Below are 56,099 nucleotides of genomic sequence, written 5' to 3'. Positions count from 1 at the left end.
CGTAGCGCCTGTATTTCGAGGCCATCGAGATCGCCAGCCGCATGTAGGCGGTGATCAAGCGATGCAGCGCCGCCTCGTCCCGCTGGTCGCGCCAGGCATAGGCCAATGTCAGTTCGGTCTCGGCGTCAAGCAGTTCGGCCTTCATCGCCGCGCGTGACATGTTTGTGCTGAAATTGCCATCCAAGGCCATGATGAAATACTCCCGGTCGCGGTTCGAAGCAGCTTTTTTGCAGTCTTTGGTGGTGTTACGCACGATCCCAACGCGCGGATCACGAAAAGGATGCAAAAAAAATGTTGCCTGGACTCAGTATCGTTATAGGGGGCATCGGATCGGGCAAGACGATCCTTGCCGAAGAGCTGGTCCTCGGCACCGGCCGCACACCCGTCGCGCTGGTGACCACACCTCCCGATGATACCGGGATCCAGGCCACGCTCGCCCGGCGTCAGGCGTCGCCGCACATCGCCTGGCACACCCGTCACGAACCGCTCGATATCGGCCGCGCCCTCGCCGGGATCAGCGGCGACAGCGCCGTTCTCGTCGATGCGCTGCCGCTCTGGCTGGCCAACCGGGCCGAGGCCGGCCATGACCTGGCCGAGGCCGAAGCAGAGCTCATGGCCGGCCTTGCCCTCTGCGCCGCGCCCGTGGTGATGATCACCCGCGCGCCCGAAATCTGCGAAGACGCCACGCTGCGCGCCGCCCGCGGACGGCTGAACATGAAACTCGCCGCTACGGCGGGGCTCGTGGTCAATGTCACCGCCGGCCTGCCGCAGGTGCTCAAGGGCAGCCTGCCGTGAAAACCCGGCTGTTCTGGGTCCGCCACGGCCCCACCCATGCCGATGGCATCGTCGGCTGGGCCGATCTGCCCGCCGACCTCTCCGACACCGCCCGTGTCGCCCGCCTCGACGCGCACCTGCCGCGGCAAGCCATGCTCGTCTCCTCCGACCTCTCCCGCGCGGCCGCCACCGCCGATGCGCTCGGTGAAGGCCGCACGCGCCTGCCGCACGATCCCGCCCTGCGAGAGCTTCACTTCGGCGACTGGGATCTCAAGGCCCCCGACGACATCGACGACCAGGCCCGCTACCAGGCCTTCTGGGATCACCCCGGCGAGGTGCGCCCGCCCTCGGGCGAAACGTGGCCCGAGCTTGCCGCCCGCGCGGGCGCGGCCACCGATGCGCTCATCGCCGCCCATCCCGGTACGGACCTCGTGATCGTCGCCCATCTCGGCGTCATCCTGACCCAGGTCCAGCGCGCCCGCGACCTCACCGCGACCGAGGCGTTCTCCCACAGCGTCGCCCCCCTTTCGGTGACCGAATTGCACCACGCCCCCTCCGGCTGGTACGTGGCGGGCATCAATCACACCCCGTGATGCATACCCGCACAAATGATCGCTTTGCGCCGTCCCGCCCCCGACCTAACCTCGCGCCATGACATACGATCTCTTCATCGGCGACCGCACCTTCTCGAGCTGGTCCCTGCGCGGCTGGCTCATGCTGGAAAAATTCGGCCTGCCGCACCGAACCCACATGGTCGGGCTCTACGACGGCACCATGGCCGACGACCTCAAGGATCTCGCCCCCGCCCGGCTCGTCCCGGTGATGCGCGATGCCGACGGAATCGTCATCTTCGACAGCCTCGCCATGGCCGAAACCCTGGCTGAACGTCACCCCGAGGCCGGCCTCTGGCCCGCCGAGCCGGCCGCCCGCGCCCTCGCCCGCTCGATCACCGCCGAAATGCATTCCGGCTTTTCCGCCCTGCGCACCGACTGCCCGATGCAGCTCCGGCACCAATGGCAGGGGGTCACGCCATCAGATGCGGTCAAGGCCGATCTCGCCCGCATCGAAACCCTCTGGTCTCTGGTCCGTAACCGCCATAAGGCCGAGGGCCCCTGGCTCTTCGGGCGCTACAGCCTCGCCGACGCCTTCTATGCGCCCGTCGCTGCCCGCATCGCCGGCTACGCGCTGCCCGTGGACGCCACCGCTCAGGCCTATGTCGACACCACCCTCGCCGACACCGCCTTCCGCCAGTGGCGCGCGCTCGGTCTCACGAAATCCTACGACCCTGTCCCGTACGACCGGCCGCTCGACCATTCCGACTGGCCCGGCCCGGCCCCCGTCAAGGCCCGCGCCGTCACCGACGGCACATCCGAAAACAGCACCTGCCCCTATTCCGGCAAAGCCCCTACGCATCTGATGGAAACCGGCGGTCGCATCTTCGGCTTCTGCAACGCTACCTGCCGCGACAAGACGGTGGCCGACCCCGAGGCCTGGCCCGCCTTCACCGCTGTGCGCGACGCCACGACCTGACCCGCCTCTTCCTCTGGCCATAAATATCCCCGCCGGAGGCTCCGACGACTGCCAAAAGCGCGATCTCAAAGTTGGTTAACCTTTCCTAAACCACTCCCGGGCTATCCGTTAACCATTCTCAAGGGAACGGAGTCCCCCATGGTCGCCCGCGCCTATACCGTCGCCTTCGAGGGCGTCGAGGCCCGCCAGGTCGAGGTGCAATGCGCCGTCACCCCCGGCGTCCCGGCCTTCTCGCTCGTGGGCCTGCCCGACAAGGCCGTGTCCGAGGCCCGCGACCGCGTCCGCACCGCGCTTTCCTCCATGGCAATCGCGCTGCCCAGCAAGCGCATCACCATCAACCTGTCGCCCGCCGACATGCCCAAGGAGGGCAGCCATTTCGACCTGCCCATCGCCCTCGCCCTGCTGGCGGCGCTCGAAATCATCCCCCCCGACGCCGTCGAAGGCACCTGCTCCCTGGGCGAGCTCTCCCTCGACGGCTCGCTGATCCCGGTCATCGGCGCGCTCCCCGCCGCCATGGCCGCGGCCGAGGAAGACCGCACGCTCCTCTGCCCCAAGGGCTCGGGCGCCGAGGCCGCCTGGGTCGGCGCCACGCAAGTGATCGGCGCCGCCACCCTCGCCGACGTCGTGCGCCACTACACCGGCCAGTCCCCCCTGCCCCCGGCGGAGCCCGGGGAGGTCACGGCGGACGCCTCCGGCCGCGACCTGCGCGACGTCAAGGGCCAGGAACGCGCCAAGCGGGCGCTGGAAATCGCCGCAGCGGGCCGCCATCACCTGATGATGGTCGGCACGCCCGGCTCCGGCAAATCCATGTTGGCGGCGCGCCTGCCCGGCATCCTGCCGCCCCTCACCGCGCCCGAGGCGCTGGAAACCTCGATGATCCACTCGCTCGCGGGCCTCCTGACCGAGGGCGGCATCAACCGCACGCGTCCCTTCCGCGAGCCGCACCACACCGCCTCCATGGCTGCCATCGTCGGCGGCGGGCGCCGGGCGGGCCCGGGCGAGATCAGCCTTGCCCATAACGGCGTGCTCTTCATGGACGAGTTTCCCGAATACCCCCGCGCCGTGCTCGAAACCCTGCGCCAACCGATCGAGACGGGCGAGGTGGTCGTCGCCCGCGCCAACGCCCATGTCCGCTATCCCTGCCGCTTCCTGCTGGTCGCAGCCGCCAACCCCTGCAAATGCGGCTACCTGCCCGACCCGGCCCGCGCCTGCGCCCGCGTGCCCCAATGCGGAGAGGATTACATGTCCCGCATTTCCGGCCCCCTGATGGACCGCTTCGACCTGCGCATCGAGGTCCCCCCGGTCAGCTTCACCGATCTCGACCTGCCCCCCTCGGGCGACAGCTCCGCCCAGGTGGCCGAGCGGGTCGCAACGGCAAGGGCGGTGCAACAGGCGCGCTTCTCGGGCCGGCCCGACATGCGCCTCAATGCCGATGCCGAAGGCGAGGCCCTGGAAGAGATCGCCACGCCCGACAGCGAAGGCCGCGCCCTTCTGAACACCGTGGCCGAACGCATGGGCCTCTCGGCGCGCGGCTATCACCGCGTCCTGCGCGTCGCGCGCACCATCGCCGATCTCGACGGCGCGGACGACGTCCTTCGCCCCCACGTGGCCGAAGCGGTCAGCTACCGCCTGACGACGATGAAAGAGACCTGATCCAGTCCCCCAGGTCCGCCAGGGTCTCGCGCCCCTCGGGCAGCATGTTGTGGAAAAGCGGCCAGACATGCGGCAGGTCGGGTTCGACCACCTCGGTTACGTCCACGCCTGCCGCCCGCAAATGCGCCGCCATGCGGATCGTGTCGTCCCGCAGCACTTCGGTATCCCCAACCCCGATCCAAACCGGCGCCGCGCCGGCGAAATCGGCGAAAAGCGGCGAGACGCGCGGGTCCTTCGGGTCCGTGTCCCCGAGATACCATTCGCACATCTCCTCGGCCCGCTCGATCGGCAACACCACTTCGCTCTCGGCGTTCTCGCGGATGCTGTCGCCCGAAAAGGTCAGGTCCGTGAGCGGCGACAGGGCGATGCAGCCCCTGGGCTGCGTCAGGCCCTCCCGCGTGATCTCCGCCAGCACCGCCAACGCCAGGCATCCCCCCGCGCTGTCGCCCGCCAGCACCACGCCGCCGGGCCGGTCCATCACCGCGCGATAGGCCGCCATGCAATCGTCGAACGCACCGGGAAAGGGCGTCTCCGGCGCCAGCCTGTACTGCACCAGCGCCGCCGGCGCCCGCGCCTCGCGCGACAGCACCGCCAGCATCTTGCGATAGACCCGCGGACTGCCGAACACGAACCCGCCACCGTGGAAATACAGGATCAGCGGCCCGTCCTCGCGCCCCACGCCCAGCGCCCATGTCCACAGCACCGGCACATCGCCCAGCTCATCCTCGGCCACCGAGGTGCCGCGCGGCGCGTGGAACAGAAACTTCGCCTTGGCCTCGAAGGAACTGCGCGCCTTGGCGACCGTGGCCTTGCGCAAATGCGGCTTCTCGGTCAGCCGCAGCCACCGGTTCAGCAGTGGCCGCATCGCGCTCATGCCCGTTTCGTCTCGATCGCGTCCCAGATCATCCCGGCCACGTTGATCCCGTCGAACCGCTCCAGCTCCTGGATGCCGGTGGGCGAGGTCACGTTGATCTCGGTCAGGTACTGCCCGATCACGTCGATTCCCACGAAGACCTGACCCGCCTCGCGCAACCTTGGCCCGATGATCGCACAGATCTCGCGGTCACGGTCGGTCAGCGCCACCTTCTCGGGCCGTCCGCCCACATGCATGTTCGACCGCACCTCGCCCTTGCCGGGCAGACGGTTGATCGCCCCCACCGGCTCGCCATCCACCAGGATCACGCGCTTGTCGCCGTCCTTGATCTCGGGCAGGTATTTCTGGACGATCAGCGGCTCTCGGCTGAACCCGCTGAACATCTCGTGCAGGCTCGAAAGGTTCCGGTCGCTCTCGGGCAGGTGGAACACGCCCGCCCCCCCGTTGCCGTATAGCGGCTTCAGGATCACGTCGCCATGCGCTTCCTTGAAGGCCCGGATCGTGCGCAGGTCGCGGGCAATCGCGGTAGGTGGCATAAGCTCGGGAAAATCGAGGATCAAAAGCTTTTCTGGAAAGTTCCGCACCCAGAACGGGTCATTCACCACCAAGGTCGTGTCCCGCACCCGCTCCAGCAGATGCGTCGTGGTGATATAGAACATGTCGAACGGCGGATCCTGGCGCAGCCAGACCACGTCGAATTCCGACAGGTCCGCCACCCGCTCTTCGCCCAGGCTGAAATGATCGCCCTTCACCCGCTGTACCGTCAGCGGCCAGCCCCGCGCGGTGATCCGCCGCCGGTCATAGGCCAGCTTGTCCGGCGTATAGTAGAACAGCTCATGCCCCCGCGCCTGCGCTTCTTCGGCCAGGCGAAAGCTGCTGTCCCCGGCAATGTCGATCCCGTCGATCGGATCCATCTGAAAGGCGATTTTCATGGGCCGTCCCCGTCTTGTGGTGCCCTCTACATGGGCCAAGCACCGACAGGGATCAATTCAGAAATGACCGAACGCGTTTTCCATCACCGTCACGACGCCCTGACCGTCAACCACCGCCAGGTCGAAACGCACCTCGCTCAACTGTCCATCCGGTGTCTGCCCCAGGTATTCCGACGCCGCCACATGGATGCGCTGCATCTGCGCCGGTCGCAGCAGCGCCATAGCGCTGTCGACCGTGTCCGACGCCTTGACCTCGCAAAACACGTAGACGCCCCTGTCGAGAAAGATCAGGTCGATCTCACCGCCCTGGCCCCGCCATCGCGTTTCCAGCAGGTCGGCCCCGCGACGATCATAGTCCAGCGCCACGGATTTCTCGGCGGCCGCGCCCTTGTGATAGGCCAGTGCGCCGCGTGCCGCACGCCCGCGCAGGATGGTGTCGCATGTCATTCCGATTCGCCTTGTCACTACCTCTCCCCGGCATTTCACACCAAAACACCTAATTTTCGCCTAACGCCTCCAGTTCCAGCGCCCGCTGATACACGACCCGCCGTTTCAGCCCCAGCCGCGCCGCCACCGTATCCGCCGCATCCCGCACGCTCTGCGTCTCCAGCGCCGCGTTCAGCGCCGTGTCGAGGTTTTCCGCCGTGCCAGCCTCGGCCGTTCCGCGTTCGATCACCACGACGATCTCGCCCTTGACCGCCTGTGCTTCCAGCCCCGCGGCCAACTCGCCCAGCGTCCCGCGCAGCACCTCTTCGAACTTCTTCGTCAATTCCCGGCACACCGCCGCCTGCCGCCCCTCGCCCAGAACCTCCGCCGCGTCGTGCAGCATCGCCGCCACCCGCTTGGGCGATTCGTAGAACACCAGCGTTCCGGGCACGCCCGCCACCTCCCGAAGTGCGGATTTCCGCTTGGATCCGCCCGACGGCAGGAAGCCCGCGAAAAAGAACCGGTCAGTCGGCAACCCCGCCACCGTCAGCGCCGTGACGACCGCCGACGGCCCCGGCGCCGAGATCAGCGCGTGCCCCTCGGCCACCGCAGCGCGGGCCAGATCATAGCCCGGATCGGCCACCATCGGCGTGCCGGCCTCGGACGCGTAAACCACTGATTTGCCCTGCCCAAGCGCCGCCATCAGGCGCGGGCGGGCGCGGTCGCCGTTGTGATCGTGGTAGGACACCAGCGGCCTGTCGTTCAGCTTGACCCCGTGGATTTCCATCAGCCGCCGCAGGCTGCGCGTGTCCTCCGCGGCCAGCATGTCGGCGCTGGACAGGATGTCGAGGGTCCGCAGCGTGATGTCCCGCGCCGCGCCAATGGGCGTCGCCACAAGGTACAGCCCGGGCGCAAGGCTCTGCCTGTCGGGATTCATCACTGGACCCGCCTCTCTGGACGTCTATTATCGTGGCCAACTGCGCCGTCCGGCCGGACTGCGCGAAAGAAGGAGTTCATACCCGATGTTTGCCGTTTTCGATGCTGTCCGCAAGCCGTTCCACCGACTTGCCCTTCTGGCCACCGTCCTGGTCCTCGCCGCCTGCGATGCCGGGATCCCCGTGGTCGGCGGCGACAGCGGCCAGCGGATCGACCCCGGCGCCGCCGTCCCGGTTGCCTTGCTGGTGCCGCATGGCGCCGCCAACCCGAACGAACAGCAACTCGCCCGAGACCTCGAAAACGCCGCGCGCATGGCCGTGGCGGACCTGTCTGGCGTCAATATCGACCTGCGCGTCTATGGCACCGCCGGCAACGCGGGCAAGGCCCAGCAGGCCGCACTCAATGCCGCCGCCGACGGCGCCAAGATCATCGTCGGCCCCCTGCACGCCGAATCCGCCAACGCGGTCGCCGTCGCCATGGCGCCCAAGAACATCAACGTGCTGGCCTTCTCCAACAATCCCACCATCGCGGGCGGCAACCTGCTGGTCCTCGGCCAGACCTTCCAGGACACCGCCAACCGCCTCACCGGCTATGCGGTCAGCCAGGGCAAGCGCCGCATCATGACCGTGCATTCGCGCAACCTCGCCGGAGAGCTGGGCCGCGACGCCATCGCCCAGGCCATCCGTGCCAACGGTGCCACGTCGGCCGGCGTGGTGAACTATGAATTCTCGCAGGGCGGCGTCGTCGGCGCCGTGCCCGCGATCAAGCAAAACGCCCAGGCCAACAGCGCCGACGCGATCTTCCTTACCGCCAACGCCGCGGGCGCCCTGCCGCTGTTTTCCCAGATGCTGCCCGAGGCGGGGCTGTCGCCGGCTGAGATGCAGTATATCGGCCTCGCCCGCTGGGACGAGCCGGCCCAGACCCGCACCTTGCCGGGGGTCCAGGGCGGCTGGTTCGCCATCCCCGACCCGCAGCGCGCCAACCAGTTCGCCTCGCGCTTCCGGGCGGCCAACGGCAACGCGCCGCATGACCTTGCCGGCCTCAGCTATGACGCCATCGCCGCCATCGGCGCGCTGACCAGCTCGGGCCGGGCCGATGCCCTGTCGCGCTCCAGCCTGACGCAATCGTCGGGGTTCCAGGGCGTCAACGGCATCTTCCGCTTCCTGCCCAACGGCACGACGCAGCGCGGCCTCGCCGTGGCCACCATCCGCAACCAGCAGGTCGTGGTGCTGTCGCCCGCCCCTGCCAATTTCGGTCGCGCGGGGCTCTGATCCCGCGCCGCCGGCACACGCCATGAAGGACACGCTGACGCCGCCGGACGCGCTGATCTGCCCGGCCGAGGTCATTTTCGACCACGACACCGTCGAGGCCCGCATCGACGCCGCGCGCGAGGCCGATCCCTCGGACACCGCCGCCCTGCGCCGCGAGGCGGTTGCGGCCATGACCGACGCGATGAAGGCCGGCCGCGCCGCCATCGCCGAGGCACTGCGGCATACACCGTTCGCCGCGCGCGAGGCGACCCGCGCCTATACCTGGCTCACCGACTGTGCCGTGATGACCGCGCTCCAGGTGGCCGGCCGCCACCTGCACCCCCTGCCCAACCCCACCGAATCCGAGCGCCTGACCGTCTTTGCCGTGGGCGGCTACGGCCGGGGCGAGATGGCCCCCTTCTCTGACGTGGACCTGCTGTTTCTCACGCCCTACAAGATCACCCCCTGGGCCGAGAGCGTGATCGAAAGCACGCTCTACATGCTTTGGGACCTCAAGCTGAAGGTCGGCCACGCCAGCCGCACGATCCGCGAATGCATCCGCCTCGGGACCGACGATTTCACCATCCGCACGGCACTTCTGGAAAAGCGCCTGCTTTACGGCGACGACAGGCTGGCGGGCGACCTCGACCACCGCCTGCGCAACGATCTCTTCAAGGGCACGGAGCGCGAATTCGTCGAGGCCAAGCTGGAAGAGCGCGACGCCCGCCACGAAAAACAGGGCGAACGCTACATGGTCGAGCCCAACGTCAAGGAGGGCAAGGGCGGCCTGCGCGACCTGCAATCGCTGTTCTGGATTTCAAAGTACCTCTACCATGTCGACGACGTGTCCGATCTCGTCGGCCACGGCCTGTTTCTCGAGGACGAGTTCGAAACCTTCCTCAAGGCCGAGAACTTTCTCTGGGCCACCCGCTGTCACCTGCACCTCGTCACGGGTCGCGCGACCGAGCAGCTCACCTTCGATCTCCAGGTCGAGGTGGCCGAGCGCATGGGCTACAAGGACCGCGCCGGGCGCCGCGCCGTCGAGGTATTCATGCAGGAGTATTTCCGCCACGCCACCGCGGTGGGCGACCTCACGCGCATCTTCCTGACCAAGCTGGAAGCTGCGCATGTGAAGTCAGAGCCACTGCTGCAACGCCTTTTCACCCGCAAGCGCAAGCTCAAGGACGGCTACAAGGAGGTCCATGGCCGGCTGGCCATCGTGAATGAAAAGGCTTTCCTGTCCGACCCGCTCAATATCCTGCGGGTGTTCGAGGAGGGCCTGCGCACCGGGCTGCTGATCCACCCCGACGCCATGCGGCTGGTCACCGCCAATCTCGAGCTCATCAACGACGACTTCCGTGAAAGCCCCGAGGCCCGCAAGCTCTTCCTTGGCCTGCTGCTGAAGCACGGCAACCCGGAACGCGCGCTGCGCCGGATGAACGAGCTTGGCGTGCTTTCCGCCTTCCTCCCCGAGTTCGAGCCCATTCGCGCCATGATGCAGTTCAACATGTATCACAGCTACACGGTGGACGAGCACACCATCCAGTGCGTCAGCCAGCTGTCCAGGATCGAGCGCAAGGAACTGACCGAGGACCTGCCCATCGCCTCCTCGATCCTTGATGCCGGCGTGAACCGCAAGGTGCTCTACGTCGCCATGCTGCTGCATGACATCGGCAAGGGCCAGGACGAGGATCACTCGATCCTCGGCGCCCGGATCGCCCGCCGCGTCGCGCCTCGGCTGGGCCTGAAACCCAAGGAGGTCGACACGGTGGAATGGCTGGTGCGCTATCACCTGCTGATGTCCGACATGGCCCAGAAACGCGACATTGCCGACCCGCGCACCGTGCGCGACTTCGCCAAGGCGGTGCAGACCCGTGAACGGCTCGATCTTCTGTGCGTCCTGACCGTCTGCGACATCCGCGGCGTCGGACCCAACACTTGGAACAACTGGAAGGCCTCGCTCATCCGGGCGCTTTACCGCCAGACCCGCCGCGCCATGGAAGGCGGGCTCGAGGCGCTCAACCGCGAACAGCGCGGCACCGACGCCAAGCGCAACCTGCGCGAGGCGCTCACCGACTGGGACGCCAAGGACCTCAAGACCGAGCTGGAGCGCCACTACCCACCCTACTGGCAGGGCCTGCACGTCACCGCGCACGAGGATTTCGCGCTTCTCCTGCGTGACATCTCGGAAAACGAGGTCCGCATCCAGCTCACCCCGGACGAGGACCGCGACGCCACCCGCGTCTGCTTCGCGCTGGCCGACCATCCCGGCATCTTCAGCCGCATGTGCGGCGCGCTGGCGCTGGTGGGCGCCAACGTGGTGGACGCGCGCACCTATACCACCAAGGACGGCTATGCCACCGCCGCCTTCTGGATACAGGACGCCGACGGCAGCCCTTACGAGGCCGACCGCCTGCCGCGCCTGACGCAAATGATCCACAAGACGCTTCGGGGCGAGGTGGTGGCCCGCGACGCCATGCAGTCGCGCGACAAGATCAAGAAACGCGAACGCGCCTTCCGCGTGCCCACCCATATCACCTTCGACAACGAAGGCTCGGAGATCTATACGATCATCGAGGTCGACACCCGCGACCGCCCCGGCCTGCTCTACGACCTGACGCGCACGCTTTCCAACGGCAACGTCTACATCAACTCCGCCGTCATCGCGACCTACGGCGAACAGGTGGTCGACACGTTCTACGTCAAGGACATGTTCGGCCTGAAATTCTATTCCCCCGCCAAGCAAAAGGCGCTCGAACGCAAACTGCGCCAGGCGATCTCGGAGGGGGTGGAGCAGGCCACACGCTGACCGATGGCGGTTGTGCGGACATAAAAGACGTTTGATCTACAGACCCGGCGCGGAAACAGGCCGCAGGCCCCGCGCCATCGACGGGCCGCCCCCACGGCCCGGCGATTGGGTGAAGTTCGGTGCATCGCTCAATCCTGTTTCGGATTTGGCTGGATAAAGTGCTGCCCAACTACCGTCGGATCGCCGCGCCGCGGCCCGTCGATGGCGCTCGGGGATATAAATCACATTTGTCCGCAAAGGGCTCGAAGCGGTCATTGCGCTACAACTTCACCGCAGGGTCCTGCGGGCACCATTTCCTGCGCAGGAAATGGCTGTGAAAATACGCATTTTCACACCCGGAATTTTCCAAAATTCCGGTCCGCGCCCGCATCACTGCTCCGGTGACAAATCCACCCGCTCGCCCCGCCGCGGTGGATCGACCTGCGCCCCGGTGACCGTCCGGGCAAAGGCGTGACCCGCATGCACCGCCGCCGCGATGGTGCCCGGGCAGAAACAGTCGCCGATCCGCGTCACCGCCTTGATCCCCGCTGACGCCCACTCGGCCTCGCGGTCCTTCAGGCCGGTCCACAGTCCATCATTGGGCACCCGCGACGTCACCGGCACCAGTGTCGCGCAGGGCACCTGTCGCCGGGCATCCGAATAGACGCAGGCCAAATCCAGCGTACTGCCGTCTCCCTCCGCCACCTTGTGCAGCGGAATGATCGTCACCCCCAGTTCGATCAGCCGCGCCTGGATACGCTCTTGCTCCAGCGTGTTATCCGTCCACGGCGCAACGACGGGCGATGGCGTCACAAAGACCACCTCGCGCCCCGTCTGCACCGCCAGCTCTGCCAGCACGCTGGCAAGGTAATACCCGTCATCGTCATAGATCACGACCGGCCCCGTACCATCATCCTGCTCCAGCCCCCCCTGCATCGCACTTTCGGGCGACAGCACCGGCAAGGCCCCGAATGCCGCGACCGGCAACCGATGCGTGCGCCCCACCCCGTCCAGCCGCCAGCTGGCCCCGGTGGCCAGCACCACCTGCCCGATGCCGTAGTCCAGAATATCCGACGCACTCAGCCGGCTTTGCAGGTAGAGATCGGCCGCATCCTTCTGCTGCAACTGCCACAGCCGCCAGTCACGCACCCGGCCCCATTCCGCCAGCCCCGGCAGCGCGCTCTCTATGGCCACGCGCCCGCCCCAGGCGTCGCTCGACTCGGCCAGCACCACCTCGTGGCCCGCCGCGACCAGCCCGCGCGCCGCCTCCATGCCAGCCGGCCCGCCGCCCACGATCAGGAATCGCTCCGACACCACCTTGTCACCCGTTATCACCTCCGGATGCCAGCCGCGCCGCCATTCCTCTCCCGCCGTCGGGTTCTGGGTACAGCGCATCGGCATCAGCAACTGATCCCCCGAGACGCAGATGTTGCACCCGATGCACTCGCGGATCTCTTCCAGCCGGCCTTCCTCGATCTTCTTCGGCATAAACGGATCGGCAATCGACGGCCGCGCCGCGCCAATAAAATCCAGATGCCCCGATTTCACCAGCCGCACCATCGCGTCGGGCGAGGTATAACGCCCCACCCCCACCACCGGCCTGGTCGTCACCGATTTGACGAAGGCGGTGTAAGGCTCCTGATACCCTTCCTTGGCAAACCGCGCCGTCTGGCTGTCATTCGACCAGTCAGAGATGTTGACGTCCCACAGGTCCGGCTCCTCGGCCAAGGCCTCGATGATGTCGCGCCCCTCCACCTCGTGACGCAGGCCCGCCGCGCCCATCAGCTCGTCCACCGCCAGCCGCACCGCGATGGCGCAGCTGTCGCCCACGGCCTCCTTCGTATCGGCCAGAACCTCGCGGAACAGGCGCAGCCGGTTCTCGAAACTGCCGCCATATTCGTCCGTCCGGTGGTTGTGCCGTGCCAGCAGGAAATGCATGAGCAGCGTCATGTCATGCCCGGCATAGACATAGATGATGTCGAAGCCCGCCTGCTTGGCCCGCCTCGCCGCGTCCACATGCCAGCCCCGGAACGCCTTGATATCCCCCTTGTCCATGCCCCGCGCCTGCCACGGATCGCCCCAGTCGCTGACCGTGCCAGAAGGCGCCAGCATCGGCTCGCGCGAATAACGACCGCTGGCATGATGCCCGTTATGCGCCAGCTGGATCGCCGCCAGACTGCCATGCGCCTGCACGGCCTCGGCCATCAGCCGCAGCGCCGGGATGTCGCCATCGTCCCACAGCCGTCCCTCGTTCGCGGGCGTCAGGTCGGAACTGGGGTGAATCTCCACCTCCTGTGTCGACACCACGCCCCAGCCACCCTCGGCCTTCACGGCCCGGTGCGCCGCCTCGGCCTGCGGATAGCGAAAGCCCATGCCGGTGCAATGCGGCACCTGGTAGAACCGGTTGCGCGTGACCTTGGGCCCGATCCGCACCGGCTCGAACAGGATGTCATAGGGCGAGGTCGTCATGGCGGCACCTTCCGGTCGGGGTGGGGTTGCCCGGCACGCTATCACTCTCCTCGCGGGGCGCCAGACCTCAAATCCCGCTGAACCCACCGCGCGGTGCGGTCACGAACCGGGTCCGGCCGGTCCGCGAAAATGGCACCGACGCCATGCCACCAAAATACCGACGTAATACCGACGCCGGATTTGCGCGGCCGTCCGCCATTCACCTTCGATTCGCGCGCCCACCGTGCCGGTCGCCTCACGCGGCCCTTCCCCCGTCCCCGGCAATCGGCTACTGCTCTTGTAAAACAAGACGAACGCAGGCACCGCACATGCAACCCATCCGCCTTCTCTCCGGCGTCCTGACCGTGGGCGTCTGGACCCTGGCCAGCCGGATCCTGGGCTTTGTGCGCGACGTCATCATCGCCAACCTCATCGGCCCCGGCGTTCTGATGGACGCCTATGTCGCCGCGTTCCGCCTGCCCAACCTGTTCCGCCGCTTCTTTGCCGAGGGCGCGTTCAACGCGGCCTTCGTGCCGATGTTTTCCAGGCGGCTCGAGGCCGACGAGGACCCGTTCGGCTTTGCCCGCCTGGCGCTTTCCGGCCTCAGCCTCGTGCTGCTCATACTGACCGCGCTGGCGATGATCTTCATGCCCGTTCTGGTCTATGCCACCGCCGAGGGCTACTATGGCGACCCGCGCTTCGACATCACCGTCGATTACGCGCGCATCACCTTTCCCTACATCTTCTTCATCTCGCTCGCGGCCTTGTTTTCCGGGGTTCTCAACGCCGCCGGACGCTTCGCCGCCGCCGCCGCCGCGCCAGTGATCCTGAACGTGCTGCTGGTCGGCGCCATGCTGATCGCGCACTACACCGGCGGCCCCGTGGCCGATGCGCTCATATGGACGATCCCCTTCGCCGGCGTGGCGCAGCTGGCGCTTGTCTGGATGGCCGCAGACCGGGCGGGGATGCGCATCCGCCCCACCCGGCCCCGCTGGACGCCCGAGATGTCGAACCTCGTGCGCGTCGCCGTGCCCGCGGCCTTGGCCGGCGGGGTGGTGCAGATCAACCTCGTGGTGGGGCAACTCGTGGCCTCCAATACCGAAAGCGCGGTCAGCTGGCTCTACGCCGCCGACCGCCTGTACCAGTTGCCCCTGGGCGTCGTGGGCATCGCGGTGGGCATCGTCCTGCTCCCCGACCTCTCGCGCCGCCTCAAGGCCGAGGATCACGAGGGCGCCCGTCACGCCTATTCCCGCGCCGCCGAGATCTCGTTGGCCCTGACGGTGCCCTGCGCCGTGGCGCTGATGGTCATTCCCCTGCCGCTGGTGTCGGTGCTGTTCGAGCGTGGCAAGTTCGATGCCGACGACACCGCCGCCACCGCGCTCGCCGTGATGATCTACGGCCTCGGCCTGCCCGCCTTCGTGCTGCAAAAGGTGCTGCAACCGCTGTTTTTCGCCCGTTCGGACACGAAAAAGCCGTTCCACTACGCGCTCGTGGCCATGGTGGTGAACGCCGCGCTGGCCGTGGGGTTGGCGCAGGTCGTCGGCTGGTGGGCGGCCGCCATCGCGGCCTCGGCGGCCGGCTGGGCCATGCTCTGGCTGCTGGTGCGCGGCGCGCGCGGCTATGGCGAGGTCGCCCGCTTCGACGACCGCTTCCGCCGCCGCGTCTGGCGTATCCTGCTGGCGTCTTTCCTCCTGGGCGTCATCCTGTGGGGCCTGCAGGTACTGATGACGCCATTCTTCGGCCTGAGCGGTTGGCGCTGGCTGGCCCTCCTGGTGCTGATCGGCCTCGGCAGCGTCAGCTATTTCGGTCTCGGCCAGCTACTGGGAGCTTTCCGCTTCTCGGAATTCCGCGCCGCGGTGCGCCGCTAACGCCGCCGCAGCTTCTGCCGCAGCCGCGTCATTCCGCCAGGCACCAGCACGAAGGACAGAAGAAACCCGCCAACGAATCCGCCGATATCGGCCACCCAGGTGAAATAGTTGCCGTAAAGCAGACCGAAAAACAGTTGCAACCCCAGCAGAACGCCGATCATCACGAAAGCGCGCATCTGGTTCTCGCCGATTGCGCCCAGTTGCAGCCAGACAAGGCAGGTAAAGCCGCCGATCAGACCATAGACGCCGGGGAAACCCCCTATTAACCCCGGCCCGTCAGGATAGATCAGGCCAAAGACCAGCGCGCCGAAGATGCATGAGGCGAAAAATAATAGTGCCACCGCCCACCCGGCCATGCGCTCGGCCACGAATTTTCCGATGGCCAGGGTCATGACGATGGCGAAAACCGCCTGCATCAGGCTGGCATGAACGAACGGATAGGTGACGAAGCGGATAAGATAATCAATCCTTAATTGACCGGTCTCCAGCATCCAGGTCATCGCCCGGTTGGAAAACCCGAACTGCTGGATCGTCGAAATGCGCCAGCCGATCGCCTCGGGACCGCCCACCATGCCGCGGGCGCCCAATTGGAACACCGCCTCGGCGGCGGCCATGGCAGCGACGATGGCCAGCACCAGCGGCGGGATCGGGTTGACCGGGCTGTCACCGGGACCGGCGGCATTGGGATCGGACATCGGTGTGGCCTCCTTGACGGCTGTTGGCCGCAGCAGTAAGCGAGGCGGACACGAATTTCCAGACGGAGTCCGCCATGGCTGAGGCCAGCTTCACCCCCCGCGTCTTTTCGGGCATCCAGCCGTCCGGCAACCTGCATCTGGGCAATTACCTCGGTGCGCTGAAACGCTTTGCCGACAGCCAGAACAGCGGGGTCGAGTCGATCTTCTGCATGGTCGATATGCACGCCATCACCGTCTGGCAGGAGCCCGAGGCCCTGCGCCGCGCCACCCGCGAACTGACCGCGGGCTTCATCGCCTCGGGCGTCGATCCGGCGCGGTCGGTCCTGTTCAACCAAAGCCAGGTCTCGGCCCATGCCGAGCTGGCCTGGATCTTCAACTGCGTCGCCCGGATGGGCTGGATGAAGCGGATGACCCAGTGGAAGGACAAGGCCGGCAAGAACCAGGAAAACGCCTCGCTGGGCCTCTTTGCCTATCCCGCGCTGATGGCCGCCGACATTCTGGCCTACCACGCCACCCATGTGCCGGTGGGCGAGGACCAGAAGCAGCATCTGGAGCTGACGCGTGATATCGCGATCAAGTTCAACAACGATTTCGAGGTCGATTTCTTCCCCATCACCGAGCCGGTGATCGAGGGTGCGGCCACCCGGGTGATGAGCCTGCGCGACGGGTCCAAGAAGATGTCGAAATCCGATCCGTCGGACATGTCCCGGATCAACCTGACCGACGACGCCGACACGATCTCCAAGAAGATCCGCAAGGCCAAGACCGACCCCGAGCCCCTGCCGTCGGACGCCGAAGGGCTGGCAGACCGCCCCGAGGCCCGCAACCTGGTGAACATCTACGCCGCGCTGAACGACCAGAGCGTCGACGCCGTGATGCGCGACGTAGGCGGGCAGCAGTTCGGCACGTTCAAACCCGCGCTGGCCGAGTTGGCGGTGGAAAAGCTGGCGCCCATTTCCCAGGAAATGGCCCGCCTGATGCAGGACACCGCCGAGATCGACCGCATCCTGTCGGACGGCGCCGGAAAGGCCCGCGAGATCGCCGCGCCGATCCTCAAGCGCACCAAGGACATCGTCGGCATGGTCGGCGCCTGACCCGATCGAGTGGCTTCGCCACGCCCGATTGGCGGGAATGAGGGGCGCTGCCCCTCAAACTCCCCGGAGTACTTTCGGAACGATGAAAGCCCTGTGTGTTTGCGCACCATCTCTGCGGCAGCGTGTGGAATTGCCTTGCACGTGAAACTGGCCCATTTCTGCGGCAGTCAGGAAAGGGCCATATCATGTCGTTCACAACCCATCCCGAAACCCGCATCGGGCACGTGCACCTCCGCGTCTCCGACCTCGAGCGCGCCATCGCCTTCTATTCCGGCGCTCTGGGCTTCGAGTTGCAACAACGCTACGGCACCGAGGCCGCATTTCTGTCCGCGGGCGGCTACCACCATCACATCGGCCTGAACACCTGGGACAGCAAGGGCGGCACACCGCCGCCTCCGGGGCATACGGGCTTGTACCATACGGCAATCCTCTATCCCGATCGCACCGCATTGGCGCAGGCTTTGAAACGCGTGCTGGAGGCGGGCATCGCGCTGGACGGCGCCGCCGAGCACGGCGTCAGCGAGGCGGTCTACCTGTCAGACCCCGACGGCAACGGGGTCGAGCTTTACCGCGACCGCGCCCCGGAAGAGTGGCCGCGAGACGCGGAAGGCAACCTGAAGATGGTCAACAGCCGCCTGGATATCGAGGCCCTGCTGGCCGAAGCCGGCTGAGCCCTCTGGACCCTGCCGCGCCTCCGGCTTAGGGTCCGCGCCAAAGGGAGGCGACCATGGCCACAGGCAGCAACATCCGGACCTATTTCGACGGCACCTGGCATGACGGGGACATCCCGGTGATGCGCGCCGCCGATCACGGCATGTGGCTGGGCTCCAACGTCTTCGACGGCGCCCGCTTTGCCCACGGCCTGACGCCCGATCTGGACCGGCACTGCGCCCGCGTGAACGCCTCGGCCGAGGCACTGATGGTCACGCCGACCGTGTCGGTGCAAGAGATGGTCGAGATCGTGCGAGACGGGCTGACCGCCTATGCCCCCGATGCGGCCGTCTATATCCGCCCGATGTACTGGGCCATCGAAGGCGGCATGTCGGCCATCGTCCCCAAGGAAGGCGGCGCCACCGGCTTTGCCATCAGCCTCGAGGAAATCCCCATGGCCACGCCCGAGCATTCCGCCACCATTACCCGCACGCGCTTTCGCCGCCCGGTGCTGGAGGATGCCGTGGTCAACGCCAAGGCCGCCTGCCTTTACCCCAACAACGCCCGCATGCTGGCCGAGGCCAAATCAAGGGGCTTCACCAACGCGCTGGTGGCCGACGCGCTTGGCAACGTGGCCGAGGCCGCCACCGCCAACGCCTTTGCCGTCAAGGATGGCGAGGTCTTTACGCCGGTCCCGAACGGAACCTTCCTCGCCGGGATCACCCGCGCGCGGCATATCGAGAACCTGCGCGCCGATGGCGTCATGGTGCATGAATGCGTCATGTCCTTCGACGATTTTCACGACGCCGACGAGGTCTTTCTGTCGGGCAACATGATGAAGGTCACGCCGGTCACGGCCTTCGACGACACGAACTACCAGATCGGCCCGGCCACCCGCCGGGTGCGCGAAATGTACTGGGACTGGGCCGCCAGCGCCTGAGCCCGGGCCGCTCAGGCCGCCGCGTCGTAGCTGGAAAAGACCTCGGTCCCGCCGTCCCGCAGGATCAGGTGAACGTCATAGGCCTCGCGCCGGTCCTCCGGCCCCATCCCCGGTGAGCCATAGGGCATCCCCGGCACCGCAAGGCCCACAGCGTCGGGGCGCTCGTCCAGCAGGCGGCGGATATCGGCGGGCGGCACGTGACCTTCGATCATGTACCCGGCAATCTTGCCGGTGTGGCACGAGATCATCTGCTGTGGAATGCCGTTGTCGATCTTGTAGCGCGACAGGATCGTGCCGAACGCATCCTCGCTGGTCACGGCAAAGCCGTCGTCTTGCAGAACCTCCATCCACGCGCCACAGCAGCCGCAGTTGGGATCTTTCATCACATGAATGGCGGGACCGGATTGCGCCAGGCCGGCAAGCGGGGCCGCGGCCACCAGACCGGCGGCACCGGCGAGAAAGTTGCGTCGGGTCGGCATCGGCAGTCTCCTTGCAGGCTGGGTTGGCGCGGATTCTGGACAGGTTCGCACGCCGTCGTCAACCATCCGCCCCCGCACCCGGCATCACAACCGGATGACCCAAGCCGCCGCCTAACGCAGCGTCGGACGTGACAATCGCGGCTGACGTGACCATGGTGCGCGTCAACCTACGTTTTGATCCGAACGTCCCCCGGGAGGCCGCACATGACCCGATATCCCCACCTGCTCGCCCCGCTCGATCTGGGCCACGTCACGCTGAAGAACCGCGTGCTGATGGGCTCGATGCATACCGGGCTGGAAGAGACCAAGGACTGGAACCGGGTGGCCGAATTCTACGCCACCCGCGCCCGCGGCGGGGTCTCCCTGATGGTCACCGGCGGCATGGCTCCCAACCGCGAGGGCGGCGTCTTTCCCGGCGCGGCGGGACTTTTCAACGAGCAGGACATTGCCAACCACAAGGTGGTCACCGACCGGGTGCATGACGCGGGCGGCCTGATCGCCATGCAGATCCTGCACGCGGGCCGCTACGCCTATGGCCCCGAATGCGTCGCCCCCTCGCCGATCAAGTCGCCCATCTCGCCCTTCCCGCCCAAGGAGCTGGACGAGGATGGCATCGAGAAGCAGGTCGCCGATATCGTCACCGCCGCCGCCCGCGCCCGCGAGGCCGGCTATGACGGGGTCGAGATCATGGGCTCCGAGGGGTACTTCATCAACCAGTTCCTCGTGCGTCACACCAACAAGCGCGAGGACCGCTGGGGCGGTTCCTACGAGAACCGGATGCGCCTGCCGCTGGAGATCGTGCGCCGGGTGCGCGAGGCCGTCGGCCCGGACTTCATCCTGATCTACCGCCTGTCGATGATCGACCTCGTGCCCGAAGGCTCGACCTTCGACGAGGTCGTGCAACTGGCGCAGGAGGTCGAAAAGGCCGGGGCCAGCATCATCAACACCGGCATCGGCTGGCACGAGGCGCGCGTCCCCACCATCGTCACCTCCGTCCCGCGCGCGGCCTTCACCTGGGTCACCAAGAAACTGATGGGGCATGTGGGCATCCCCGTGATCACCTCGAACCGGATCAACACGCCGCAAGTGGCTGAGGACGTGCTGGCCCAAGGCTGCGCCGACATGGTGTCGATGGCTCGCCCCTTCCTGGCGGATGCGGAGTTCGTCAAGAAGGCCATCGAGGGCCGCGCAGACACCATCGCGCCCTGCATCGCCTGCAACCAGGCCTGCCTCGACCATACCTTCTCGGGCAAGATTTCCACCTGCCTCGTGAACCCTCGTGCCTGCTATGAAACCGAGTTGCCGATCACGCCCACGGACACGCCCAAGACCGTCGCCGTCGTTGGCGCCGGTCCCGCGGGCCTTTCCACCGCGATCACCGCGGCCCACCGCGGCCATGACGTGACGCTCTTTGACCGCGATGACCAGATCGGCGGCCAGCTCAACATGGCCAAGCAGATTCCCGGCAAGGAGGAATTCTTCGGCCTTGTCGATTGGTACGACACCATGCTGAAGGAAACCGGCGTCACGGTGAAACTGCGCCATGACGTGCAGGCCGACGACCTGATCGGTTTTGACGAGGTGGTCATCGCCACCGGCGTCCTGCCCCGCGACCCGGAAATCGAAGGGCAGGATGGCGACAACACGCTCAGCTATATCGACGTGCTGAAGCACAAGAAGCCGGCGGGCAAACGCGTGGCCATCGTCGGCGCGGGCGGCATCGGCTTCGACGTGGCAGAATTCCTCGTCCACGAGGGCGAAAGCCCGACCGAGAATCTCGAGGAATGGAAAGAGGAGTGGGGCGTCGGTGACCCCGCGCAGACGCCCGGCGGCCTTGCGCCCGAAGGCCCGCAGCCGGATGCGCCCGCCCGCGCCGTTACCCTGCTGCAGCGCAAGTCCGAACGCGTGGGCAAGCGGCTGGGCAAGACCACCGGCTGGATCCACCGCGCGTCTCTCAGGATGAAGGACGTCGAGATGGTCGGCGGCGTGAACTATGAACGGATCGAACCTGCCGGCCTCGTCGTCTCGAACGGCGAAGGCCGCGAGGACCCGCGCACGCTCGAGGTCGACAGCATCGTGCTCTGCGCCGGACAGGTCAGCGAACGCAGCCTGGCCGACGCGCTGGGGACCAAGGGAATTGCCTGTCACGTGATCGGCGGCGCGGATGTGGCGGCGGAACTCGACGCCAAGCGCGCCATCGACCAGGGCACGCGGCTGGCGGCCACACTTTAGGGAAAAGTTTGCCGCACCACCGACGGGCCAACCTCTGCGCCAGGCCTTTTCACCCCAGGCAGACGGTGTTTTGGCATCTTGTGACTGGCCGCACCCGACCGTAGTGTCGCGCCATGCCCGTTTGCGCATTCGATATAGCCCCCGATGGCACCGCCCGTCCGGCCTCGGAAAGCGGCCCGGCCGAGGGCTATGCCTGGTGGCATTTCGATTTGAAGGATCCCGAGCTTCCGGCATGGCTCGCGGACCGCGTACCCAGCATTCCGGCCGAAACCTTGCTGGCGCCCGAAACCCGCCCGCGGTGCGACCGGTATGGCGACGGGCTCATGCTGAATTTTCGCGGTGTTAACCTCAACACCGATGGCCCTGCCGATCAGATGGTGGCAGTGCGCATGTGGGTCACGGCAGGCTTGGTCGTAACCGTGCGAGTGCGCAGGGTCTTCGCCATCGACGCCATTCGGCAGGAGGTCGAAGCCGGCACCGCCCCCCTCAGCCCCATCGCCTTCGTCCACGACCTCGCACAACGCCTCATGACGCGGGTGCAGGACACCGTCTTCGACCTCAGCCGCCGCGTGGACCTCATGGAAGACAGCGTCGAGGACGACGAGGAAGACCCGCCCGAGGATCTGGCCGAGGACCAGCGCATGGCGATCCGCCTGCGCCGCTACCTCGCCCCGCAGCGCGACGCGCTAGTCGAGCTTGTCGGCACGGACAGTGAGCTTGTCAGCCCCGATGCCCGCGCCCGACTGCGGGAACTGGGCAATCTTGCAAAGCTTGCCGTCGAGGAGCTGGAGTCGATGATCGGGCGGATGCAGGCCGTGCAAGACCACCACGCAACGCAGGCCGACCAGCGGCAGAACCGCAACGGCTATATTCTGTCGATCGTCGCGGCGGTGTTTCTGCCGCTCGGGTTCATCACCGGGCTCTTCGGTGTGAACGTGGCGGGGATGCCCGGCGTGGATACCCCCTGGGGCTTTGCCGCCCTGTGTCTGGGGCTGGTGATCCTGACCATCGCCGCGCTCTGGATACTGCGAAGGCTGAAGTGGATCTGACCCAGACAAATCGACGGTAATCGTGATCTGACCCGCCTTCACCGGCGGGTCGTGCGGCACATGGTTCACTTCACCCGGCATTGGTGGCAGGCGTCGAAATAGCTGGCGAAAGCTGTTTCCGGGCCATCAACGATGCATCACAAAACCAAGATATTGTCTGGCCCGCGCCCCAGTTGTGCCCGAATTTCCCACGATACCTTCATTCCAACAATAAACGACGAGGGTATCGAGAATGGACCGCCTTACCGAAATGGAGGCCTTTGCGACCGTCGTGGACCAGGGTGGGTTCACCGACGCCGCACGCAAGATGGGCATTTCCAAGTCCGCAGTATCCAAGCACGTCTCGTCGCTCGAGGCCCGGCTGGGCGCGCGCCTGCTGAACCGGACCACCCGCCGGGTCAGCCCGACGGAAATCGGTCTGGCCTATTACGACCGCGCCCTGCGCGTGCTCAATGATGCCGGCGAGGCCGACGCCCTGGTCAGTTCCATGCAGTCCGATCCCTCTGGCCTGCTGCGCATTTCCGTGGCCACAGATTTCGGCGTCAACCACCTCAGCCCGATCCTCGGCCAGTTTCTCGACGATTTCCCCGACATCACCGTCAACATGGTGCTCAACAACCGCTACGTGGAACTGATTTCCGAAGGCTTCGACATGGCCATTCGCATCGGCGAGCTGGAAGACAGCACCCTGCGCGCCCGCAAGCTGACCGAGACCAACAAGCGCATGATCGCCAGCCCCGGCTATCTGCAGAAATACGGCTGCCCCGGCAAGATCGATGATCTGAACGAGCACAAGCTCCTGCACTACTCCAGCCAGTCCAACGGCTCGGTCTGGAAGCTGACCGCGCCTTCGGGCGAAAAGCGCCAGGTGCGCACCGCCGGCGGCCTTTCGGTCAATGACGGTCAGTCTCTGCTCAATGCCGCGATCTCGGGCCTCGGCATCGCCTATCTACCCAGTTTCCTCTATGCCAACGCGATGAAGGACGGTCAGGTGGTCGACGTCATCCCTGACCTGCCGATGGAAACCCAGGGTATATACGCGGTCTACCCGCCGGGCCGCTTCACGCAGCCCAAGGTGCGCGCCTTCATCGACTTCCTTGTCCACGCCTTCGCCGAGAAGGGTCCCACGGACTGGTAAGATTTTCCTCCGCCTGTCAGGCAACCTGACCCCGGGTGGCGCGCCGCCCGGGGCCTTTTGGCCTGCTCAGGCCATGCGCAGCGGCAACCGCTTGCGCCCCCACTCCCCCGGCGGGCCGTCGATCACTCCGGGAAAGCGCGTGCCGCAGGTGACGCATCCGCCGGAATCGTCCAGCTTCCATTCGGAAAGCACGTGCCAATCCCGCCCGATCACGCAGTCCCCGCATCCCGCGCAATAGCTCGACTGCGCCTCCCGGTGATGCACGTTGCCGATATAGACATGCCGCAGCCCCGCCTGACGCGCCACGTCACGCGCCCCCAACAACGTATCCAGCGGCGTGCGTTCGTGGGAGAGCATCCGGTGATCGGGATGAAAGGCCGTGAAATGTATCGGCACGTTCGGTCCGCAAGTTTCCATCACCCAACCCGACAGCGCCTCCAGCTCCGCCGCGCTGTCATTCTCGCCCGGGATCAGCAGCGTCGTCAGTTCGACCCAGCAATCGGTCTCGTTCACGGCATAGGCAATCGTTTCCAGCACCGGCGCGATCTCCGCTCCGGTCAGCTTGCGATAGAAGCTTTCGGTAAAGCCCTTCAGGTCGATATTCGCCGCATCCATCGCGCCGAAGAATTCCGTCCTCGGCGCATCGCAAATATACCCTGCCGTCACCGCCACGCTTTTCACACCCGCCTCGCGGCAGGCGGCGGCAGTGTCCAGCGCATATTCGTGAAAGATCACCGGATCATTATACGTGAACGCCACAGACGCACAGCCCTCTGCCCGCGCCACTTGGGCAATCTTTTCCGGCGCCGCCTCATGTGCCAGGCTATCGACCTCCCGGCTTTTCGAGATTTCGTGGTTCTGGCAGAACTTGCACGCCAGGTTGCAGCCCGCCGTGCCGAAACTCAGCACCGGCGAGCCGGGCAGGAAGTGATTGAGCGGCTTCTTCTCGATTGGGTCGATGCAGAACCCGGTCGAGCGCCCGTAGGTATCCAGCACCATCCGGTCGCCCTGCCGCATCCGCACGAAACACATCCCCCGCTGCCCGTCCCGCAACGTACAGAAACGCGGGCACAGGGTGCAGCGCAGCCTGCCGTCACTCTCGGCTTCCCAGAATCGCGCGGGGTGCATCGTCGGTCGTTTTCCTTCATTATCCTGGTTACCAGATAGGTATTCGACGCCGAAATGAACAGTGAACCCGATCCCATCATGCGCCAACCCGCCGTCGCAGGAACCTTTTATCCCGCCGACGCGCAGGCGCTCTGGTCCGAGGCCGAAAGCTGCATCACCCGCGGCACCAGCGGCTGGCGACCCGAAGGCTCGGTACCCCGCGCGATCATCTCGCCCCATGCGGGCTATCGCTTTTCCGGCTGGCTGACCGGGGCCGCGTGGCGGGCTACCGCGCGCGGGCGCCCCTCGACCATCGTCATCCTGTCGCCGTCGCATGCGCATGCCTTCGAGGGCATCGCCCTGCCCTCGCAAAAGGGCTACGCAATGCCCGGTTTCGACGTGATGATCGACCGGCCCGCCGCCAACAGCCTCGTGCAGGCAGGGCTGGCCCATGTCGAGGATGCCGCCCATGACCGCGAACACGGCATCGAGACGCAGCTTGCTTTCCTACACCGCCTGCATCCTCACGCCAAGGTGGTGCCGCTCGTCATCGGCAACGCCCCCCAAGATCAGGTTGCCGCGGCCATCGACCACCTTTCCGCACGCGGCCAGCCGCTTTTCGTGCTGTCGAGCGACCTCAGCCATTTCCTGCCGCGCAACGCGGCGGACGCCAAGGATGCCGCGACTGCCAAGCTGCTGGAAACCTCCAGGGGCACTACGCTCACATCCCGTCATGCCTGCGGCGCAGGCGGTATCGCAGGGTTCATCGCCTCGGACGCAGGCGCGGGCCTGCGCGTCGCCCGCCTCGCCATGGCCTCCAGCGCCGATGTCACCGGCGACACCTCTCGCACCGTGGGCTACGGCGCCTGGGCGCTTTTCGACACCACCGACGAGATCATCATCCCGCGCCACCGCGAGATGCTGCTCAAGGCGGCGCGGCAGACGCTCGACTCCTTCACCAAGCGCGGCAAGCCGCCCAAGCTAGATGAAATCAGCTTTCCGCAGGCGCTGCGCGGCCACGCCGCCAGCTTCATCACCTTGCAACAGGACGGACGCCTGCGCGGTTGCATCGGCTCGCTCACCGCGCATCAACCGCTGGTGCGCGACGTGTCCAATAACACGGTCAAGGCCGCCTCCGCCGATCCACGCTTCAAGCCCGTCACGGCCGAAGAGGTCACGAGGTTGCACCTCAAGATCGCCGTTCTGTCCCCCTCCGCGCCAATGACGTTTTCAGGCGAGTCCGACCTGCTGTCACAGCTGACGCCCCACCGCGACGGGTTGATCCTGCGCGACGGGGCCAAACGCGGTGTCTTTCTGCCGATGGTGTGGGAGAGCCTGCCCGACCCCGCCGAATTCCTGACCGCGCTGAAGGTCAAGGCGGGCCTGCCCAAGGATCACTGGAGCGATACGCTGGAAATCCACCGCTTCTGCGCGGAAAGCTTTGCCGAGCCGGACTAGGCGCTCAAGCGGCGTTGGAAATCTCGATCAGATTGCCATCCGGGTCGCGTATGTAGATCGAGGTCAGCGGCCCCGTTGCGCCGGTCCGCGGCACCGGCCCTTCCTCGACCGTCACGCCGTGTCCGGCCAGGTGCGCCCGCCAGTCTGCCAGCGGCACATCACTCAGGAAACACAGGTCCGCCGTGCCGGGCGCGGGATGCGCCGCCTTTGGCTCGAACTCCGCGCCCGCCTTGTGCAGGTTGATCTTCTGCGCCCCGAATTTCAGCGCCCACCGCCGCGAGCCGTCGGTCGGGGTGAACGCCTCCGCATTCATCCCCAGCGATTGGGTGTAGAATGCCACCGTCGCGGCGATATCCGCGACTGTCAGCACAAGATGATCCAACGATGTCAGGCGGGGCGGCATGGGGTTTCCTTTCGTCGCAGGCATTGTCTTTTCGCGCGCTGCCTGCATAGACATATGCCGAAACCGGACGGCAGGCCAAGATGACAGACGCCACGCAAACCCTTCACGACCCCATCGACCCGGCCCGCGCCCGCGCACTTCAGGCCACGCTGGGTGAGACGCCCACCTTGGGAACCGGCGACACCCTTCCGCCTTTCTTCCACCAGATCTATTTCTGGGACCCGCAGGTGCCCGCCGACCTTGGCCGCGACGGTCATCCCAAACTGGGCGGCGTCATCCCGGACATGGGCCTGCCCCGGCGCATGTGGGCCGGCGGGCAGCTGGAATTCCACGCCCCCTTCCGCGCGGGCAAGCCCGCCACCCGCCGCACCACCCTCGAAAAGGCCGAGCACAAGCAGGGCCGCAGCGGCCCGCTGGCCTTTGTCACCCTGCGGCACGAAATTTGGCAGGACGAAACCTGCTGCATCGCCGAGCATCAGGACCTCGTCTATCGCGAAGATGAAACGGGCCAAAAACCCGAACCGCCCCGCGCCCCCGACGGCGCAGGAAAAACCCGCACGGTCAGCTTCGACAGCACGCTCCTCTTCCGATACTCCGCGCTCACCTTCAACGGCCACCGCATCCATTACGACGAAGGCTATGCCCGGCAAGTCGAAGGCTATGACGGCCTCGTCGTCCACGGGCCCCTTCTGGCGCATCACCTGATGCAGATGGCCGATGCCGAACTGGGCGGTCTGAAGCGCTTCAGCTTCCGCGCGACCAGCCCCCTGATGCATCACGAGGTGGCCGAGATATGCTGGGGCAAAGACGGCGCATGTTGGGTGCGTGGCCCGGACGGGCGACAATGCATGTCCGCAAAGGCTGGCTGATCATCGCGACTTCGGCAAAGACGCCTCGGGCCTGAACGCCGCCGGGATCTCGTCCCGCCCGTCCAGCACAAGATCCGCCATCACCTGCGCCACCTTCGGCGCCATGCCGAACCCGATCTTGAAGCCGCCATTGGCGATGAACTGGTCGGGGTACAGCGGATGCACCCCCAGCATCGGCGCCCGCGACCGGGCGCGGGGGCGCACCCCGGCCCAGCGTTCGATCACTTTTGCCTCGCGCAGCGCCGGCACTGAAATGCGGGCGCGAGCCACCACGTCTTCCAACTGCCCGTCCGTGTCCGTCGCACTGTCATACTCCCGCTCCGAGGTCGATCCCACGGCGGTGGTCCCGTTGCGGTGAAAAATCACGTGCAGCGCATCGGCAAATACCTGCGGCGCTTCTGGCGCCGAAAAATCAAGTACCGCGCCCTGCCCTTTGACGCCATTGCCCACCGGCACGCCCAGCTTGTCCGACAGTTCGGCCAGCCCCACTACCCCCGTGGCATGAACCACGCGGCCCTGCGGCTTACCCTCCGTCACGATCTCTCCACCGCGCTTCACGATCGCCGCCGCCAGCGCCTTGGCCGCCTCGCGCGGATGCAGGCGCGCCGACAACGTATCCAGAATCAACAAGCCCGTCGGCGTGATCGGCGCATGTGCCGCCGCACCCGCTTCCACCACCCCCCATGTCGCAGCCTCGCCCCACAGCTCGCGTGCCGTGACCTCCCTTTGCCGCGCCAGCGCCAGCCCGGCCTCGTCCGCCACCGGCTGCAGCCGGCCCGTCCGCGCATAGCCCGGGGGCAGGCCCGACACCTGCGCCACCTCGGCCCAGAACGCCTCTGCCGCCAACAGGCTGTCCAGCTGAAACGCCTTCTTTTCGTTCCAGTTCTCCGGCACATGCGGCGCCAATGCGCCCACCACGCCGCCCGACGCCCCCGCGCCCACACCGCCGGGGTCGATCATTCGCACCTTCGCCCCCCGCGACTGGCACGCGAAGGCGATGGACAGGCCGAAGATCCCGGCGCCGAATATGGTGACGTCTGCCATTGTCATTTCCCCGGCCCGGCGGCATGGTCGCCGGGATTTTCCCTGACTACCGGAAGGCGCGATGCAGGACCAGCAGGCAGAACTGGAATGGCGCGACGGCGACGTGCCGGTCTCCACCCGCTTCGACGACCCGTATTTCAGCCTCGAGAACGGCCTTGCGGAAACGCGACACGTCTTTCTCGGCGGCAATGACTTGCCTGCACGGTTCCGCGACGGGTTCCATGTTGCAGAACTGGGTTTCGGCACCGGGCTCAACTTCCTGACCGCGCTTCAGGCATGGCGCGCGGAAGACGTGTCCGGCACCTTCCATTTCACAAGTTTCGAGGCATTCCCGATGGCCCCCGCGCAGATTACGCGCGCCCTCTCGGTTTTCCGCGACCTACCGGTTGAAGCGCTCGGGCTGGAAGACGGCGACCCCTTCGGTGACACAACGAGAGGCTCCGACTACACCCTGCGCATCATAATAGGCGACGCGCGCGCCACCCTGCCCCAATGGGACAACCAAGCCGACGCCTGGTTCCTGGACGGCTTTTCCCCCGCCAAGAACCCCGAACTCTGGGAAGAGTCCCTGATGCGCCAGGTGGGCCAGCACACCGCACCCGGCGGCACCGCCGCCACCTACACCGCCGCGGGCTTCGTCCGGCGTGGCTTGCAGGCGGCGGGATTTGAAGTTGACCGCGTTCCGGGATACGGGCGCAAGCGGCACATGACCCGCGCAAGAAAGACCTGAGCATGGCAGAGCAGAACACCCGCCTCGGCATCATGATGATGGTGACGACCACCTTCATCTTCGCGGTGCAGGACGGCATCTCGCAATACCTGGCGCGGGAATACAACGTGCTGATGATCGTGATGATCCGCTACTGGTTCTTTGCCGCCTTCGTTATCAGTGTCGCCACCCGCACCGCCGGCGGCCTGCGCGCCGCCGCCCGCACTGATCAACCGCTGGTACAGGGATTTCGCGCCGTCCTGCTGGTCGCCGAGATCTGCGTGATGATCTTCGGCTTCACCCTGCTGGGGCTGGTGGAAAGCCACGCCGTCTTCGCCTGTTACCCCCTGCTCATCGCGGCCCTCTCCGGCCCGGTGCTGGGCGAAAGCGTCGGCTGGCGTCGCTGGGCGGCCATCGGGGTCGGCTTCGTCGGCGTGATCATCATCCTGCAACCGGGCTTCGGCGTTTTCCAGCCCGAAGCCATCGTGCCGCTCATCGCCGCGCTGATGTTCGCGCTCTACGGCCTGCTGACCCGTTACGTCGGCCGCCGCGACAGCGCCGCCACCAGCTTTCTCTGGACCGGCACGGTGGGATCGGTCGCCATGACCGCCGTTGGCCTTTGGTTCTGGGAACCGATGTCGGCCTATAACTGGCTGTGGATGGCTGCACTCTGCGTGACCGGCGCGGCGGGGCACTACACGCTCATCAAGTGCTACGAGGTCGCCGAGGCCAGCGCGGTCCAGCCCTTCGCCTACCTGCAGCTGGTCTTCGCCAGCACCATCGGCATTCTCTTCTTTTCCGAGACGATCCGTCTCAACGTGGCGTTCGGCGCGGGGCTCATCGTAGCCGCCGGTCTGTTTACATTGTGGCGCCAGCGTCTGCGCGGCTAGTGCGGCATTTTACCTGGCTTTCCCCCGCAAGGCTGACGATGTATCAGGAACACCGAATGGCAAAGGGCACCACATGCGCACGGCGCGGTACATGACGGCGATCGGCAAGGCGGCCCTGACGGTGCTGCTCGCGCTTTTCATCGCGATCCGCGTCGTGGCCCAGCCCACGATCCTTGCCGCGCCTGAATCGGGAGTGATGGCTCTCTGCTCGGGCGGGCAGATCGTCTATGTCTCCATGGATACCGGCCAGCCGGTGGACACGGGCGACGACACGGGCCTGGCGGCTGATCCCTGCCCGTTCTTCGGCGTCACGGCGTTCGATATCAACACGCAGAAACAATTGCCGACCCCGGCTGTGGTGCCGACCGCGCTCAATGTCTTCGCGGCCAGCGCAACGTTCCCGATACCTGGCGGTTCGGTTCAGAACGCCGCGCGTGCCCCGCCGCTGCCGGCCTGACCCCGTGCGGGCTCAGCGCCCGCAGACGACAAATCCGGAACATCGATGCAGTCGGGCTTGCCCCGGCGCGTTTCCATAACCTATCCGGCGCGCGACACATTGCACGCGTCGCCCCCCCCTGCAGGAGACTGACATGAAACATATTCTCACCCTTGCATCCGCCCTGATCCTCTCGGCTGGCATGACCGCCGCACATGACTACACCGTGGGCGACCTTGAAATCATGCATCCCATGGCGTTCGAGACGCCCAAGATGGCCAAGGCCGGCGCGGGGTTCATGACGATCACAAACAATGGCGACACCGACGACGTGCTGCTCGAGGTTCGCGCCGATTTCCCCAAGGTCGAGGTTCATACGACCGAGGAAACCGACGGCGTCGCCAAGATGATGCATGTCGATAACCTGCCCGTCCCGGCCGGTGAAACGGTAGAGCTCGCGCCCGGCGGCTACCATGTCATGTTCATGGGTTTCTCGTCGCAGCTTGAGGAAGGCCAGGAAATCCCGGCTACCCTGGTTTTCGAGAACGCCGGCGAGGTCGAGGTCATGTTCAACGTCGAGTCCCGGCCCGAGGAGGGCGAGACCATGGACCACTCCAATCACTGACGGATGCCTTCCGCACGGGCGGGCCGCATCGCCGAAGTCGCCCTGGCGCAGACGTTCAGTCCACCGTCGGTGACAGGGTGCTTCCGGCCAGTTCCTGCGAAAACGGCACCGGGTGCGGCTCCTTGCCCAGCCGCGCCCGGTAGATCGGCAGGCTTTCGGCCACGCGCATCACGTAATTCCGCGTCTCGTTGAAGGGGATGTGCTCGATCCAGTCGATGATATCCCCACCGTCTTGCCGCGGATCCCCGAACCGCGTCATCCAGCGTGGGGGCCGCGCTGGCCCTGCGTTATAGGCCGCTGCCATCATGATGATATTGCCGTCGAACTGGGCCGCCATCTGCGCCAGGTAGGCCGAGCCCAGCCGCGCGTTGTAAGCCCAGTCCTCGAACACCCGCGACCGTGTATGATCGGTCACGCCCAGCCGCCGCGCCACTTCCGCCGCCGTGCCCGGCATCAGTTGCATCAGGCCCATCGCGCCCGCGCCGCTGGCCACGCCCTGGTCGAACTCGCTCTCGCGCCGCGCGATGGCCAATGCCAATTCCATCGGCACGGGCAGGTCCAGCTCGTGCATCGGATGCAGCGGGTAATAGGGCGCAGGCAGCGTGATGCCGCGCTGCGCCGCCGCCTTGCCCACCATCACCTGCAGATGCGGTGAACCCAACTCGTCCATTGCCTGGCCCAGTTGCCTGAGCGGCTTAAGCTCCAGCGTGTCGGCGAGGTGGGTGAAGAACGTTTCGGCCAGCGACACGCGGCCATTGGCCAGCGCCAGAACGCCGGCCTGGAAAACCTCGCCCTGCGCAAACTCCGCTTCGCGCCAATCTGGAAAGGTCTGACGTCCATTCAGCGCCCGGTCGAACGCAAAGCCCCCCCGCTCGGCGGCCAGCAACCCGTAAAAGCTGGTCTGATGCAGGGCCCCCAGCTCATAGGCGAGCTTGGCGGCAGCCTCGTTGCCCGCCGCCTCCTGCGCCCGCCCAAGCCAATATCCGGCCCGGCCCAGCGAGATCGGCGTCTCGACCCCGTCCATGAGTCGCTGGAAATGAAAGACCGCCAACTCGGCGTCGTTGAGATCGGTCAGTGCAATGAACCCCGCCAGCCACTCCAGGTCGGCGAAATGCGACCCTTCCACCAGGCCGTGCACCGATGCCAGATCATAGGCCGTGCGTGCCGCACCGTCGCGCATCCGGTCACGCGCCAGTTCCCGCCGCCAGCCGGCCCAGCGCTCGGCATCGCCCAGACCGTTCCCCTCCAGCCGGCTTTGGCGAAGAATCAACTTGATCGCATCGTCCGGCCGGTCCTGGCGGATGTGACGGTTGTAAAGCGCATAGGCGATATGCGGATTGCTTTGCGCCGCGTCGGGCAGCAGTTCAAGGCGCTTGTCCGCACCATCCGCTCCGGCCTCGATCATCAGCCGGGTCTCGGCGATCTCGCGCGTGGCGGCGTCGACCAGCGGCAGCATCTGCTGCACATCCCTCAGCCCCCTCCAGAGCGCCATGTCCAGCCGCGCCTCGTGATGCGGCTTCAACAGTTCGGGCCGCGCCCGCAGAAAGGCATCATGTTCGGCGGTCGACAGGTCCAGCGTCCGCCATGCCAAGACGAGCGCGACATCGGCATCACCGGGCCGGTTGGCCTTCTGCAGTGCCCGGGCGTAGGACAAGGCTCCCAAGCCCGATTGCGGCACCCGATCCTCGTAGAAGGTAACGATCTCTTCGGGCGTCGCCCCGATCATCGCACCTTCGGCCTGCTTGTGCAGGTAATCCAGGCCAGGCCAGTCGGCGTGATCGGTCAGAAAGGCCAGAACTTCGCCCGGCGTCCCTTCGCCCGCCCTCAGACGGTGCCACTCGATCAGGGTGACCGCCGCGGGCCCGGCGCGCTCCGCAATCTGCGCCGCGGTTGTCCAGCGCCCGGCCAGCATCGCGTCGAACGCGCTGGACAACGGGCGCGGCGGCACACGCGGTGGGGGCGTGATCATGACAGTCCCGCCCTCTCCTTCGTCCGCAGTCTCGTTGACGCTGACGGCTTCGGCCTCCGCTCCCGGCTCGGGCGCGCCCACGCCATCAGTCTGGGCCACCGCAACAAGCGGCCACAGCAGGGCCAATAAAGCCACGACAAGTCGTTGCACGCTGAACATCACTTGCATTTTCCCGGGCCAGCGACGATAGACACAGCCAGCCTAGTTTCCAGGGGACGGAACGTCCATTCACAAGCTGGGCAACGCCGCGGCAGACTTCCGTGTCCCGCGGTCATCCACCAGCCCTTTGGGCTAAGACATAGAGAGGAGCGTATCATGTTCAAAGGATCATTTCCTGCCCTGGTCACGCCGTTCAAGAACGGCGAGCTGGATCTTGATACGCTCAAGGAACTGGTGGAATGGCATATCGGCGAAGGCAGCCATGGCCTGGTGCCCGTCGGCACCACCGGCGAAAGCCCCACGCTCAGCCATACGGAACACGAAACCGTGGTCTCCGAGGTGGTGCGCGCCGCGGCAGGCCGCGTGCCGGTGATCGCGGGCGCGGGCAGCAACAACACGCTCGAATCGATCCGCTTCCTCCAGCATGCCGAAAAGGTCGGCGCCGATGCAGCCCTGGTGGTGACTCCCTATTACAACAAGCCCACCCAGCGCGGCCTGATCGCGCATTTCACCGCGCTGCACGATTGCTGCAACCTACCGATCATCATCTACAACATTCCGGGACGGTCCATGGTGGACATGATGCCCGACACGATGGGCGAACTGGCCAAGCTTCCGCGCATCGTCGGCGTCAAGGACGCCACGGGTGACCTCGCCCGCGTCAGCCATCAGCGCATGACCTGCGGCAAGGACTTCTGCCAGATTTCGGGCGAGGACGCGACGGCCCACGGCTTCAACGCCCAGGGCGGCGTCGGCGTGATCACCGTTACCGGCAACGTCGCACCCCGCATGGTGGCCGAGGTGCAGAACGCCACGCTTGCCGGCGATTACGCCAAGGCGCTGGAAATTCAGGACCGGCTGATGCCGCTGCACAAGGCGATCTTCACCGAGCCGGGGCTGGTGGGTGCAAAATATGCCCTGTCCCGGCTGGGCCTGTGCAGCGCCGAGGTCCGCTCGCCCCTCACTGAGCTCAGCGACGAGACCAAGGCGCTGGTCGATGACGGCCTGCGCCATGCCGGGCTGATGAACTAGGTCGTCCCGCCTTTACCTTGGCGCAATCTGCTTCACCTTCTGCGGTGAAACGGCAAGCTTGCCCGCAGCGCAAGGGAACGAGATGAAAGGTCAAGGCGCGTCATGGCGGAGCTTCTGATCGTCTACCATACCAAGACCGGCGGCAGCCGCCAGATGGCGGAGGCCGCCGCAGACGCCGCGCGCGAAGAAACCACGACGACCCTCCAGACCGCTGAAGAAACCGGGCCAAAGGACCTTCTGCGCGCCGATGGCTATATCTTCTGCGCGCCGGAAAACCTTGCCGCCATCGCCGGCGTGATGAAGGATTTCTTCGACCGCTGCTATTATCCCGTGCTGGGCCGGATCGAGGGGCGTCCCTATGCCCAGATGGTCTGCGCCGGCTCTGACGGCACGAACGCGCAAAAACAGATCGCCCGGATCGCGCAGGGCTGGCGGCTGAAAGCGGTGCAGGAACCGTTCATCATCTGCACCCACGCCCAGACGCAAGATCAGATCCTGGCCGAAAAGAACCTGTCGGAAGACGACCTCGCTCCCTGCCGCGAACTTGGACAAGCGCTTGGCGCGGGCTTGGAAATGGGCGCGTTCTAGCCTAGTCGACCCGCCGCACCAGCATCTGGTTGCCTGGTCCCGACTTGGTCTCGAATACTTTCAACTGGCCAACAAGATCGCTCAGCTTTTTCTCGCCATAGGTCCGCGTGTCGAAATCCGGCTTGTCCGCCTGAATCTGCTGGCCGATGCGTCCCAGCGGATACCATTCGCCTTCCTGGTCGATCTTCTCCATTGCGTCGAAGATCAGGTTGCGGGCATTGGCCGCGGATTTCGAATCCAGCCCCGCTTTGGCCTTGGCGCGCGACGAGGATCCGACCTCCTGGTAGATGTTCTCGATAGCGACAAAGCGATTGCAGGCATTCTTCAACGCGTCGGGGGCCTTCGCCTCGCCGATGCCGATCACCGTCAGGCCCTGTTCGCGGATACGGCTGGCCAGCCGGGTGAAATCGCTGTCCGACGAGACCAGCACGAAGCCGTCGAAATGTCCCGCGTGCAGGATGTCCATCGCGTCGATCACCAGTCCGATATCCGACGCGTTCTTGCCCTTGGTGTTCGCAGTCTGCTGATGCTGGACCAATCCGAGCTTCTGCGCCGTCTTGGTCCAGCCGCTCAGTTGCTGACTCGACCAATCGCCATATACGCGCCGCAGGCCCGGCTCACCATAGCTGGTGACTTCCTTCAGGATGGCATCGGCATACTTCGATGGCACGTTATCGGCGTCGATCAGGACGGCAAGCAGGTGGGAACGGTCGGGCATGGCAACTCCTTCTCAGGGGTACCCTGCCCTATCCGTCCACCCGGCGAAAGCCGATAGTGGGCGCTCAGCCCTTCTCGCCGATCTTGTCCTGCGTCTTGGTCTCGAAATCCGACGCGTCGTGGCGCTCCCACAACTGTTCGTGCGGCTCGCCCATGGTGCGGTTCACCATGCGCCCGCGCTGCACCGTCGGACGGTCGAGGATCATTTCGGCCCAGGCCACGACGTTCTTGTATTCGTGCACGCTCAGAAACTTGCCGGCGTCGTATTGCCGGCCCAACGCCAGGTTGCCATACCAGGGCCAGATCGCCATGTCGGCGATGCTGTAATCCTGTCCCGCGATATAGGGCCGGTCCGCCAGCCGTTTGTCCAGCACGTCCAGCTGCCGCTTTGCCTCCATCGCGAAGCGGTTGATCGGGTACTCGTATTTTTCCGGCGCGTAGGCATAGAAGTGGCCAAAGCCCCCGCCCAGGTAGGGCGCGCTACCCATCTGCCACATCAGCCAGTTCATTACCTCGGTCCGCTGCGGGCCGGCTTCGGGCAGGAACGCCCCGAACTTTTCGGCCAGATGAATGAGGATCGAGCCGGATTCGAAGACGTTTATCGGCTCAGACCCCGAGCGGTCCACCATCGCCGGAATTTTGGAGTTGGGGTTCACCTCGACAAAGCCCGAGCCGAACTGGTCGCCATCGCCGATCCGAATGAGCCACGCGTCGTACTCGGCGTCATGGCCCGCGGCCAGAAGCTCTTCGAACATCACGGTCACCTTCACCCCGTTGGGCGTGCCCATGGAGTAAAGCTGGAAAGGATGCTCGCCCACGGGCAGTTCCTTGTCATGGGTGGCCCCGGCGATCGGCCGGTTGGTCGAGGCGAACGTGCCGCCGCTTTCGGCGTCCCAGGTCCAGACTTCGGGCGGTGTGTAGGTATCGTCGGTCATTTACGGCTCTCACATTGCAATCTGTTCAGATAGAGAGCTAACCGACATATGCGGCAATGCAAGGTGCGCCGGTGCACAGATTTGTGTGCAAGGGGCCGTCGCCTCGGGTCGGACCGCCGTAGGCTTTCGGAAAACGGAGCTGTGCAACCCGCCATCCGAAACGAGTTCGTCAACGGGGCTTGCGGAACGGGCGCGCTTGCGCCAATGCTGCGGCGAACCGTGCGAAGGAGAAAGACATATGCGCTGGTGGATGATCTTGACGGTGGCTAGCTTGGCGGGCTGCGGTCCCGCAATGACCGAGGGCGGCGCGCCATCCCGGGCTGATGAAAAAGGCCCCGACAGTTGTCTTGCTGCCACTCACGCCGCGCTTGTCGGGCAACCGCTGAGCGCTTTCGACCAGTCGGCGCTTGACCAGCCGGTGCGCGTCATCCCGCCCGGCGGAATCGTGACGATGGACTACAACCCCGAGCGGTTGAACGTTGACCTGGACAGCAGCAACACCATCGTGCGCTTCTGGTGCGGATAGGCGCGCACCCGGGCGCGTGATCCGCAGTACGATCAGAACCCCACCGCAATTCCGGCCTTGCGCTTATTTCAACGCAGTTGATACTGCGCTGGCAGAAGTGTTTGATTTCGCACAAACGAGCGAGGCCCCTCATGGACAGCTGGGATGAAGTCCGCACCGCCTTTCACGTGGCACGCGTAGGAACGGTCAGTGGCGCCGCCGATGCACTTGGTGTCCACCACGCCACCGTCATCCGCCATATCGACGCGCTCGAGGAACGGCTTGGCGTCAAGCTGTTCCAGCGACACGCCCGCGGTTATTCCACCACCGAGGCGGGCGAGGACCTGCTGCGCGTGGCGCAAGCCACCGATGATCAATTCAGCCAGTTGGCGGGCCGCATCAAAGGCCGCGGCAACGACGTGTCGGGCGAATTGGTCGTCACATCGCTGGGCGGGTTCAGCCACCTTCTGGTGCCGGTCCTGGCAGAGTTTCGTCAGGAATACCCCGACATCATCCTGCGCTACCTGACGGGCGACCGCCTGTTTCGGCTGGAATACGGCGAGGCGCATGTCGCCATCCGCGCCGGCCGCGCCCCGGATCAGCCGGACAACGTGGTGCAGCCCTTCTATACCCAGGCGCACACCCTCTATGCCGCGCAATCCTATATCGACCGGCACGGCTTGCCCGCGTCCGAGGACGAGTTCGACGAGCACTGGTTCGTCAGCGCAGACGATCCCAAGAACCGCGCGCCCTTCAACCAGTGGCTGCGTCAGACCGTGCCCGATGCGCGCATCATCTTTCGCAGCCAGGACGTACATGCCCAGCGCTGCGCCATCATCGAAGGCGCCGGCATCGGGTTTCTCAGCCGGGTGCTGGCCCACCAGCTCGGCGACCTGACCGAGGTCATGCCCGCACGCGACGAATGGTCCGCGCCGATCTGGCTGGTGACCCACATGGACCTGCACCGCACCACCAAGGTGCAGGCCTTCCTGCGCTTCCTCAAGGATCGCGCCAGGGCGTGGGAGGTCGAATGACCGACCGGCTGCGCGGCCATGCCGCGATGCTGGCCTTTTCCGGACTGATCGCCGGGTCCTTCGCCCTTGGCAGCATGGCCGCCCCGCATATCGCGCCCACCGCGCTCAACGCCGTGCGGTTCATCCTGGCCTCGGTCTTGCTGGGCAGCGCCGCCTGGGCCACCGTCGGCATTCCGCGTGCCACGTGGCAGGCGCCCTGGCGCTACCTGCTCTTGGGCGGGTCGATGGGGCTTTATTTCGTGATGATGTTCGAGGCGCTGAAAACCGCCGCCCCGGTCAGCGCGGCGGCGGTCTTTACCCTGACACCCATCATGTCCGGCCTTTTCGGCTATATCCTTCTGCGGCAGGTGATGACCCCGCGCATGGGCCTGGCACTGGCCATCGGCGCGGCGGGGGCGCTCTGGGTGATCTTCGACGCCGATCTTCAGGCGTTCCTGCGGTTCGAAATGGGCCGGGGCGAGATCATCTTCTTTTTCGGCTGCATTGCGCACGCGTTCTATACACCGTTGGTGCGCAAGCTGAACCGGGGCGAGCGACCCATCGTGTTTTCCTTCGGTGCCATGGTCGCCGCCGCCGGCCTGATCGCGCTGGCGGGCTGGTCCGACATGCGCAGCACGGATTGGCCCGGCCTGCCCGCCATCGTCTGGATCACCATCGTGTACACCGCGGTGGCGGCCACGGCGATCACCTTCGTGCTGCTGCAATACGCCTCGCTACGCCTGCCCAGCGCCAAGGTAATGGCTTATACCTATCTCACGCCCACGTGGGTGATCTGCTGGCAGGCGGCGCTGGGCCACGGACTGCCCCCGCCCCTGATCCTCGTGGGCGTCGGGCTGACCATCGTGGCGTTGGTCCTGCTGCTGAAGGACGAATAGCTACTCCGCCAGGTCCCGCGCCGCGTCGTAAAGCCGCCTGAATTCTTCGCCGAACGCGTGCTCGGGAACACGGCGCAGGAAATACTGCACCGTGCCGATCGGCGCCGGCAGTTGCACGTCCATCGTCATGGTGTTGCCCGCGCATGCATAGGTGATCGTCGGCTCGTACCGCTCCGCTCCCGCAACCGGTGCAGTCATGACATCACCATTGGCCGTCATCGTAAACATGGCCGGGGCGGAGCCTGCATCGCAGAAAGTGATCCGCCCAGCCTCGCCATTGATAAACCCCACCTGCGTCGGCGCGGCAAGGTCCAGCCGCACGTCCACGACATCGCCGGTCTCGACGAACGTATCGGTAAATTCCGTGGCTTGGTGAAACGGGAGCGTGTGATAGAACCCGTCATCGTAGATCGAGATCCCCAAGGCGGGCGACGCGCCCGCCGCGATTTCACGGATCACGTTATCGGGCACCATCCCCTGCAAAGCGTCCCGGATTCGCGCCGGCGCCGTGTTCTCGCCAACCCAATGTCCGATCATGCAGGGATCGCCCACCGGGGGTGGCGCGACACAGGCGTTCTGGGCCAGGCCAGGGGCGGCCCAAAGGGCCAGCATCAGGGTCAGGGCAGGTTTCTTCATCGCGCGTTTCTCCTGTTGGTCAGAGAAACCCGCCCGCCTCCAGTTTCCGCACAAGGCGGCGATAATCCATGGGTGGCGGCACGTCCTCTGACACCTGTCCGTCGTCCGTACGCAGCAGCGCGTTCATTTTTACCAGGTCTACGTCGCAAAACGCCTCGATCTGGTTGGCCAGTGCATCGAACGCCCCCTGCCGCCAGCGCCGCTGTATCAGGCCCACTCTCGTTCCGGGGCGCATCACGAACGGCGCAAGATGAAAGGCCGAGCCATCGGGCCCCACGATCTGCCGCGCGGCGGCATAGCGGGCGCATTGCTCCGGCACGCTGTGGCGCTGCGGATGCAGGATAGCGTAACCCGCCTTGCGCATCAGCCGCTCGATCCGCTCTTCCTGGTCCACCATCTGGCCCGCGCGTTTCAGCAGCGACCGCGACAGGTAGATCTTCTCGTCGCGCTCGGGCAGGACCGCCGCCTTAAGCCGTCCGCGGATGAACCGGCGAAACTCCGGCGTGCCGGTGACCCAATCGCGGTGCCCCATGCCCTGCGTCGGCACGTCCAGTTCCGCGACCCGCACAGGGGTTTGCACGAAATGCACCGGTAGGCCGTCACTCAGAAGGTCCACGAACGCCTTCAGCCGCCGCTGGAATACCGCCCCGAAATCAATGCCATGCATCGGTATCAGGACCAGCCCGTCATATCGCCCCCCGGCCACAGGCCAAAGCCGCGAGATGCATTCCAGCAGGAAATGCCCGAAATGATGGCGGCCTATTCCGATGAACAGGTGGCGCCCCGGCAGGGTCTCTGGCGTCTCGGGCAGGGGCGGCTGCGCGGTGAAGCGATTGGAGGAATAAAGCGTCCGCGACTGCTCCACAAAGCTGCCATCCGCCCGGAAAACTCCGCAGGCCAGTTCCCGGCCTTGCGACATTGGGACCACCTGCGCCTGTTCCACCGTCTCGACATGCGGCTCCGGCAAGACGCGCGGATCCAGCGCCGCGCCCGGCGCCGCGTCATCCATCATCGCGGAACTCTTTCGCCAGGAACTGTTCGAACGCATCCAGGTTCACCGCCTCGAACTGGCCGAAACTCTGCATCCAGATGCTGGCGTCGCGCAACGCGTCGGGCTCCAGCTTGCACCACACGACCCGGCCCCGCCGTTCCTGGCTGATCAGGCCGGCGCGGGTCAGGATGCCAAGGTGCTTCGAGACGGCGGCCAGCGACATCTCGAACGGCTCCGCCACGTCCGTCACGGCCATGTCATCCTCCAGCAGCATCGACAGGATCCTGCGGCGGGTCGGGTCGGCCAGTGCGGCGAATACTGTGTCGAGCGATTGGGCCATGGTGCACCGTTTAAGCCTTGTGACACTGGCGGCGTCAACTGTCTTGGGCCTTGGGACGGCATTGCGGACTCGACTCCGGTGCGTCAGCGCCCTAATTTGGAACATATCAAGAACATCTCCCCGCTGCTGATCCGGTCCCGCTGCCATGCCCGAACGGCGTATCCTTTCTGTCTGGTTCCCCCGGCTGGGGGCCGAACGGCTGTTGCGGCGGACCGGGCTGGATGCGGACGTGCCCTTTGCCGTGGTGCGCGACACCGGCCAGATGCAGGTACTTTGTTCCCTGTCGGGCGCGGCCGAGGCGGCGGGGCTGCGGGTGGGGCAGCCCTTGCGCGATGCCCATGCGATGTGCGCCACGCTGGTCACGAAACTGCAGAACCCGCATCAGGAGGCGGTGTTTCTGGCCAGCCTCGGGCGGTGGGCCGAGCGGCTGAGCCCGTGGGTGGCGACGCAGCCGCCCGATGCGTTGCTGCTGGATATCACAGGCTGTGCGCATCTCTTTGGCGGGGAAGAGGCGATGGCCCGGCAAATCGTTGAAGAGGCGTCACTTTTCGGGCTGACCTCGCGCTGCGGGCTGGCCGGCACGGTGGGCGCGGCCTGGGCGTTGGCGCGCTATGCCGGGGCTGTGCCGGGGGCAGATCGCAGTGGTGACGCCATCGACCAGGAAGCCCGCGCGACCCGCTCTCGAGCAGCCAAGCGGCGGCACTGGGAACGCGGCGGCGCCGCACCGGTGGCGGGCGTAAGCCGTTCAAATTCAACGCCGTTTTCCATCGCGCCGCCCGGGCAGGCGCGCACCTTCCTCTCCCCCCTGCCCATCGCCGCCCTGCGGCTGGAAGAAGAGCAGGTCGCGGCCCTGAACCGGCTGGGCCTGCGCAAGGTGGGCGACCTGCTGAACCAGCCGCGCGGGCCGTTGGCCCGGCGCTTTGGCCGGGGGCTTTTGCTGCGGATGGATCAGGCGGTGGGGGCGGCGCCGGAGCCGGTGTCGCCGGCGCGGGTGAAGCCCCGGCTGGCGACCCGGCTGACCCTGCCGGAACCCATTGGTTTGATTGATGATTTGCAGGCCGGTCTGGACCGGCTGGTGCCGCGGCTGTGCCAGCTTCTGGCGGACCAGGGACAGGGCGTGCGCAAGGTTCGGCTGGAGGCGTGGCGCGCCGATGGCAGCATGGGCTGGATCGAGACGGGGCTGGCGCGAGCGACGGATGAGCCCGACCGCATCCGGCCCCTGCTGGCCATACGGCTGGACGAGATCGACGCAGGCTTTGGCATCGACACGTTGCGCCTGATCGCGGCCGTCAGCGAGCCCATCCAGCACCGCACCGCTGCGGGTCATCTGGACGCCACCGCCGCCGCCCGGGACCGGCTGGCGCGGGACACGGCCGTGGAGGATCTGATCGGTCGAATCGGTGGGCGGATCGGGCTGGAGGCGATCACCCGCCTGCACCCGGCCAGCAGCCATATCCCTGAAAAGACGTCACAAATTCTGGCCGCCGCATGGTCCGAGCCGGCGGGGGACTGGCCCCGCCCCGCCACCCCGCGCCCCTTGCTGATGTGGTCGCCCGAGCCGGTCAACGCGCCGGATGCGCCGCACCTGCCGGCCGCGTTCCGGTGGCGCGGGCGGGCGCATGACCTGGCCGAGGCGAAGGGCCCCGAGCGGATCGCGCCGGAATGGTGGCTGGACGATCCGAACTGGCGGTCGGGGGTCAGGGATTACTGGCAGGTGACCACTGGCCAGGGGGAGCGGTTGTGGCTGTATTACGCCCATGGCGGGACGATGTCGTCGGGGTGGTTCTGCCAAGGGCGGTTTGCGTAGGCGAATCAAAAGGTTAAGGAGGCGGATTCGCCGAAAACGCGATGTCGGTATCACGTCGGTATTCAAGTGGTATGGCAGCGGTGCGATTTTTTGCGTTTCGCGTGGTTAACAGAGCGTGCGTATGGACGCGTGGGTTTTCACCCACCCTACGCGGAGATTTCGAACGGAGGAAGTCGCGGGTCACGCCCGGCACGGGGTGGAGGTAGACATCCCGGCACCGGCGGGCGGTGGCGGGGTGGAACCCCGCCCTACGTGGCGGTGCGAAGGTGTGACCGTCATCCCGGACTTGATCCGGGATCTCCGGGGCAGAGAGATCCTCGGGGCAGACCCGAGGATGACAGGAAAGAGATCAGCCGTAGTTGCCCTTCACCCGTTCCTTGGTCGGGTCGAAATGCGGATATGGCACGACCCTGGCCTTGAGGCGTTTCTGCAAGCCGTCCAATTGCCCCACCTCGATATCGGTGCCCGGCTCGGCATGCGTCACGTCCACGCGGGCCAGCGCGATGTTCTTGCCGAGGATGGGGGATTTGACGGCGGAGGTCACCTCGCCCACCTGCGCCTTGCCGATGCGGACGCAATCGCCGGGGCTGGCCACGCGGCCGCCTTCCAGTTCCAGCCCGACCATCTTGCGCTGCGGATGGGCCTTGCGTTCTTCCAGTGCTGCACGCCCGATGAAATCGTCGTTCTTGGATTTCAGCGGCACGGTGAAGCCGATGCCGGCCTCGAACGGGTCGGTCTGGTCGTCGAACTCGGAGCCTGCGAAGATCAGTCCCGCCTCGATCCGGATCATGTCGAGCGCCGCCAATCCAAGCGGTTTCAGCCCCATCGGCTCGCCCACTTTCCAGATCGTGTCGAACACCTCTTCGGCGTCCTTGGGGTGGCAGAAGATCTCGTAGCCCAGTTCGCCGGAATAACCCGCGCGGCCCACGACCACCGCGGTGCCGTCGAAATCGTTGAGACGCGCCGGGGTGAATCGGAACATGCCCAACTCCTCCAGCGTTGGATTGGCCGGGGCGGTCCAGATGATCTGTTTCAGGATATCGCGCGACAGCGGCCCCTGCACCGCCACGTTATGCAGCTGATCGGTGGAGTTGCGGACCCAGGCATTGAGGCCCAGTTTCTCGGCCTGTTCGCGAATCCAGAGCCCCGAGGTGTCGTTGCCGCCGATCCAGCGGAAGGCGTTGTCGCCCATGCGGAAGAGCGTGCCGTCGTCGATCATGCCGCCGTGCTCATAGCAGATGGCGGTATAGACCAGCTGCCCCACGGCCAGCTTCTTGACGTTGCGGGTGACGCAATATTGCATCAGCTCCTCGGCGTCGGGGCCGGTGACCTCGTACTTGCGCAGGGGCGACAGGTCCATGATCGCCGCCTTCTCGCGGCAGGCCCAGTATTCGCCGACCGTGCCGACCGAGGGGAAGCTGTTCGGCAACCAGTACCCGTTATACTCGACAAAGTCCCGCGTGTGCCTGGCAAAGCAATTGTGGAACCCGGTTTCCTTGGTGTGTTCCAAAGGCGCCTCCGCTGATTTTCTGTAGCCGATGGAGCGGCTAAAGCTGTTGGTTTCGGAATAGGTGCGGACCTGGATATCGGTGGGGTTCCAGCCGTTCGCCTCGTCCACGTCGCAGGGACAGGCCGTGGAGACGCAGACTAGGTCGGTGAGCGCACGCAGAAGCACGTAATCGCCGGGGCGCGACCACGGATCGTCCATGCCGATGGCGTTGGTCTCGTCCAGCATGGTGTTGAAGAAGAAGTTGATCGCGGGCCAGCCGGCGCGCGGGCGCACGCCGTATTGTTCGAGATCGCGGTTCATGTTCTCGGAACAGTTTACGTGGCCGGGATAGCCCAACTCCTCGTAATAGCGCGCGGTGCAGGCCAGGCCGAACGTGTCGTGCCGCCCGCAGGTGTCCTGCACGATCTCGACCAGCGGCTCCTGATCGACGTTCCAGTACTTCGCGAAGATGCCCGGCTGCGGGTAGAGCGAGCCCATCAGGGTGCGCGTCGTGGTCGGGTCAATCTCGCGGTCGAGGCCCTTGTCGAGCGAGCGCAGCGAGAAGGCCTGAAAGTCCGAGCATTCGCGGCCCTGCACGTCCAGCACCTGGATGAACTGGCCTTTCTGCACGTGGTAGGATTTCGCCTCGCCCGGCTGGATGTTGATATCGTGGATCGGATCGGCCAGCGGGTCGGGCGGCATGTGCCCGCCCTTGGCGATGCCGGGATCGGCGCGGCGGATATAGAGGATGAGGTCGGTGGGCGGGGCCTGCGTGCCCGGGTCCATAGGGCCGCCGGGGGCGGCGACGATCAAGAGGCCGTCGCTGTCGGCGTGGAAGGTCGCCATCTCACCGGCGCGGGAGCCTTCGGAGAAGACCTTGATGCATTGCGCATCGCCCAGCTTGAACCCGGCCCGGTCGAGCGCCGAGGCGACGCGGCGGCCAGAGACCGAGCCGTTGTCGAGAACTGAAAGCACGCCATCGGGGCGGCCGTGGCTGGAGGCGCCGAGGCGGCCGGGGTCGGACTTGCCGTCGGGGGTGAAAAACACCATCTCGCCGGGTTGCAGCCCCTGGAAATCCAGCACGGAAATCTCGTCGCCGCGATAGATCGGCACGGCGCGCGAGCCGCCGCCCGGAATGGGGTGGCGTTCGGTGCCGTGGGGCAGGATGGGCAGGCCCGGCGTGATGACGCCGGCGCGTTCATACGGGGTCTCGAAGACAGGCTTAACGGTCATGGATGTGCCTTTTATCACTCGTGAATTGTAGCATCAATCGAGGCCCAGCGCCCGTCTGCGGCGGTTGGCCCAGCTGAGGATCGCCATGTCGAAGGTCAACGCCATGAGCGAGACATTGATCCCGAGGACGAAGTTTTTCCCCAGGTCGGTGCCCGCCAGCGTGCGCTGAAGCTCTTGCCCAAGGTCCTGCGTGCCGATGAAGGCCGCGATGATGACCATGAAGAAGGCGAACATGATCCCCTGGTTGAAGCCGACGGCCATGGTGGGCATGGCCAGCGGCAGTTGCACCGATGTCAGTTTCTGCCAGCGGGTGCAGCCGGCCATGTCGGCGGCCTCGGTCATTTCGGCGGGCACGCTGCGCAGCCCCTCGATGGTGTAGCGGGTGAGCGGGACCATGGTGAAGATCACGATGGACAGCACCACGGTGGTGTCGGTGATCCCGAAGAGCATGATCGCGGGCAGCAGGTAGATGAAGCTGGGGAAGGTCTGCGCGGTGTCGCAGGCCAAGAGCATCCGCTCGGACCATTTTTCCGACCGCGCGGCGAGGATGCCGATGGGAATGCCGATCAGCATCGAGATCGCCATGGCCGAGAGCACCGAGTAGAGCGTGATGACCGAGCGGTCCCACCAGCCAGAGAAGGCGACGATGGAGAAGAAGATCGCGGCGTAGATCGCCGGTTTCTTGCCGCCCACGCCATAGGCGAAGGCCACCACCAGCAGGATGAAGGCCGAAGTTGGAATCCACAGAAGCGCGTCGCGGAAGGGGATCAGGACCCAGACGTTCAGCACATAGCGGATGGTGCCGGTGATCGCCTCGACCAGGTCGAGATTGAGAAAGGTTTCGAACACGCCGTCGATCTCGCGCCCCATGGACAGCGATTGGCGGCGGCCGACCTCGTTCAGGATCTCGATCGGTTGCGCCAGCAGGTAGAGCCCGGCGAAGACCAACACCGACAGGACGGTGTACTTGTAGCGAATGTAGAAGGGCGTGTCCTTCGGGTGATGCTCGGGCAGCTTGCGCACCCACGCCTTTGACAGGCGGTCGAGGGTGATGGCGACCAGCACGATGGTGATCCCGATCTCGAAGGAGCGCCCGAGTTTCAGGCTGTTCATCATGGCGAGCAGTTTGCCGCCCAGGCCCGGCATGCCGATGAAGGCGGTCAGAACCACCATGGCGAGGCAGAGCATGATGACCTGGTTCACGCCGACGAGGATCTCGGTGCGGGCCGAGGGGATGAACACCTTTGTCAGCATCTGCCAGCGCGAGGCGCCGGACATCTTGCCGGCCTCGACGATCTCGGGCGAGACCTTTTTCAGGCCCACGGTCGTCATCAGGATCATCGGCGGGGTGGCATAGATCGTGGTGGCGATGGCCCCCGCGGTGGGGCCGACCTTGAAGAAGATCACCGCCGGAAGAAGGTAGGTGTAGAAGGGCAGCGTCTGCATGACGGCCAGCAGCGGCTTGATCGCGTTGTCGAACCACTTGTATTTCCACGCCGTGATGCCGATGACGAGGCCCACGAAAAAGCCCAGCGGGGCGGCGACCAGCAGCACCGACAGGGTCTGCATCGTCAGTTCCCACTGGCCCATGAAGGCGGTCCAGACGAACGTGCCCCCCGCAAGCAGCGACAGTTTCCAGCCGCCCAAGTAATAGCCGATCACGGCGGCCAGCCCTGCCACGGCGGCCCACGGGATGGGGTCGGCCATGTAGGGCCAGCGATACTTGCCCTCCAGCAGGTTGGCGGTGACGCCCAGCAGGAACTCCAGCGGGCCCTCGGCGAACCAGCGGGTGATGTAGATCAGGCCAAAGCGCCCCTCCTGCATGTCGCCGGTGATGACGTCGAAGAACGCATCCAGCCACGTCGCCAGCGGCGGGATCCATGCTTCGGGCAGGCGGACGAGAAAATCCGGCAGAACGGGCTTGGCCGCGCAGAGCAGGATCGCGGCCACCAGCAGCGCCACCAGCACGGGGTCGCGGGTCGCGCCGGGCTGGCGCATCGACAGCGAGGTTCGCGTGGCGTTGGTGGCGACGTCAGCCATTGGCGCTGTCCCCCAGAAGCACCTCCAGCGCCTCTTGCCGGGCCATCACGCCCATGATCCTGCCGTCCTTGCCCGCCACCGGCAGATGGTCGCGCGGGTCGCTGACAAGCTGGCGCGCTATCTGGTGTATGGTGCGGTCGCCCGCGATAGCCTCGCCCTCGACGGCGTGGCCGTTGATGGGTTTCGCCAGAACGCTGGCGTGCACGACATGTGCTTTGTCCACGTCCTCGGTGAACTTGCGCACGTATTCGGTCTGCGGGTCCAGCACGATCTGGTCGGGCGTGTCGCATTGCTCGATCGCGCCGTCCTTCATGATGGCGATGCGGTCGGCCAGGCGCAGCGCCTCGTCGAAATCGTGGGTGATGAAGACGATGGTCTTGCCCAGTATCGCCTGAAGCCGCAGGAACTCGTCCTGCATCTCGCGTCGAATGAGCGGGTCGAGCGCGGAAAACGGCTCGTCGAGGAACCAGATATCCGGCTCGATGGCAAGGCTGCGGGCGATGCCGACGCGCTGTTGCTGGCCGCCGGAGAGCTCGCGCGGGAAATAGTCCTCGCGGCCTTCCAGCCCCACCAGCTTGATGACTTCCAGTGCGCGTTCGCGCCGCGCATGCTTGTCCTGGCCGCGCATTTCCAGCGGGAAGGCCACGTTTTCCAGCACGGTGCGGTGCGGCAAGAGGCCGAAGGACTGGAAGACCATGCCCATCTTGGAGCGGCGCAGTTCGATCAAGTCCTTCTCTGGCAGGGCCATGATGTCCTGCCCCTCGACCTCGATCGTGCCGCCGGTAATGTCATGCAGGCGGGAAAAACAGCGCACCAGCGTGGACTTGCCCGATCCGGAAAGCCCCATGATGACCAGCATCTCGCCCTTGGCGACCTCGACCGACACGTCCTTGACCCCGGCGATGTAACCGTCGGCGCGGATATCCTCGTACCCGTGCCCCGCAGGCATGGATTTCAGATAGCGGCGCGGGTCGGGGCCGAAAAGCTTCCACGCGTTGCGGCAGGAAATGACGGGGCTGTCCGAGGTCATGAGAGGCGCTGGTCCTTGAATTGACGCCGGCGGTGCGACCCGCCGGCAAGGCCCTGCCCGGCGCATCACCGGACAGGGAAAGGCGAAGAGGTCAGGTGTCGCCACCGGGCAGCCAGCCCTTCCAGACGTCCTCGTTGTCTTCCAGCCAGATCTCGGCGGCTTCCTCGGGCTCGTAATCCTCGATATCCACCAGCTTGGCCATCTCGGCGATCTGGGCATTGGTGAAGGAGATCTTGGTCAGCACCTCGTAGGCGTTTGGCCACTTGTCCTGCATCCCGTCCCAGGCGGCCTTTTTCAGGTAGCCATCGGCGGGGTTGCCGCAATCATAGAGCGCGTCGGGGTTGGGGCCCTTCGCGGGGTCGGTGTCGCAGCCGTCTTCCCATGCGGGGAATTCGACGAACTCACCGGGCCAGACGGCCTCGGCGAAGTTGGGCGTCCAGTTGAAGACCAGGATCGGGGTCTTGTCTTCCTCGGCCGACGCGATATGCGCCCAAAGCGCGGCGGCGGACCCGGCGTTCTTCACGACATAGTTCAGATCGAGCGCCTCGGCGCGTTCCTTGCCGTGCTTGAGCCAGTCGACCGGACCGTCGAGGAACAGGCCCTTGTCGCCGGTTTCGGGCGTGGCGAACAGCTCGGCGCAGTCGTTGAGCGCCTTCCAGTCGGGCAGGCCCGGGCAGGCGTCCTTGGTCCAGGACGGGTACCACCAGTCCTCGCGCGTGACGGCATCGTGGTCGCCCGCGTCGTGCAGGCCGCCCTTTTCCAGCGCCTCGCGGAACGACGCGCCGAACGCGCCTTCCCAGACTTCCAGTTCCAGCGTCACGTCGCCAAGGCGGATCGATTCGTAGACCGCTTGGCTGTCGGTCGTGACGAATTCGACGTTGTTGCCCATCTCCTCGAAGATCTGGCCCACGGCGTGGCTCATCACGATCTGGCTGGACCAGTTGTGCAGCGGGATGACGATGGGTTCGGAACTGTCCTCGGCGGCGATGCCTGCCGTGGCGGACGCCATGGCGATGGCCGTCGCGGACATCAATGCTTTGATTTTCATGTTAACTCCCAGTCGGTTGCATGGGCCTGATTCTGTGTGCCGGCCCTTTGTTGGAGTGGGAAGTATCGCGCAGGTGCAGAAAAATTCTGATTATAAACTTTTTGTGCCATGCCTCTAGAAATGTTTGGCAAACGGGGATGGGCGCGGCTAGGCTCGGGCCGTTGTCCCGAGTTTGAGGAGTGTGAAGGATGCTGCGCAATCGCGCCGTGCTGCCGCGCCTTGACTACCTGCTGGCCTTCGAGGTGGCCGCGGAGCTGGAAAGCTTTGCCGCGGCGGGCAAGGAACTGAACGTCTCGGAAACCGCCATCAGCCGCAAGATCCGGCTGCTGGAGCAGCATTATCAGTGCGCGCTCTTCGTGCGCGGGCACCGCTCGGTGCGGCTGACGGATATGGGGCGCAAGCTGCTCTCGGGGATCACGCCGGCGCTGAAGACTTTGGTGCGGGTGTCCGAAGACATGTGCGCGGAGTTGGAGAAAAGCACGGTGCGTCTGGCGGCGACGAACTCGGTCTCGTCGCTGTGGCTGATGCCGCGGCTGCGGGCGTTTCACGAGGCGAATTGCAATATCACCATCGCGCTTACGTCGTCCGACGTGGACGAAGAGTGCCTGGCCGAGGACATGGACCTTGCGATCCTGCGCGGCGAGGGCGACTGGCCGGGATTCGAGGCGACGCGGCTGTTCGGCGAGACGGTGTTTCCGGTCTGCGCGCCGGGCTACCTGAAGGGGCAGGCGCGGATCGACAGCATCGCGGCGCTGCGCCAGCACGACCTGATCGAGGTCAGCAACAACCACACCGAATGGCTGAACTGGCGCACCTGGCTGGACCACAAAGGCGCCGACCCCGACACGGTCCGTCCGTCGGCGTCGGTCAACACCTATCCGCTGGCGATCCAGGCGGCGCGGGACGGGTTGGGCATCGCGCTGGGATGGGGGCATCTGGTGGACCATCACCTGCACTCGGGCGACCTGGTCCGGCCGATGGGGGGCGAGCATGTGCGCACGCGCTCGGGCTATTACCTGTTGCGGCGGCAGGGCCTGGAGCCGCGCAACGAAAGCGCCATCGTGGCGCATTGGCTGCTGCAGGAAAGCGCCGCACGGCAGAGATACGCGGCGGAATGAGACGCGGGGCGTCTTGCAGATTATTCTGCGAATAATCTGCGCCCCAGAAAATTAGTACGAATTTTCTGGGGCTTACCGTTTTTTCAGAACGGCGGGCGCAGGACCGCGTGAAGGTAGGTGCGGGTTTCGCCCACCATCTCCTCGGCCAGGGACAGCGCCGTGGGCCAGGGCGGGTCGAGCGTGGCCTCGACCTCGCCGATGTCGAAGGTCAGGGTCGCGTCGTGACGGCGCGCCAGGCGCTGCATGCGTTCATTCTCGCGCAGGCACATCATGTAGAGCGAGCGCACGCCGCGGTTCTGCGCCGCCGCGAGCATACGCACGAAGAGCGCATCGCCGATGCCTTCGTGCTGCCAGTCGGGATCGACACTGAGCGCGATCTCGGCCCTGACGGGCCAGCTGTTGAGCAACATCCGCAATTCGCCGACGCCGTGCAGATCACCCTCGACGAAGGCGCCGTACACGACGCTGTCGAGGCCAAGTACGGTCTCGGCATAGCGCGTGACGAACTCATCGGTCACGCTGGCGCCAAAGCGCAGACGGCGGGTCTCCGGGTCGAGCCGGGCGAAATGGTCCAGCAAGAGCCGCTTGTCCGCCGGCCACAGACGGCGAATATCGGGTTTTATCAGTATCTTGTCGTGGTTGACGTCGGCATTCATCGTCATGGACTCCTTGGCGCGGGCCAGGCCCGGGCCGGGATGTCCTCCCTGCCCGGAAAATAATGCCGCGGCGCGGCATTTTCCATGAAGTTTCGATGAAACCGTTAATTTACGTGACGGCAGGCCGGCGCCTTTCTCAGCCGGCCGCCCGGATCAGCTCGTCGAGATGCACCGCCCCGCTGGCCGCGAGCGCGCGCAGATCGTAGCCGCCTTCCAGGCTGGAGACCACGCGGCCCTTGCACTGCTCGGCCGCGATTTCGCACAGGCGACGGGTGACCCAGGCAAAATCGTCCTCGCGCAGGTTCAGGTTGGCCAGCGGGTCGTCGGCATGGGCGTCGAAGCCGGCCGAGATCAGGATCAGTTCGGGCCTGAATTCTTCCAGCCGGGGAAAGACCTGGCCCTCGTATTCCTGCCGGAAGCCCTGCCCCGCCGTGCCCGGCGCCAAGGGCACGTTCAGCACGTTATCGTGGTCGCCGGTCTCGTGCGCGCCGCCCGAGCCGGGCCAGAGCGGCATCTGGTGGGACGAGATGAAGAGCGCGCGCGCCTCGCCGCGCAAAAGGTCCTGCGAGCCGTTGCCGTGGTGCACGTCGAAATCCACCACCGCGACGCGGGACAATCCGTGACGCTCCAGCGCGTGTTTCGCGGCAATCGCGACGGTGCCGAAGAGGCAGAAGCCCATCGGCGTCGCGGTCTCGGCGTGGTGGCCCGGCGGGCGCATGGCGACGAAGGCGTTGCCGACCTCGCCCGCCATCACCTTGTCCACGGCCAGCATCGCGCCGCCCACGGCGCGCGACGCGCAGTTGTATGAGCCGGGCGACAGCCACGTGTCGCCATCGAGTTGGTTGAAGCCCTGCTCCGGGATCGCCTCGCGGATCATGGTCACGTAATCCTGCGGGTGACAGAGCGTCAGGTCGGCGTCCTCGGCCAGCGGCGCCTCGGCGCGGACCACGTCCTTGCCCTCGAGCGCGGGCCACAGGTGTTCCAGCCGTGCCACGCGTTCGGGGTGACCGTCGGGTGTGACGTGGTTGAGGCCATCCTCGTGGGTGACTAGTAGCGTGGACATGGGCGCGGCTCCTCCTCTTTGACTAAGTTCCGGGCGGCGACGGGGCCGCGCCGAATGTTCACAACAGCTTAGAGGCCATGCGGCCACTGTCCAGCGCGACTTGTCCACAAGCGGCGGGCGTGTAAGGTATTCTCATGGAAGAGGACGCCACCGACACCGCAACCGGCGAAGAGGCCGGCATGAGCTCGCCCGTCGAGGCGACGCCGGACCCGACGAACGACGCGATCGAGCAGGCGCAGACCATCGCCATCGGGCTGTGGGAGCAGGCGCAGCTGTTCGTGGCGGGGCTCTTGCGGCCGTGGAGCCTTTACCAGGTGGGGATCATCCTGGGGCTGTGGGTCGCGGCGACGATCCTGGCGCGGATCTTCGGCCCGCACCTGCACAACTGGATGCGCAACCGCGAAGGCTGGCCCAAGTGGAGGATGCGGTTCCTGGTGATGGTGCACCGGCGGCTGCGGCTGATCTTCATGGTACTGATGATCTGGCCGGTCTACTGGATCATGCAGGAGGTCACGTGGCCCAGCCGATCCTACCTGATCGGGGTCATGGCGAGCCTTGCCACCGCGTGGCTGGTCATCGCCATCGTCACACGGCTGATCGTCAACGCGTTCCTGCGCGGCATGGTGCGCTATGCGGCCTGGACATGGGTCACCCTGTCGATCCTCGGCCTTACGGACGAGACGATCCAGATCCTCGACAGCGCGGCGATCGACCTGGGCGAGATGAGACTATCGGTCTGGATGGTGCTTCAGGCCATCGCGATGATCGCCTTCCTGATGTTCCTGGCGCGGTTCGTGTCCACAACCTCGGCCTCGCGCATCCGGTCGAACAAGGACATCTCGCCGTCGATGCAGGTGCTGGCGGTGAAGGTCATGCAGATCCTGCTCTACGGCGCCGCGTTCTTTATCGGTCTGCGCGTCGTGGGGGTGGATCTGACCGGGCTGGCGGTGCTGTCGGGCGCCATCGGCGTCGGCCTTGGTTTCGGCCTGCAGAAGGTGGTGTCGAACCTGGTGTCGGGCGTGATCATCCTGCTGGACAAGTCGATCAAGCCGGGCGACGTGATCAGCCTGGGCGAGACTTTCGGCTGGATCAACAGCCTTGGCGCGCGGTACGTGTCGATCACCACGCGGGACGGCAAGGAATACCTTATTCCGAACGAGGACCTGATCACCGGACAGGTGGTGAACTGGTCGCATTCCAACGAGTTCGTGCGGCTGGATATCTATTTCGGCACAGCTTATGGCGACGACCCGCACCTGGTGCGCCGCGTGGCGATCGAGGCCGCCAAGGGCGTGGAGCGTGTGCTGGCCTTCAAGGCACCTGTCTGTCACATCGTGGGGTTTGGCGACAGCAGCGTGGATTACATCCTGCGCTTCTGGATCAGCGACCCGACGGGGGGTCTGACGAATATCCGGGGCAATGTGTACCTGGCGCTGTGGGACGCGTTTCAGGAGAACGGGATTTCCATCCCCTTCCCGCAGCGCGAGGTCAAGGTGCTGGAAGGCTCGGAACTGGGCACGCGGGCGTTGGACGGGGCCGAACCGGGCAAAGCGACGCAGCGCGGGGCGGCCGAGGAATAAGGCCCCTGAGCGGGGTGTTGGCGGGCCGAAAGGAGAGTTTCCATCACCCAGACCCTGACCCTGCAATCGCGGCAGAGCGTCACTCATGACACGGGTGGGGGGTCACGCCCTTCATGTCGATCCTGCGCAAGCGTGCGAAGGAGCGAGATCTGGACGGGTGCCAGCTGATCTGTTCCCAACAAGGCCGAGAAGGATATCACCCTGCGCGAGGAATGGGGGCAGATGCAGGGCCTGAAGGTCGATCATGTTCTGCCGGAGAAGGACGCGGGACGCTGTGAGGGAGTTGGGCGTTCCCGACGACCGCATCCATACCGAGGCCGGCTGGTAAAGGTTGCATCTTCGGCGCGGCCCGCCGAAGGCTGCGCCGGTGCGCTGTTGTTCGTTGCGGCGTGTACGGACACGAAATGCCAATCGGTGAAAGCCTTCATTGAATTGTGACAGACGGATTGCTATTTTGAAAACAGGCCCGGCACCGGGGCGGATCGGTGCGTAGTAGAAGGAGGACAATGTCCTGTCTCTTACAATCGACGCGGCCCCTGCCGCTGAACGGGGCGCAGCCTTGAGCGCGTCCGACATGGCGACAAGCAGTGACGCACAGCTTGCGCGCATCCTTTCCGCACTCGACGAAGACAAGGCCGAAGAGATCGTGCAGATCGACCTTCGCGGCAAATCCGCGATCGGCGACTACATGGTGATCTGCTCGGGCCGGTCCTCGCGCCAGGTGACGGCCATCGCCGAAAAGCTTTCGGAGCGGCTGAAGTCCGAGATGGGCGTGCTGACCAAGGTCGAGGGCAAGGACGCGGGCGACTGGGTGCTGATCGACACGGGCGACGTGATCGTCCATGTGTTCCGCCCCGAGGTGCGGGACTTCTACCAGCTTGAGAAGATGTGGCTGCAAGGCCACGAGGCAGCCAAGGCCGCCAAGAGCTGAATGCGCGTCCATATCTGCGCGGTGGGCCGGATGAAGGCCGGCCCGGAACGCGCGTTGCTCGATGATTACCTGGCCCGGTTCGACCGGACCGGCCGCGCCCTGGGGCTTGGCCCGGCAGAGATGCACGAGGTCGAGGACCGCAAGGGCGGCGGCATGGACGCCGAGGCGGAGCTGCTGGAGCGCGCCTTGCCCAAGGGGGCCGTGATCGTGGCGATGGACGAGCGCGGCAAGCTGCTGTCCTCGCCTGACTTTTCCGACAAGCTGGCCGGTTGGCGCGACACGGGTCGCGGTGATGTGGCTTTCGTGATCGGCGGTGCCGACGGGATCGCGCCCGCGCTGCGCGACCGGGCGGAGTTCACGCTGTCCTTCGGCAAGATGGTCTGGCCGCACATGCTGGCCCGGGTGATGCTGGCCGAACAGCTCTACCGCGCGGCCTCGATCCTGGCGGGAGCGCCCTATCATCGGGCGTGACCTGGCGGAGTGGCTGCGCCACGCTCTTTGCATGTATGAGGGGCGCTGCCCCTCAAACTCCCCGGGATATTCCCGGCCAGAGGAAGCGGGCAAGAAAGCGGTTCACCCCCCGGGCGAGACGGGTTAGAAGCGGCCAAGGATTCAGGAGGCAGGATTGAGCGCGCCCAAACCCGTAGTTCTGTGTATTCTCGATGGTTGGGGGCTGAGCGAGGAGCGCGAGGCGAACGCGCCCCTGCTGGCCGCGACACCGCATTTCGACGGCCTGATGCAGAGCTGTCCCAATGCCACGCTGGTCACCCACGGACATGACGTGGGCCTGCCCGAGGGGCAGATGGGCAATTCGGAGGTGGGACATCTGAATATCGGCGCGGGCCGGGTGATCGAGATGGACCTGCGGCGCATCGACCGGGCGATCGAGACCGGCACCTTCGGCGACCTGCCCGGCATCATCCGGTTCGCCGAAAAGGTCAAGGCGGCGGGCGGCACGGCGCACCTGCTGGGCGTGCTGTCGGACGGCGGCGTGCACAGCCATATCGGTCACATGATCGCCGCCG

Annotated in this window: 53 protein-coding genes (2 of these 53 only partly in view); 30 read left to right on the top strand and 23 right to left on the bottom strand. The window is 65.9% G+C overall.

Going from position 1 to position 56,099, the window contains the following annotated elements; translation table 11 throughout:
* Positions 1-190: the start of an RNA polymerase factor sigma-32 gene (locus RBB31_RS02465; protein ID WP_306127690.1), read on the bottom strand. It extends 689 nt beyond the left edge of the window; 190 of the gene's 879 nt are visible here — the first part of the coding sequence; the start codon lies at positions 188-190; the stop codon falls past the left edge of the window.
* 101 nt (positions 191-291) lie between these two features.
* On the opposite strand from RBB31_RS02465, the gene RBB31_RS02460 reads away from it, so the two are divergent.
* The 4 genes from RBB31_RS02460 (at position 292) to RBB31_RS02445 (ending at position 3,957) form a co-directional block, all read left to right on the top strand.
* Positions 292-795, top strand: coding sequence for a bifunctional adenosylcobinamide kinase/adenosylcobinamide-phosphate guanylyltransferase (locus RBB31_RS02460; RefSeq protein ID WP_306127666.1), 504 nt, complete (start codon positions 292-294; stop codon positions 793-795).
* Complete coding sequence (locus RBB31_RS02455; protein ID WP_306127665.1) at positions 792-1,367, top strand: histidine phosphatase family protein; 576 nt, start codon at positions 792-794, stop codon at positions 1,365-1,367. The genes RBB31_RS02460 and RBB31_RS02455 overlap by 4 nt, the downstream gene beginning before the upstream one ends.
* A 58-nt stretch (positions 1,368-1,425) precedes the next feature.
* Positions 1,426-2,304: a glutathione S-transferase gene (locus RBB31_RS02450; RefSeq protein ID WP_306127664.1), complete on the top strand. Its 879-nt coding sequence runs from the start codon at positions 1,426-1,428 to the stop codon at positions 2,302-2,304.
* Positions 2,305-2,442: 138 nt separating this feature from the next.
* Positions 2,443-3,957, top strand: coding sequence for a YifB family Mg chelatase-like AAA ATPase (locus RBB31_RS02445; RefSeq protein ID WP_306127663.1), 1,515 nt, complete (start codon positions 2,443-2,445; stop codon positions 3,955-3,957).
* Here the strand turns inward: RBB31_RS02445 and RBB31_RS02440 are convergent.
* Genes RBB31_RS02440 through rsmI form a run of 4 tightly spaced genes read right to left on the bottom strand, consistent with a single transcriptional unit; the run spans position 3,923 to position 7,126 of the window.
* The gene (locus RBB31_RS02440; protein WP_306127662.1) at positions 3,923-4,831 is read right to left on the bottom strand and encodes an alpha/beta hydrolase; all 909 of its coding nucleotides are present in this window, start codon (positions 4,829-4,831) and stop codon (positions 3,923-3,925) included. The genes RBB31_RS02445 and RBB31_RS02440 overlap by 35 nt on opposite strands.
* Entirely contained in the window at positions 4,828-5,763 is a 936-nt protein-coding gene (gene gshB, locus RBB31_RS02435; RefSeq protein WP_306127661.1) for a glutathione synthase, read from the bottom strand. The genes RBB31_RS02440 and gshB overlap by 4 nt, the downstream gene beginning before the upstream one ends.
* 57 nt (positions 5,764-5,820) lie before the next feature.
* Positions 5,821-6,210 (bottom strand): YraN family protein, encoded by a 390-nt coding sequence (locus RBB31_RS02430; protein WP_306127660.1) that lies wholly within the window; start codon positions 6,208-6,210, stop codon positions 5,821-5,823.
* Between the two features lie 49 nt (positions 6,211-6,259).
* A complete protein-coding gene (gene rsmI, locus RBB31_RS02425; RefSeq protein ID WP_306127659.1) occupies positions 6,260-7,126 on the bottom strand; it encodes a 16S rRNA (cytidine(1402)-2'-O)-methyltransferase in 867 nt (288 codons plus the stop codon).
* A gap of 85 nt (positions 7,127-7,211) precedes the next feature.
* Between rsmI and RBB31_RS02420 the strand changes: the two genes are divergently transcribed.
* Positions 7,212-8,396 carry a penicillin-binding protein activator gene (locus RBB31_RS02420; protein ID WP_306127658.1) on the top strand — a complete coding sequence of 395 codons (1,185 nt, stop codon included), beginning with the start codon at positions 7,212-7,214 and terminating at the stop codon, positions 8,394-8,396.
* A 22-nt stretch (positions 8,397-8,418) separates the two neighbouring features.
* Positions 8,419-11,184, top strand: coding sequence for a [protein-PII] uridylyltransferase (locus RBB31_RS02415; RefSeq protein WP_306127657.1), 2,766 nt, complete (start codon positions 8,419-8,421; stop codon positions 11,182-11,184).
* Positions 11,185-11,553: 369 nt separating this feature from the next.
* Here the strand turns inward: RBB31_RS02415 and RBB31_RS02410 are convergent, their stop codons facing one another.
* Positions 11,554-13,632 carry an FAD-dependent oxidoreductase gene (locus tag RBB31_RS02410; protein WP_306127656.1) on the bottom strand — a complete coding sequence of 693 codons (2,079 nt, stop codon included), beginning with the start codon at positions 13,630-13,632 and terminating at the stop codon, positions 11,554-11,556.
* A gap of 308 nt (positions 13,633-13,940) precedes the next feature.
* On the opposite strand from RBB31_RS02410, the gene murJ reads away from it, so the two are divergent.
* Positions 13,941-15,479: a murein biosynthesis integral membrane protein MurJ gene (gene murJ, locus RBB31_RS02405; protein WP_306127654.1), complete on the top strand. Its 1,539-nt coding sequence runs from the start codon at positions 13,941-13,943 to the stop codon at positions 15,477-15,479.
* Here the strand turns inward: murJ and RBB31_RS02400 are convergent.
* Positions 15,476-16,174 carry a rhomboid family intramembrane serine protease gene (locus RBB31_RS02400; RefSeq protein WP_306127653.1) on the bottom strand — a complete coding sequence of 233 codons (699 nt, stop codon included), beginning with the start codon at positions 16,172-16,174 and terminating at the stop codon, positions 15,476-15,478. The two genes, murJ and RBB31_RS02400, sit on opposite strands and share 4 nt — an antisense overlap.
* Positions 16,175-16,248: 74 nt before the next feature.
* Here RBB31_RS02400 and trpS point away from each other — a divergent pair, with 74 nt between their 5' ends.
* The 3 genes from trpS to RBB31_RS02385 all read left to right on the top strand — a co-directional run bounded on the left by trpS (position 16,249) and on the right by RBB31_RS02385 (position 18,859).
* Positions 16,249-17,268, top strand: a complete 1,020-nt coding sequence (gene trpS / locus RBB31_RS02395) for a tryptophan--tRNA ligase (RefSeq protein WP_306127652.1) — start codon at positions 16,249-16,251, stop codon at positions 17,266-17,268.
* A 185-nt stretch (positions 17,269-17,453) separates the two neighbouring features.
* Complete coding sequence (locus tag RBB31_RS02390; RefSeq protein ID WP_306127651.1) at positions 17,454-17,939, top strand: VOC family protein; 486 nt, start codon at positions 17,454-17,456, stop codon at positions 17,937-17,939.
* A gap of 56 nt (positions 17,940-17,995) precedes the next feature.
* The gene (locus tag RBB31_RS02385; RefSeq protein ID WP_306127650.1) at positions 17,996-18,859 is read left to right on the top strand and encodes a branched-chain amino acid aminotransferase; all 864 of its coding nucleotides are present in this window, start codon (positions 17,996-17,998) and stop codon (positions 18,857-18,859) included.
* A gap of 11 nt (positions 18,860-18,870) precedes the next feature.
* On the opposite strand, the gene RBB31_RS02380 is transcribed toward RBB31_RS02385, so the two are convergent.
* Positions 18,871-19,338, bottom strand: coding sequence for a DUF411 domain-containing protein (locus RBB31_RS02380; RefSeq protein ID WP_306127649.1), 468 nt, complete (start codon positions 19,336-19,338; stop codon positions 18,871-18,873).
* Between the two features lie 204 nt (positions 19,339-19,542).
* On the opposite strand from RBB31_RS02380, the gene RBB31_RS02375 reads away from it, so the two are divergent.
* The 3 genes from RBB31_RS02375 to RBB31_RS02365 all read left to right on the top strand — a co-directional run bounded on the left by RBB31_RS02375 (position 19,543) and on the right by RBB31_RS02365 (position 23,757).
* On the top strand, positions 19,543-21,570 hold the full coding sequence (locus RBB31_RS02375; protein ID WP_306127648.1) for an NADPH-dependent 2,4-dienoyl-CoA reductase: 2,028 nt from the start codon (positions 19,543-19,545) through the stop codon (positions 21,568-21,570).
* Positions 21,571-21,683: 113 nt separating this feature from the next.
* A complete protein-coding gene (locus tag RBB31_RS02370) occupies positions 21,684-22,619 on the top strand; it encodes a CorA family divalent cation transporter (protein WP_306127647.1) in 936 nt (311 codons plus the stop codon).
* Between the two features lie 232 nt (positions 22,620-22,851).
* Complete coding sequence (locus RBB31_RS02365) at positions 22,852-23,757, top strand: LysR family transcriptional regulator (RefSeq protein ID WP_306127646.1); 906 nt, start codon at positions 22,852-22,854, stop codon at positions 23,755-23,757.
* A 66-nt stretch (positions 23,758-23,823) separates the two neighbouring features.
* Here the strand turns inward: RBB31_RS02365 and amrS are convergent, their stop codons facing one another.
* Entirely contained in the window at positions 23,824-24,885 is a 1,062-nt protein-coding gene (gene amrS, locus RBB31_RS02360) for an AmmeMemoRadiSam system radical SAM enzyme (RefSeq protein WP_306127645.1), read from the bottom strand.
* A 78-nt stretch (positions 24,886-24,963) separates the two neighbouring features.
* Here amrS and amrA point away from each other — a divergent pair, with 78 nt between their 5' ends.
* Entirely contained in the window at positions 24,964-26,322 is a 1,359-nt protein-coding gene (gene amrA, locus RBB31_RS02355; protein ID WP_306127644.1) for an AmmeMemoRadiSam system protein A, read from the top strand.
* Between the two features lie 4 nt (positions 26,323-26,326).
* On the opposite strand, the gene RBB31_RS02350 is transcribed toward amrA, so the two are convergent.
* Positions 26,327-26,725 (bottom strand): VOC family protein, encoded by a 399-nt coding sequence (locus tag RBB31_RS02350; RefSeq protein WP_306127643.1) that lies wholly within the window; start codon positions 26,723-26,725, stop codon positions 26,327-26,329.
* 80 nt (positions 26,726-26,805) lie between these two features.
* Here RBB31_RS02350 and RBB31_RS02345 point away from each other — a divergent pair, with 80 nt between their 5' ends.
* A complete protein-coding gene (locus RBB31_RS02345) occupies positions 26,806-27,594 on the top strand; it encodes a MaoC family dehydratase N-terminal domain-containing protein (RefSeq protein WP_306127642.1) in 789 nt (262 codons plus the stop codon).
* On the opposite strand, the gene RBB31_RS02340 is transcribed toward RBB31_RS02345, so the two are convergent.
* Positions 27,595-28,638 carry an FAD-binding oxidoreductase gene (locus tag RBB31_RS02340; protein WP_306127641.1) on the bottom strand — a complete coding sequence of 348 codons (1,044 nt, stop codon included), beginning with the start codon at positions 28,636-28,638 and terminating at the stop codon, positions 27,595-27,597.
* Between the two features lie 61 nt (positions 28,639-28,699).
* Between RBB31_RS02340 and mnmD the strand changes: the two genes are divergently transcribed.
* From mnmD to RBB31_RS02320, 4 genes are all read left to right on the top strand, one after another.
* Entirely contained in the window at positions 28,700-29,368 is a 669-nt protein-coding gene (gene mnmD, locus RBB31_RS02335; RefSeq protein ID WP_306127640.1) for a tRNA (5-methylaminomethyl-2-thiouridine)(34)-methyltransferase MnmD, read from the top strand.
* Positions 29,369-29,370: 2 nt separating this feature from the next.
* The gene (locus RBB31_RS02330) at positions 29,371-30,237 is read left to right on the top strand and encodes a DMT family transporter (protein WP_306127639.1); all 867 of its coding nucleotides are present in this window, start codon (positions 29,371-29,373) and stop codon (positions 30,235-30,237) included.
* 91 nt (positions 30,238-30,328) lie between these two features.
* Positions 30,329-30,694, top strand: coding sequence for a hypothetical protein (locus RBB31_RS02325; protein ID WP_306127638.1), 366 nt, complete (start codon positions 30,329-30,331; stop codon positions 30,692-30,694).
* Between the two features lie 133 nt (positions 30,695-30,827).
* Positions 30,828-31,298, top strand: coding sequence for a copper chaperone PCu(A)C (locus RBB31_RS02320; RefSeq protein WP_306127637.1), 471 nt, complete (start codon positions 30,828-30,830; stop codon positions 31,296-31,298).
* 55 nt (positions 31,299-31,353) lie between these two features.
* Here the strand turns inward: RBB31_RS02320 and RBB31_RS02315 are convergent, their stop codons facing one another.
* Positions 31,354-33,402 carry a lytic transglycosylase domain-containing protein gene (locus RBB31_RS02315; RefSeq protein WP_306127636.1) on the bottom strand — a complete coding sequence of 683 codons (2,049 nt, stop codon included), beginning with the start codon at positions 33,400-33,402 and terminating at the stop codon, positions 31,354-31,356.
* Positions 33,403-33,582: 180 nt separating this feature from the next.
* Between RBB31_RS02315 and dapA the strand changes: the two genes are divergently transcribed.
* Together dapA and RBB31_RS02305 are read left to right on the top strand one after the other, a co-directional pair.
* Entirely contained in the window at positions 33,583-34,458 is an 876-nt protein-coding gene (gene dapA / locus RBB31_RS02310) for a 4-hydroxy-tetrahydrodipicolinate synthase (RefSeq protein WP_306127635.1), read from the top strand.
* Between the two features lie 102 nt (positions 34,459-34,560).
* Positions 34,561-35,046, top strand: coding sequence for a flavodoxin family protein (locus tag RBB31_RS02305; protein ID WP_306127634.1), 486 nt, complete (start codon positions 34,561-34,563; stop codon positions 35,044-35,046).
* 1 nt (position 35,047) lies between these two features.
* Here the strand turns inward: RBB31_RS02305 and RBB31_RS02300 are convergent, their stop codons facing one another.
* Positions 35,048-35,764, bottom strand: coding sequence for an NYN domain-containing protein (locus RBB31_RS02300; protein ID WP_306127633.1), 717 nt, complete (start codon positions 35,762-35,764; stop codon positions 35,048-35,050).
* Between the two features lie 64 nt (positions 35,765-35,828).
* Positions 35,829-36,698, bottom strand: coding sequence for a glutathione-dependent disulfide-bond oxidoreductase (gene yghU, locus RBB31_RS02295; RefSeq protein WP_306127632.1), 870 nt, complete (start codon positions 36,696-36,698; stop codon positions 35,829-35,831).
* Between the two features lie 238 nt (positions 36,699-36,936).
* On the opposite strand from yghU, the gene RBB31_RS02290 reads away from it, so the two are divergent.
* The 3 genes from RBB31_RS02290 to RBB31_RS02280 all read left to right on the top strand — a co-directional run bounded on the left by RBB31_RS02290 (position 36,937) and on the right by RBB31_RS02280 (position 39,112).
* Positions 36,937-37,224 carry an I78 family peptidase inhibitor gene (locus RBB31_RS02290; RefSeq protein WP_306127631.1) on the top strand — a complete coding sequence of 96 codons (288 nt, stop codon included), beginning with the start codon at positions 36,937-36,939 and terminating at the stop codon, positions 37,222-37,224.
* Between the two features lie 131 nt (positions 37,225-37,355).
* Positions 37,356-38,237: a LysR family transcriptional regulator gene (locus RBB31_RS02285; protein WP_306127630.1), complete on the top strand. Its 882-nt coding sequence runs from the start codon at positions 37,356-37,358 to the stop codon at positions 38,235-38,237.
* Positions 38,234-39,112, top strand: coding sequence for a DMT family transporter (locus tag RBB31_RS02280; RefSeq protein ID WP_306127629.1), 879 nt, complete (start codon positions 38,234-38,236; stop codon positions 39,110-39,112). The genes RBB31_RS02285 and RBB31_RS02280 overlap by 4 nt, the downstream gene beginning before the upstream one ends.
* Here RBB31_RS02280 and RBB31_RS02275 read toward each other — a convergent pair whose 3' ends face one another.
* Genes RBB31_RS02275 through RBB31_RS02265 form a run of 3 tightly spaced genes read right to left on the bottom strand, consistent with a single transcriptional unit; the run spans position 39,113 to position 41,079 of the window.
* Positions 39,113-39,748 carry a hypothetical protein gene (locus RBB31_RS02275; RefSeq protein WP_306127628.1) on the bottom strand — a complete coding sequence of 212 codons (636 nt, stop codon included), beginning with the start codon at positions 39,746-39,748 and terminating at the stop codon, positions 39,113-39,115. It lies immediately after the preceding gene.
* Positions 39,749-39,767: 19 nt separating this feature from the next.
* Entirely contained in the window at positions 39,768-40,760 is a 993-nt protein-coding gene (locus RBB31_RS02270; RefSeq protein WP_306127627.1) for a DUF563 domain-containing protein, read from the bottom strand.
* Entirely contained in the window at positions 40,750-41,079 is a 330-nt protein-coding gene (locus tag RBB31_RS02265) for a metalloregulator ArsR/SmtB family transcription factor (protein ID WP_306127626.1), read from the bottom strand. Before RBB31_RS02265 ends, RBB31_RS02270 begins: the two co-directional genes overlap by 11 nt.
* Positions 41,080-41,224: 145 nt before the next feature.
* Here RBB31_RS02265 and RBB31_RS02260 point away from each other — a divergent pair, with 145 nt between their 5' ends.
* Positions 41,225-42,886 (top strand): DUF6504 family protein, encoded by a 1,662-nt coding sequence (locus tag RBB31_RS02260; RefSeq protein ID WP_306127625.1) that lies wholly within the window; start codon positions 41,225-41,227, stop codon positions 42,884-42,886.
* A gap of 349 nt (positions 42,887-43,235) precedes the next feature.
* Here RBB31_RS02260 and RBB31_RS02255 read toward each other — a convergent pair whose 3' ends face one another.
* The 4 genes from RBB31_RS02255 to RBB31_RS02240 form a co-directional block, all read right to left on the bottom strand.
* The gene (locus RBB31_RS02255; protein ID WP_306127624.1) at positions 43,236-45,608 is read right to left on the bottom strand and encodes a DUF1989 domain-containing protein; all 2,373 of its coding nucleotides are present in this window, start codon (positions 45,606-45,608) and stop codon (positions 43,236-43,238) included.
* Positions 45,609-45,641: 33 nt separating this feature from the next.
* Complete coding sequence (locus tag RBB31_RS02250; RefSeq protein WP_306127623.1) at positions 45,642-47,648, bottom strand: proline/glycine betaine ABC transporter permease; 2,007 nt, start codon at positions 47,646-47,648, stop codon at positions 45,642-45,644.
* The gene (locus RBB31_RS02245) at positions 47,641-48,678 is read right to left on the bottom strand and encodes a glycine betaine/L-proline ABC transporter ATP-binding protein (RefSeq protein WP_306127622.1); all 1,038 of its coding nucleotides are present in this window, start codon (positions 48,676-48,678) and stop codon (positions 47,641-47,643) included. Before RBB31_RS02245 ends, RBB31_RS02250 begins: the two co-directional genes overlap by 8 nt.
* A gap of 91 nt (positions 48,679-48,769) precedes the next feature.
* Positions 48,770-49,726 (bottom strand): ABC transporter substrate-binding protein, encoded by a 957-nt coding sequence (locus RBB31_RS02240; RefSeq protein ID WP_306127621.1) that lies wholly within the window; start codon positions 49,724-49,726, stop codon positions 48,770-48,772.
* Positions 49,727-49,914: 188 nt separating this feature from the next.
* On the opposite strand from RBB31_RS02240, the gene RBB31_RS02235 reads away from it, so the two are divergent.
* Positions 49,915-50,844 carry a LysR substrate-binding domain-containing protein gene (locus RBB31_RS02235; protein ID WP_306127620.1) on the top strand — a complete coding sequence of 310 codons (930 nt, stop codon included), beginning with the start codon at positions 49,915-49,917 and terminating at the stop codon, positions 50,842-50,844.
* 83 nt (positions 50,845-50,927) lie between these two features.
* Here the strand turns inward: RBB31_RS02235 and RBB31_RS02230 are convergent, their stop codons facing one another.
* Both RBB31_RS02230 and RBB31_RS02225 read right to left on the bottom strand, forming a co-directional pair.
* Entirely contained in the window at positions 50,928-51,506 is a 579-nt protein-coding gene (locus RBB31_RS02230; RefSeq protein WP_306127619.1) for a GNAT family N-acetyltransferase, read from the bottom strand.
* A gap of 130 nt (positions 51,507-51,636) precedes the next feature.
* On the bottom strand, positions 51,637-52,563 hold the full coding sequence (locus RBB31_RS02225; RefSeq protein ID WP_306127618.1) for a histone deacetylase family protein: 927 nt from the start codon (positions 52,561-52,563) through the stop codon (positions 51,637-51,639).
* 179 nt (positions 52,564-52,742) lie between these two features.
* On the opposite strand from RBB31_RS02225, the gene RBB31_RS02220 reads away from it, so the two are divergent.
* The 4 genes from RBB31_RS02220 to gpmI form a co-directional block, all read left to right on the top strand.
* The gene (locus tag RBB31_RS02220; protein WP_306127689.1) at positions 52,743-54,143 is read left to right on the top strand and encodes a mechanosensitive ion channel family protein; all 1,401 of its coding nucleotides are present in this window, start codon (positions 52,743-52,745) and stop codon (positions 54,141-54,143) included.
* 574 nt (positions 54,144-54,717) lie between these two features.
* Positions 54,718-55,074 carry a ribosome silencing factor gene (gene rsfS / locus RBB31_RS02215; protein ID WP_306127617.1) on the top strand — a complete coding sequence of 119 codons (357 nt, stop codon included), beginning with the start codon at positions 54,718-54,720 and terminating at the stop codon, positions 55,072-55,074.
* Positions 55,075-55,545: a 23S rRNA (pseudouridine(1915)-N(3))-methyltransferase RlmH gene (gene rlmH / locus RBB31_RS02210; RefSeq protein ID WP_306127616.1), complete on the top strand. Its 471-nt coding sequence runs from the start codon at positions 55,075-55,077 to the stop codon at positions 55,543-55,545.
* Positions 55,546-55,699: 154 nt separating this feature from the next.
* Positions 55,700-56,099, top strand: partial view of a 2,3-bisphosphoglycerate-independent phosphoglycerate mutase gene (gene gpmI / locus RBB31_RS02205; RefSeq protein WP_306127615.1) — the 5' portion only. It continues 1,118 nt past the right edge of the window; 400 of the gene's 1,518 nt are visible here — the first part of the coding sequence; its start codon is at positions 55,700-55,702; its stop codon lies off the right edge, out of view.

The sequence above is a fragment of the Roseovarius sp. MMSF_3350 genome (assembly GCF_030733425.1).
Classification (GTDB): Bacteria; Pseudomonadota; Alphaproteobacteria; order Rhodobacterales; family Rhodobacteraceae; genus Roseovarius.
This window is presented reverse-complemented; position numbering and strand designations above follow the sequence as displayed.

Coding starts and splice junctions, on each gene's coding strand:
- RBB31_RS02460 (WP_306127666.1), top strand. CDS start 292: ATGTTGCCTGGACTCAGTATCGTTATAGGGGGCATCGGATCGGGCAAG.
- RBB31_RS02450 (WP_306127664.1), top strand. CDS start 1,426: ATGACATACGATCTCTTCATCGGCGACCGCACCTTCTCGAGCTGGTCC.
- RBB31_RS02445 (WP_306127663.1), top strand. CDS start 2,443: ATGGTCGCCCGCGCCTATACCGTCGCCTTCGAGGGCGTCGAGGCCCGC.
- RBB31_RS02440 (WP_306127662.1), bottom strand. CDS start 4,831: ATGAGCGCGATGCGGCCACTGCTGAACCGGTGGCTGCGGCTGACCGAG.
- gshB (WP_306127661.1), bottom strand. CDS start 5,763: ATGAAAATCGCCTTTCAGATGGATCCGATCGACGGGATCGACATTGCC.
- RBB31_RS02430 (WP_306127660.1), bottom strand. CDS start 6,210: ATGACATGCGACACCATCCTGCGCGGGCGTGCGGCACGCGGCGCACTG.
- rsmI (WP_306127659.1), bottom strand. CDS start 7,126: ATGAATCCCGACAGGCAGAGCCTTGCGCCCGGGCTGTACCTTGTGGCG.
- RBB31_RS02420 (WP_306127658.1), top strand. CDS start 7,212: ATGTTTGCCGTTTTCGATGCTGTCCGCAAGCCGTTCCACCGACTTGCC.
- RBB31_RS02415 (WP_306127657.1), top strand. CDS start 8,419: ATGAAGGACACGCTGACGCCGCCGGACGCGCTGATCTGCCCGGCCGAG.
- RBB31_RS02410 (WP_306127656.1), bottom strand. CDS start 13,632: ATGACGACCTCGCCCTATGACATCCTGTTCGAGCCGGTGCGGATCGGG.
- murJ (WP_306127654.1), top strand. CDS start 13,941: ATGCAACCCATCCGCCTTCTCTCCGGCGTCCTGACCGTGGGCGTCTGG.
- RBB31_RS02400 (WP_306127653.1), bottom strand. CDS start 16,174: ATGTCCGATCCCAATGCCGCCGGTCCCGGTGACAGCCCGGTCAACCCG.
- trpS (WP_306127652.1), top strand. CDS start 16,249: ATGGCTGAGGCCAGCTTCACCCCCCGCGTCTTTTCGGGCATCCAGCCG.
- RBB31_RS02390 (WP_306127651.1), top strand. CDS start 17,454: ATGTCGTTCACAACCCATCCCGAAACCCGCATCGGGCACGTGCACCTC.
- RBB31_RS02385 (WP_306127650.1), top strand. CDS start 17,996: ATGGCCACAGGCAGCAACATCCGGACCTATTTCGACGGCACCTGGCAT.
- RBB31_RS02380 (WP_306127649.1), bottom strand. CDS start 19,338: ATGCCGACCCGACGCAACTTTCTCGCCGGTGCCGCCGGTCTGGTGGCC.
- RBB31_RS02375 (WP_306127648.1), top strand. CDS start 19,543: ATGACCCGATATCCCCACCTGCTCGCCCCGCTCGATCTGGGCCACGTC.
- RBB31_RS02370 (WP_306127647.1), top strand. CDS start 21,684: ATGCCCGTTTGCGCATTCGATATAGCCCCCGATGGCACCGCCCGTCCG.
- RBB31_RS02365 (WP_306127646.1), top strand. CDS start 22,852: ATGGACCGCCTTACCGAAATGGAGGCCTTTGCGACCGTCGTGGACCAG.
- amrS (WP_306127645.1), bottom strand. CDS start 24,885: ATGCACCCCGCGCGATTCTGGGAAGCCGAGAGTGACGGCAGGCTGCGC.
- amrA (WP_306127644.1), top strand. CDS start 24,964: ATGCGCCAACCCGCCGTCGCAGGAACCTTTTATCCCGCCGACGCGCAG.
- RBB31_RS02350 (WP_306127643.1), bottom strand. CDS start 26,725: ATGCCGCCCCGCCTGACATCGTTGGATCATCTTGTGCTGACAGTCGCG.
- RBB31_RS02345 (WP_306127642.1), top strand. CDS start 26,806: ATGACAGACGCCACGCAAACCCTTCACGACCCCATCGACCCGGCCCGC.
- RBB31_RS02340 (WP_306127641.1), bottom strand. CDS start 28,638: ATGGCAGACGTCACCATATTCGGCGCCGGGATCTTCGGCCTGTCCATC.
- mnmD (WP_306127640.1), top strand. CDS start 28,700: ATGCAGGACCAGCAGGCAGAACTGGAATGGCGCGACGGCGACGTGCCG.
- RBB31_RS02330 (WP_306127639.1), top strand. CDS start 29,371: ATGGCAGAGCAGAACACCCGCCTCGGCATCATGATGATGGTGACGACC.
- RBB31_RS02325 (WP_306127638.1), top strand. CDS start 30,329: ATGACGGCGATCGGCAAGGCGGCCCTGACGGTGCTGCTCGCGCTTTTC.
- RBB31_RS02320 (WP_306127637.1), top strand. CDS start 30,828: ATGAAACATATTCTCACCCTTGCATCCGCCCTGATCCTCTCGGCTGGC.
- dapA (WP_306127635.1), top strand. CDS start 33,583: ATGTTCAAAGGATCATTTCCTGCCCTGGTCACGCCGTTCAAGAACGGC.
- RBB31_RS02305 (WP_306127634.1), top strand. CDS start 34,561: ATGGCGGAGCTTCTGATCGTCTACCATACCAAGACCGGCGGCAGCCGC.
- RBB31_RS02300 (WP_306127633.1), bottom strand. CDS start 35,764: ATGCCCGACCGTTCCCACCTGCTTGCCGTCCTGATCGACGCCGATAAC.
- yghU (WP_306127632.1), bottom strand. CDS start 36,698: ATGACCGACGATACCTACACACCGCCCGAAGTCTGGACCTGGGACGCC.
- RBB31_RS02290 (WP_306127631.1), top strand. CDS start 36,937: ATGCGCTGGTGGATGATCTTGACGGTGGCTAGCTTGGCGGGCTGCGGT.
- RBB31_RS02285 (WP_306127630.1), top strand. CDS start 37,356: ATGGACAGCTGGGATGAAGTCCGCACCGCCTTTCACGTGGCACGCGTA.
- RBB31_RS02280 (WP_306127629.1), top strand. CDS start 38,234: ATGACCGACCGGCTGCGCGGCCATGCCGCGATGCTGGCCTTTTCCGGA.
- RBB31_RS02275 (WP_306127628.1), bottom strand. CDS start 39,748: ATGAAGAAACCTGCCCTGACCCTGATGCTGGCCCTTTGGGCCGCCCCT.
- RBB31_RS02270 (WP_306127627.1), bottom strand. CDS start 40,760: ATGATGGATGACGCGGCGCCGGGCGCGGCGCTGGATCCGCGCGTCTTG.
- RBB31_RS02265 (WP_306127626.1), bottom strand. CDS start 41,079: ATGGCCCAATCGCTCGACACAGTATTCGCCGCACTGGCCGACCCGACC.
- RBB31_RS02260 (WP_306127625.1), top strand. CDS start 41,225: ATGCCCGAACGGCGTATCCTTTCTGTCTGGTTCCCCCGGCTGGGGGCC.
- RBB31_RS02255 (WP_306127624.1), bottom strand. CDS start 45,608: ATGACCGTTAAGCCTGTCTTCGAGACCCCGTATGAACGCGCCGGCGTC.
- RBB31_RS02250 (WP_306127623.1), bottom strand. CDS start 47,648: ATGGCTGACGTCGCCACCAACGCCACGCGAACCTCGCTGTCGATGCGC.
- RBB31_RS02245 (WP_306127622.1), bottom strand. CDS start 48,678: ATGACCTCGGACAGCCCCGTCATTTCCTGCCGCAACGCGTGGAAGCTT.
- RBB31_RS02240 (WP_306127621.1), bottom strand. CDS start 49,726: ATGAAAATCAAAGCATTGATGTCCGCGACGGCCATCGCCATGGCGTCC.
- RBB31_RS02235 (WP_306127620.1), top strand. CDS start 49,915: ATGCTGCGCAATCGCGCCGTGCTGCCGCGCCTTGACTACCTGCTGGCC.
- RBB31_RS02230 (WP_306127619.1), bottom strand. CDS start 51,506: ATGACGATGAATGCCGACGTCAACCACGACAAGATACTGATAAAACCC.
- RBB31_RS02225 (WP_306127618.1), bottom strand. CDS start 52,563: ATGTCCACGCTACTAGTCACCCACGAGGATGGCCTCAACCACGTCACA.
- RBB31_RS02220 (WP_306127689.1), top strand. CDS start 52,743: ATGAGCTCGCCCGTCGAGGCGACGCCGGACCCGACGAACGACGCGATC.
- rsfS (WP_306127617.1), top strand. CDS start 54,718: ATGGCGACAAGCAGTGACGCACAGCTTGCGCGCATCCTTTCCGCACTC.
- rlmH (WP_306127616.1), top strand. CDS start 55,075: ATGCGCGTCCATATCTGCGCGGTGGGCCGGATGAAGGCCGGCCCGGAA.